Origin of the sequence: Methyloversatilis sp. (assembly GCF_051861465.1) — a bacterium.
Lineage (GTDB): Bacteria > Pseudomonadota > Gammaproteobacteria > Burkholderiales > Rhodocyclaceae > Methyloversatilis.
The window spans coordinates 122,713-178,519 of sequence record NZ_JBHYCQ010000003.1 but is presented as its reverse complement, the minus strand read 5'-3'; the positions used below and the strand labels follow the sequence as shown (position 1 = coordinate 178,519).

54 protein-coding genes (1 of these 54 cut by a window edge) are annotated in these 55,807 nt (G+C 67.1%); 27 read left to right on the top strand and 27 right to left on the bottom strand.

The genetic code is table 11. The annotated features are described in order from the left end of the window. The 3 genes from metX to ACTIFF_RS05480 all read right to left on the bottom strand — a co-directional run. On the bottom strand, positions 1-800 hold the 5' portion of the coding sequence (gene metX, locus ACTIFF_RS05490; RefSeq protein WP_439535925.1) for a homoserine O-succinyltransferase MetX. 343 nt of this gene lie to the left of the window's left edge; the window shows 800 of its 1,143 coding nt (coding positions 1-800); it begins with the start codon at positions 798-800; its stop codon lies beyond the left edge, outside the window. 149 nt (positions 801-949) lie between these two features. Further along, positions 950-1,267 (bottom strand): heavy metal-binding domain-containing protein, encoded by a 318-nt coding sequence (locus ACTIFF_RS05485; RefSeq protein ID WP_069038790.1) that lies wholly within the window; start codon positions 1,265-1,267, stop codon positions 950-952. 20 nt (positions 1,268-1,287) lie between these two features. Further along, entirely contained in the window at positions 1,288-2,016 is a 729-nt protein-coding gene (locus ACTIFF_RS05480; RefSeq protein WP_439535924.1) for a YebC/PmpR family DNA-binding transcriptional regulator, read from the bottom strand. Positions 2,017-2,159: 143 nt separating this feature from the next. Here ACTIFF_RS05480 and ACTIFF_RS05475 point away from each other — a divergent pair, with 143 nt between their 5' ends. From ACTIFF_RS05475 to ACTIFF_RS05450, 6 genes are all read left to right on the top strand, one after another. Beyond that, on the top strand, positions 2,160-3,395 hold the full coding sequence (locus tag ACTIFF_RS05475) for a signal protein (RefSeq protein WP_439535923.1): 1,236 nt from the start codon (positions 2,160-2,162) through the stop codon (positions 3,393-3,395). A 17-nt stretch (positions 3,396-3,412) separates the two neighbouring features. Beyond that, a complete protein-coding gene (locus tag ACTIFF_RS05470) occupies positions 3,413-3,826 on the top strand; it encodes a hypothetical protein (RefSeq protein ID WP_439535922.1) in 414 nt (137 codons plus the stop codon). Then, on the top strand, positions 3,816-5,444 hold the full coding sequence (locus ACTIFF_RS05465) for a diguanylate cyclase domain-containing protein (protein ID WP_439535921.1): 1,629 nt from the start codon (positions 3,816-3,818) through the stop codon (positions 5,442-5,444). Before ACTIFF_RS05470 ends, ACTIFF_RS05465 begins: the two co-directional genes overlap by 11 nt. A gap of 270 nt (positions 5,445-5,714) precedes the next feature. Then, entirely contained in the window at positions 5,715-7,241 is a 1,527-nt protein-coding gene (locus ACTIFF_RS05460; protein ID WP_439535920.1) for a helicase HerA-like C-terminal domain-containing protein, read from the top strand. Beyond that, positions 7,238-8,137 (top strand): DMT family transporter, encoded by a 900-nt coding sequence (locus ACTIFF_RS05455; RefSeq protein ID WP_439536090.1) that lies wholly within the window; start codon positions 7,238-7,240, stop codon positions 8,135-8,137. Before ACTIFF_RS05460 ends, ACTIFF_RS05455 begins: the two co-directional genes overlap by 4 nt. A 51-nt stretch (positions 8,138-8,188) precedes the next feature. Further along, complete coding sequence (locus ACTIFF_RS05450) at positions 8,189-8,743, top strand: hypothetical protein (protein ID WP_439535919.1); 555 nt, start codon at positions 8,189-8,191, stop codon at positions 8,741-8,743. 10 nt (positions 8,744-8,753) lie between these two features. On the opposite strand, the gene ACTIFF_RS05445 is transcribed toward ACTIFF_RS05450, so the two are convergent. The 3 genes from ACTIFF_RS05445 to ACTIFF_RS05435 are packed head-to-tail and all read right to left on the bottom strand — an operon-like array spanning position 8,754 to position 13,650. After that, a complete protein-coding gene (locus ACTIFF_RS05445) occupies positions 8,754-10,337 on the bottom strand; it encodes a sensor histidine kinase (protein WP_439535918.1) in 1,584 nt (527 codons plus the stop codon). Continuing rightward, positions 10,337-10,708, bottom strand: coding sequence for a response regulator (locus tag ACTIFF_RS05440; protein ID WP_439535917.1), 372 nt, complete (start codon positions 10,706-10,708; stop codon positions 10,337-10,339). Before ACTIFF_RS05440 ends, ACTIFF_RS05445 begins: the two co-directional genes overlap by 1 nt. Further along, positions 10,705-13,650 (bottom strand): ATP-binding protein, encoded by a 2,946-nt coding sequence (locus tag ACTIFF_RS05435; RefSeq protein WP_439535916.1) that lies wholly within the window; start codon positions 13,648-13,650, stop codon positions 10,705-10,707. The genes ACTIFF_RS05440 and ACTIFF_RS05435 overlap by 4 nt, the downstream gene beginning before the upstream one ends. A gap of 287 nt (positions 13,651-13,937) precedes the next feature. Between ACTIFF_RS05435 and ACTIFF_RS05430 the strand changes: the two genes are divergently transcribed. Both ACTIFF_RS05430 and ACTIFF_RS05425 read left to right on the top strand, forming a co-directional pair. Further along, positions 13,938-14,753 carry a ChaN family lipoprotein gene (locus ACTIFF_RS05430; protein WP_439535915.1) on the top strand — a complete coding sequence of 272 codons (816 nt, stop codon included), beginning with the start codon at positions 13,938-13,940 and terminating at the stop codon, positions 14,751-14,753. A gap of 5 nt (positions 14,754-14,758) precedes the next feature. Further along, a complete protein-coding gene (locus ACTIFF_RS05425) occupies positions 14,759-16,765 on the top strand; it encodes a M1 family metallopeptidase (protein ID WP_439535914.1) in 2,007 nt (668 codons plus the stop codon). Between the two features lie 6 nt (positions 16,766-16,771). Here the strand turns inward: ACTIFF_RS05425 and ACTIFF_RS05420 are convergent, their stop codons facing one another. From ACTIFF_RS05420 to ACTIFF_RS05410, 3 genes are read right to left on the bottom strand one after another with little or no spacing between them, the layout of a single operon-like run. Beyond that, positions 16,772-16,972, bottom strand: a complete 201-nt coding sequence (locus ACTIFF_RS05420) for an oxidoreductase-like domain-containing protein (protein ID WP_439535913.1) — start codon at positions 16,970-16,972, stop codon at positions 16,772-16,774. Beyond that, positions 16,969-17,337, bottom strand: a complete 369-nt coding sequence (locus ACTIFF_RS05415; RefSeq protein WP_439535912.1) for an Hpt domain-containing protein — start codon at positions 17,335-17,337, stop codon at positions 16,969-16,971. The genes ACTIFF_RS05420 and ACTIFF_RS05415 overlap by 4 nt, the downstream gene beginning before the upstream one ends. Before the next feature lie 60 nt (positions 17,338-17,397). Next, a complete protein-coding gene (locus ACTIFF_RS05410; RefSeq protein ID WP_439535911.1) occupies positions 17,398-17,715 on the bottom strand; it encodes a DUF1840 domain-containing protein in 318 nt (105 codons plus the stop codon). A gap of 56 nt (positions 17,716-17,771) precedes the next feature. Here ACTIFF_RS05410 and ACTIFF_RS05405 point away from each other — a divergent pair, with 56 nt between their 5' ends. The 6 genes from ACTIFF_RS05405 (at position 17,772) to ACTIFF_RS05380 (ending at position 21,803) form a co-directional block, all read left to right on the top strand. Next, on the top strand, positions 17,772-18,665 hold the full coding sequence (locus ACTIFF_RS05405) for an ROK family protein (RefSeq protein WP_439535910.1): 894 nt from the start codon (positions 17,772-17,774) through the stop codon (positions 18,663-18,665). Between the two features lie 107 nt (positions 18,666-18,772). After that, entirely contained in the window at positions 18,773-19,039 is a 267-nt protein-coding gene (locus tag ACTIFF_RS05400) for a BufA1 family periplasmic bufferin-type metallophore (RefSeq protein WP_257079120.1), read from the top strand. 51 nt (positions 19,040-19,090) lie between these two features. Further along, entirely contained in the window at positions 19,091-19,945 is an 855-nt protein-coding gene (gene bufB / locus ACTIFF_RS05395; protein WP_439535909.1) for an MNIO family bufferin maturase, read from the top strand. Further along, the gene (locus tag ACTIFF_RS05390; protein WP_439535908.1) at positions 19,929-20,729 is read left to right on the top strand and encodes an HvfC/BufC family peptide modification chaperone; all 801 of its coding nucleotides are present in this window, start codon (positions 19,929-19,931) and stop codon (positions 20,727-20,729) included. The genes bufB and ACTIFF_RS05390 overlap by 17 nt, the downstream gene beginning before the upstream one ends. Beyond that, on the top strand, positions 20,726-21,184 hold the full coding sequence (locus tag ACTIFF_RS05385; RefSeq protein ID WP_257079124.1) for a DoxX family protein: 459 nt from the start codon (positions 20,726-20,728) through the stop codon (positions 21,182-21,184). Before ACTIFF_RS05390 ends, ACTIFF_RS05385 begins: the two co-directional genes overlap by 4 nt. Before the next feature lie 127 nt (positions 21,185-21,311). Next, positions 21,312-21,803, top strand: a complete 492-nt coding sequence (locus ACTIFF_RS05380; RefSeq protein ID WP_439535907.1) for a hypothetical protein — start codon at positions 21,312-21,314, stop codon at positions 21,801-21,803. Positions 21,804-21,852: 49 nt separating this feature from the next. On the opposite strand, the gene ACTIFF_RS05375 is transcribed toward ACTIFF_RS05380, so the two are convergent. Further along, positions 21,853-22,944 carry a 6-carboxytetrahydropterin synthase gene (locus ACTIFF_RS05375; RefSeq protein ID WP_439535906.1) on the bottom strand — a complete coding sequence of 364 codons (1,092 nt, stop codon included), beginning with the start codon at positions 22,942-22,944 and terminating at the stop codon, positions 21,853-21,855. A 96-nt stretch (positions 22,945-23,040) separates the two neighbouring features. On the opposite strand from ACTIFF_RS05375, the gene ACTIFF_RS05370 reads away from it, so the two are divergent. Continuing rightward, positions 23,041-23,427, top strand: coding sequence for a hypothetical protein (locus tag ACTIFF_RS05370; protein ID WP_439535905.1), 387 nt, complete (start codon positions 23,041-23,043; stop codon positions 23,425-23,427). A gap of 43 nt (positions 23,428-23,470) precedes the next feature. Beyond that, complete coding sequence (locus ACTIFF_RS05365; RefSeq protein WP_439535904.1) at positions 23,471-24,049, top strand: GNAT family N-acetyltransferase; 579 nt, start codon at positions 23,471-23,473, stop codon at positions 24,047-24,049. 70 nt (positions 24,050-24,119) lie between these two features. Here ACTIFF_RS05365 and ACTIFF_RS05360 read toward each other — a convergent pair whose 3' ends face one another. The 5 genes from ACTIFF_RS05360 to ACTIFF_RS05340 form a co-directional block, all read right to left on the bottom strand. After that, positions 24,120-24,572 carry a ferritin-like domain-containing protein gene (locus ACTIFF_RS05360; protein ID WP_439535903.1) on the bottom strand — a complete coding sequence of 151 codons (453 nt, stop codon included), beginning with the start codon at positions 24,570-24,572 and terminating at the stop codon, positions 24,120-24,122. Between the two features lie 144 nt (positions 24,573-24,716). Further along, positions 24,717-26,720: a methyl-accepting chemotaxis protein gene (locus ACTIFF_RS05355; protein WP_439535902.1), complete on the bottom strand. Its 2,004-nt coding sequence runs from the start codon at positions 26,718-26,720 to the stop codon at positions 24,717-24,719. Between the two features lie 240 nt (positions 26,721-26,960). Then, positions 26,961-27,413, bottom strand: a complete 453-nt coding sequence (locus tag ACTIFF_RS05350) for a ferritin-like domain-containing protein (protein ID WP_439535901.1) — start codon at positions 27,411-27,413, stop codon at positions 26,961-26,963. Between the two features lie 136 nt (positions 27,414-27,549). Then, entirely contained in the window at positions 27,550-28,242 is a 693-nt protein-coding gene (locus ACTIFF_RS05345; protein WP_439535900.1) for a PEPxxWA-CTERM sorting domain-containing protein, read from the bottom strand. A 158-nt stretch (positions 28,243-28,400) separates the two neighbouring features. Next, complete coding sequence (locus ACTIFF_RS05340; protein ID WP_439535899.1) at positions 28,401-30,152, bottom strand: pyrroloquinoline quinone-dependent dehydrogenase; 1,752 nt, start codon at positions 30,150-30,152, stop codon at positions 28,401-28,403. A gap of 146 nt (positions 30,153-30,298) precedes the next feature. Here ACTIFF_RS05340 and dnaE point away from each other — a divergent pair, with 146 nt between their 5' ends. From dnaE to ACTIFF_RS05325, 3 genes are all read left to right on the top strand, one after another. Beyond that, the gene (dnaE, locus tag ACTIFF_RS05335; protein ID WP_439535898.1) at positions 30,299-33,823 is read left to right on the top strand and encodes a DNA polymerase III subunit alpha; all 3,525 of its coding nucleotides are present in this window, start codon (positions 30,299-30,301) and stop codon (positions 33,821-33,823) included. After that, positions 33,816-34,319 (top strand): WbuC family cupin fold metalloprotein, encoded by a 504-nt coding sequence (locus tag ACTIFF_RS05330; protein ID WP_439535897.1) that lies wholly within the window; start codon positions 33,816-33,818, stop codon positions 34,317-34,319. Before dnaE ends, ACTIFF_RS05330 begins: the two co-directional genes overlap by 8 nt. A gap of 147 nt (positions 34,320-34,466) precedes the next feature. Continuing rightward, positions 34,467-35,195 (top strand): response regulator transcription factor, encoded by a 729-nt coding sequence (locus ACTIFF_RS05325; protein ID WP_439535896.1) that lies wholly within the window; start codon positions 34,467-34,469, stop codon positions 35,193-35,195. A 71-nt stretch (positions 35,196-35,266) separates the two neighbouring features. Here the strand turns inward: ACTIFF_RS05325 and mscL are convergent, their stop codons facing one another. Then, on the bottom strand, positions 35,267-35,695 hold the full coding sequence (mscL, locus tag ACTIFF_RS05320; RefSeq protein WP_257093907.1) for a large conductance mechanosensitive channel protein MscL: 429 nt from the start codon (positions 35,693-35,695) through the stop codon (positions 35,267-35,269). 229 nt (positions 35,696-35,924) lie between these two features. Between mscL and ACTIFF_RS05315 the strand changes: the two genes are divergently transcribed. Continuing rightward, complete coding sequence (locus ACTIFF_RS05315) at positions 35,925-38,162, top strand: AsmA family protein (protein ID WP_439535895.1); 2,238 nt, start codon at positions 35,925-35,927, stop codon at positions 38,160-38,162. A 31-nt stretch (positions 38,163-38,193) separates the two neighbouring features. On the opposite strand, the gene ACTIFF_RS05310 is transcribed toward ACTIFF_RS05315, so the two are convergent. Beyond that, positions 38,194-38,613 (bottom strand): GlcG/HbpS family heme-binding protein, encoded by a 420-nt coding sequence (locus ACTIFF_RS05310; protein WP_439535894.1) that lies wholly within the window; start codon positions 38,611-38,613, stop codon positions 38,194-38,196. A gap of 319 nt (positions 38,614-38,932) precedes the next feature. On the opposite strand from ACTIFF_RS05310, the gene ACTIFF_RS05305 reads away from it, so the two are divergent. Beyond that, positions 38,933-39,754 (top strand): formate/nitrite transporter family protein, encoded by an 822-nt coding sequence (locus ACTIFF_RS05305; protein WP_257079143.1) that lies wholly within the window; start codon positions 38,933-38,935, stop codon positions 39,752-39,754. Positions 39,755-39,799: 45 nt separating this feature from the next. Here the strand turns inward: ACTIFF_RS05305 and ACTIFF_RS05300 are convergent, their stop codons facing one another. The 8 genes from ACTIFF_RS05300 to def form a co-directional block, all read right to left on the bottom strand. After that, on the bottom strand, positions 39,800-41,047 hold the full coding sequence (locus ACTIFF_RS05300; RefSeq protein WP_439535893.1) for a sigma-54-dependent transcriptional regulator: 1,248 nt from the start codon (positions 41,045-41,047) through the stop codon (positions 39,800-39,802). A gap of 13 nt (positions 41,048-41,060) precedes the next feature. Continuing rightward, the gene (locus ACTIFF_RS05295; protein ID WP_439535892.1) at positions 41,061-43,163 is read right to left on the bottom strand and encodes an ATP-binding protein; all 2,103 of its coding nucleotides are present in this window, start codon (positions 43,161-43,163) and stop codon (positions 41,061-41,063) included. Then, positions 43,160-43,753, bottom strand: coding sequence for a DUF4390 domain-containing protein (locus ACTIFF_RS05290; RefSeq protein WP_439535891.1), 594 nt, complete (start codon positions 43,751-43,753; stop codon positions 43,160-43,162). Before ACTIFF_RS05290 ends, ACTIFF_RS05295 begins: the two co-directional genes overlap by 4 nt. Then, positions 43,746-45,008 carry a 16S rRNA (cytosine(967)-C(5))-methyltransferase RsmB gene (gene rsmB, locus ACTIFF_RS05285; RefSeq protein WP_439536089.1) on the bottom strand — a complete coding sequence of 421 codons (1,263 nt, stop codon included), beginning with the start codon at positions 45,006-45,008 and terminating at the stop codon, positions 43,746-43,748. Before rsmB ends, ACTIFF_RS05290 begins: the two co-directional genes overlap by 8 nt. Positions 45,009-45,126: 118 nt before the next feature. After that, positions 45,127-45,516: a DUF2237 family protein gene (locus tag ACTIFF_RS05280; protein ID WP_439535890.1), complete on the bottom strand. Its 390-nt coding sequence runs from the start codon at positions 45,514-45,516 to the stop codon at positions 45,127-45,129. Position 45,517: 1 nt separating this feature from the next. Further along, the gene (gene htpX, locus ACTIFF_RS05275; protein ID WP_439535889.1) at positions 45,518-46,366 is read right to left on the bottom strand and encodes a zinc metalloprotease HtpX; all 849 of its coding nucleotides are present in this window, start codon (positions 46,364-46,366) and stop codon (positions 45,518-45,520) included. Positions 46,367-46,445: 79 nt separating this feature from the next. Then, entirely contained in the window at positions 46,446-47,405 is a 960-nt protein-coding gene (gene fmt, locus ACTIFF_RS05270) for a methionyl-tRNA formyltransferase (protein WP_439535888.1), read from the bottom strand. After that, positions 47,405-47,908: a peptide deformylase gene (gene def / locus ACTIFF_RS05265; protein WP_439535887.1), complete on the bottom strand. Its 504-nt coding sequence runs from the start codon at positions 47,906-47,908 to the stop codon at positions 47,405-47,407. Before def ends, fmt begins: the two co-directional genes overlap by 1 nt. A 329-nt stretch (positions 47,909-48,237) precedes the next feature. Here def and ACTIFF_RS05260 point away from each other — a divergent pair, with 329 nt between their 5' ends. The 4 genes from ACTIFF_RS05260 to ACTIFF_RS05245 all read left to right on the top strand — a co-directional run bounded on the left by ACTIFF_RS05260 (position 48,238) and on the right by ACTIFF_RS05245 (position 53,727). Next, complete coding sequence (locus ACTIFF_RS05260; RefSeq protein WP_439535886.1) at positions 48,238-49,257, top strand: LysM peptidoglycan-binding domain-containing protein; 1,020 nt, start codon at positions 48,238-48,240, stop codon at positions 49,255-49,257. 29 nt (positions 49,258-49,286) lie between these two features. After that, positions 49,287-50,375, top strand: coding sequence for a DNA-processing protein DprA (gene dprA, locus ACTIFF_RS05255; protein ID WP_439535885.1), 1,089 nt, complete (start codon positions 49,287-49,289; stop codon positions 50,373-50,375). A gap of 78 nt (positions 50,376-50,453) precedes the next feature. After that, entirely contained in the window at positions 50,454-50,915 is a 462-nt protein-coding gene (locus tag ACTIFF_RS05250) for a DUF494 family protein (protein WP_306476275.1), read from the top strand. 148 nt (positions 50,916-51,063) lie between these two features. Further along, positions 51,064-53,727, top strand: a complete 2,664-nt coding sequence (locus ACTIFF_RS05245; RefSeq protein ID WP_439535884.1) for a DNA topoisomerase III — start codon at positions 51,064-51,066, stop codon at positions 53,725-53,727. 168 nt (positions 53,728-53,895) lie between these two features. Here the strand turns inward: ACTIFF_RS05245 and ACTIFF_RS05240 are convergent, their stop codons facing one another. Further along, entirely contained in the window at positions 53,896-54,039 is a 144-nt protein-coding gene (locus ACTIFF_RS05240; RefSeq protein ID WP_069038830.1) for an entericidin A/B family lipoprotein, read from the bottom strand. A gap of 53 nt (positions 54,040-54,092) precedes the next feature. Then, on the bottom strand, positions 54,093-54,488 hold the full coding sequence (locus tag ACTIFF_RS05235; protein WP_439535883.1) for a hypothetical protein: 396 nt from the start codon (positions 54,486-54,488) through the stop codon (positions 54,093-54,095). Positions 54,489-54,668: 180 nt separating this feature from the next. Between ACTIFF_RS05235 and ACTIFF_RS05230 the strand changes: the two genes are divergently transcribed. Together ACTIFF_RS05230 and ACTIFF_RS05225 are read left to right on the top strand one after the other, a co-directional pair. Continuing rightward, a complete protein-coding gene (locus ACTIFF_RS05230) occupies positions 54,669-55,247 on the top strand; it encodes an NnrU family protein (RefSeq protein WP_439535882.1) in 579 nt (192 codons plus the stop codon). A 10-nt stretch (positions 55,248-55,257) separates the two neighbouring features. Then, positions 55,258-55,686, top strand: coding sequence for a PPC domain-containing DNA-binding protein (locus ACTIFF_RS05225; RefSeq protein ID WP_439535881.1), 429 nt, complete (start codon positions 55,258-55,260; stop codon positions 55,684-55,686). Positions 55,687-55,807: the final 121 nt, after the last annotated feature.

The following is a 55,807-nucleotide window of genomic DNA, read 5'->3' as shown; positions in this document are numbered from 1 at the left end:
GACTCGACTTCGAATTCGACCTCGAAGCTGAACTTGCGGCCGCCTTCGCGCAGCCGGCGGCCGAATTTCTCGGCCATGAGATCGTCCGACTGATAGGTGATGTGGCCCAGCATGCGCGCCAGCCGCAGGCCGCGGCGCGGCAGCGTGTCGTGCTCGTAGAAGTGACCACCGTGGAAATCAGGGTCGGTGATGATGGCCTGACGCGCCACTTCGTTGAACGCGATGTTCTGCGCCGTCAACTTGGGCGCCGACGCGATCACGATGGCGTGGCGCACCCGCGCCGGCAGGTGAATGGCCCAGGCCATGGCCTGCATGCCGCCCAGGCTGCCGCCGATGATGGCGGCCCAGCTGTCCACGCCGAGCCGGTCGGCCAGCAGCGCCTGCGCGGCCATCCAGTCTTCCACCGTCACGACCGGGAAATCGGCCCCCCAAGGCCGGCCGGTGTCTGGATTGGCACTCACCGGACCGGTCGAGCCGTGACAGCCGCCCAGGTTGTTGATGCTGACGACGAAAAATTTCGACGTATCGAGCGGCTTGCCCGGACCGATCAGATTGTCCCACCAGCCCGTGTTGTTCGGTGCGTCGGCATGCACACCGGCTGCGTGGTGGTGGCCGGACAGCGCCGGGCACACCAGCACTGCGTTCGAGTGCGCGCCGTTGAGCGTGCCGTAGGTTTCGTACATCAGCTCGAAACCGGGCAGTACGGCACCGCTCTTCAGCGTCAGCGGCGTGTCGAAACGGGCCGACAGCGGTGCAACGACGCCGACGCTGCCGGAAGAAAGGGGGAAATCGTTGGCCATGAAAAAACCCGGTAGGCCAAAGCCAGGACCGGGTCGCCCTCGCTTTAGCCGTATTTATTATGCGCCCGCAAGCTGAGACAAATCGGCGCACCACACTGAACCCGCATTCTGGCGAAACGGGCGGGTTTGTCAATCTCGTGCCGGCTCGGTCAGATGCTGACCGCGGTACCGCTGACGCACACCATCAGCATGCCGTTGTCGGCACCGAGCACTTCGTAGTCGATGTCGATGCCGACGATGGCGTTGGCGCCGAGCTTTGCGGCGACCTCGCCCATTTCCGCCATCGCGGCTTCGCGCGCGTCGGCCAGGGTGCTTTCGTAGGCGCCGGCGCGGCCGCCGACCACATTGCGGATGCTGGCGAACATGTCCTTGAAGATGTTGGCGCCGATGATGGCTTCACCGGTGACGACGCCGTAGTACTGACGTATCGGTCGGCCTTCGAGCGTCTGCGTGGTGGTCATCAGCATGTGTCGTTTCCCCTGGTTGGTCAGTCTTCGTCCATCACGGCGGTGGTGTAGACGTCCTGCACATCGTCCAGACTGTCCAGGGCATCCAGAAGTTTCTGCATCCGGGCCGTATCGTCGCCGGTCAGGACGTTCTCGCTGAGCGGCTTCATCGTCACTTCGGCGAATTCAGGCTTGAAGCCGGCCTTTTCAAGCGCGTCCTTCACGGCGACGAAATCGTTCGGCGGGCTGAGCACTTCGATCGAGCCGTCGTCGTTGCTGACGACGTCTTCGGCGCCGGCTTCCAGCGCGGCTTCCATCAGCGCATCTTCCGGCGTGCCGGGCGCGAAGATGAACTGGCCGCAGTGCTTGAACATGAACGCAACCGAGCCGTCGGTGCCCAGATTGCCGCCGTACTTCGAAAACGCGTGGCGAACGTCCGCCACGGTGCGTATGCGGTTGTCGGTCAGACAATCGACCATGACCGCCGTACCGCCGATGCCGTAGCCCTCGTAGCGGATTTCCTCGTAACTCACGCCTTCGAGCTCACCGGTACCGCGCTTGATGGCGCGCTCGATGTTTTCGCCCGGCATGTTCTCCGCCTTGGCCTTGTCGACCGCCATGCGCAGGCGCGGGTTGAAGTTGGGGTCGCCGCCACCCATGCGGGCGGCCACGGTGACTTCCTTGATCAGCTTGGTGAATACCTTGCCCCGCTTGGCGTCCTGACGCCCCTTGCGGTGCTGGATATTGGCCCATTTCGAATGACCTGCCATGAATGACTTCCGTCCGTGTTGTGCGAGGCGTGATTTTAGTCGACAGCGTTGCTCGCGCACGCTCAAGTGGAGCGCAGGGTACCCGTTAACGCTCTTCGGGAAGGCGTTCCACGCCCGGACCTTACGGACTTTTGCCTCGACGCATGAAAACTCGACACTCGACCACCCTTCGTCTGCTGGCCATCCTCCTGACCCTGACGGCCAGCAGCGCCGCGTGCGCCGAAGCCGGCACCCAGGAACCCATCTGGCGCTTCGGGGGATTCGGCACGCTGGGGGCCGGCTATCACGGCAGCGACGGCCTCACCTATCGGCGCGACCTGGAACAGGCCGGCGGCCATGACGGCGGCCGCCTCGGCTTTCGCGGCGACAGCCGGATCGGGGTGCAGGCCAGCGCAAGCTTCGACGCCCGCTGGTCAGCACAGATCCAGAGTGTGAGCCGGCTCGACAGCGAAGGAAAATGGACGCCGCAACTGTCCTGGACCTTTCTCCGCTACACGCCTTCGGACACGCTGGACATGCGCATCGGCAGGCTGGGCGTCGACCTCTATCTCGATGGGGACTCGCGCCATGTCGGCTACGCCTTCACCACCGTGCGACCGGCGCCCGAAGTGCTGGGTGTCGTGACGCAGGACCTGTTCGATGGTGTTGATGTAACGGCCCGACATCCAGCCGGCGCAGGGCTGCTCAGCCTGCGCCTGTATGGCGGGCGTTCGCGCGGTGACCTGTCGTTGTACGGCAGCCAGTACCGTCCACCCGACGCACGACGGCTCGGCGCCACACTTGACTGGGTGAGCGAGGGGTTGACGCTGCGTGCCGCCTGGGGCGATACCTACACTTCGCAAGACACCGTTCTGCAGCCGCTCGCCAGCGCGTTGCTGTCCGCCCCGTTTCCGCTCGCGCGCGCCCGCGGGGCGCAGTTCGACACCTCCCATCACCTGACTTTTGCCGGCCTTGGCTTCCTTTACGAGCAAGGCCCGTTCTCGGCGCAGGGCATGTTCAGTTGGTCGCGTTTCTCGCAGTTTCCGACCTATCGCGGCCAAGGGGCGAATGTCACCCTGGCCTATCGCGTTGGCGCCTTCAAGCCCTACCTGACGTACTCGAACATCTCCTTCGACCCCAAGGAGCCACGCGACCTTTCTCTGCCCGCGCCCTACGCCGCGCTGCAGTCGGCCTATGACCGGGCGGTAGACCGCCTGACGATGAACCAGCGCTCGATCGGTGTCGGCGTTCGGTACGACTTTGCGCGTGACTACGCGCTCAAGTTCCAGGTGGATCGCATCAATGCCGCCGAATCGATACTGATCATCGATTCCCGCGGCATGCCGGCGCGTGACGTCGGGATGACGCTCTATTCGATCACGCTGGATTTCGTCTTTTGAAGCCAGCTACACTTCCGATGCTGCGCCTGTTGCTGGCGCTCTGGCTCGCGCTATACGGCGCCGCGGCCGCGGCCAGTGGCATCGCGGTGATCGTCAATCCCGACAGCGGTATCGACAGCATCAGCCGTGAAGAGGTGAGCCATCTGTTTCTCGGTCGCATCAAGCATCTGCTTCCAGGCAAGCCTGCGCTGGTCATCGATACGGTGCCACTGCGCCAGACCTTCTATCAGGCGCTGGTCCGACGAGGCATTCCGGAGATCGACGCCTATTGGGCGCGTCTGCGCTTTTCCGGCCGCACCCAGCCACCCCTGCAGATCGAAAGCGCCGAAATGGTGATCGAGCGCGTTGCCCGCGACCGCAACGCCATCGGCTACATCGACGGCGCCCTGGTCGATTCGCGCGTCAAGACGGTGCTGCGCCTTGAGGACTGATCCGCTGACGCGAGCCCCGGATGTCGGTTCCGGGCCGACGCCGTCGCACCGCTTCGGTGCCAGCGTCGTCTGGCGCACCACGCTGCTCATCCTGTTCTTCGCCGGACTGGTCGGCATCCTGGTCGCGCTGGCCAGCACGGTGATGGTGGCGCGCGAAGAGCGCCAGCGCATGCAGCAAAGTCTGGTCGAACTGATGGAAACGGTCGAGCGCACCGCCAGCGTGGCGGCCTTCGCCCGCGACGAGCAACTGGCCAACGAGGTCGCGCGCGGACTGCTGCGCAACGGTACCGTGTCGCGGGTGGTCATCCGCGAAGGCGAAAACGAGCTGGCGGCTGTCGGTGAGGCCTCGGTCGATACCCGGACAGTGACACTGCCGGTGCTCACGCTGTCGCTCGCGTCCCCCTTCGACCCGACGGAGCGGGTCGGCGATCTGCAGCTGTGGCCTGCCGGTGAGCGGATCGAGCACGACGCCGGCGCCTATTCGGGCTACATCGCCATCATTCTGCTGGTGCAACTGGTCGTCGTCGTGCTGGCGGTCGCCTGGGTGGTGCTCAATGTGGTGACGCGTCCGGTCAAGAAGCTGTCCGACGACCTGCACCAGCTCAAGGTGGGCAGCGGCGAGCAGATCGTGCTGCCGCCCGGCCACCGGAACGATGAGATCGGCCGGCTGACCGAAGACATCAACAACCTGATCGGCCGCACCGGTGATCTGCTGGCGGCTGAACGCGACATGCGGGCGCAGCGCGAGGAATCGGAACGCAAGTTCAGGCTGCTGTTCGAAAGCGCGCAAACCGGCATCTTCACACTCGACGGCGAAGGCGTGCTGCATGACTGGAATCCGTGGTTTTCTCGCATGCTGGGCCTGCCGGCGCACGGTGACGCCGAGCGCCGCTATGCGCTCGGTACGCTGCTGGGCGACGACGCGTCGCGACTGGATGCGCTGATGGTGCGCGCGCTGAGCGACCAGCGCCCGGCCGCAGCCGATTTCGAAATACCGCACGGTACGGCGGGGTCGCTCTGGCTGCATCTGGTGCTCAATCCGATGCCCGGCAACCTGATGCAGGGCATCGTCAACGACGTGACCGAACAAAAGCGGGCCGAAGCCAGCGCCATCGCCATGGCCGAGCGCGACCCTTTGACCGGTCTGCTGAACCGGCGCGGCATCGAACACCGGCTCGGCGATGCACTGGCCATGCTGCGGCCCGACTCCGGCCTGGCGCTGATGGTGGTCGATCTCGATGGCTTCAAGCAGGTCAACGACACCATGGGTCATGACGCCGGTGACCGCGTGCTGGTCGCCGCCGCGCGCCATCTCGAGGCGGTGGTTCGGCGCACCGATCTGGTCGCACGCGTCGGCGGCGACGAATTCGTCGTCGTGCTGTGCGCGCTCGAAAGCGCCGACACCGCCCGCTTCATCGCGTCGAAGATCGTCAGCACGCTGGCGCGGCCGGTCGATTGCGGCGACGGCCAGTCGGCGACCATCGGCGCCAGCGTCGGTGTGGCCTACACGGCGACGCCGGCCGATGCGGCCGACAAGCTCATGCGCCGGGCCGACGACTCGATGTACGAAGCCAAGCGCGCCGGCAAATCGCAGTTTCGCTTCGCGGCCGGGAGTTGAGTTGACGGCCCCCTGGGCCGGGCGATGCCCGGCCCCGCCCCCCGAGGGGGGCTCGTCGCCTTGGGACGGCCCGGCGGCGACTTGACGGCCCCCTGATCCGGGCGATGCCCGACCCCGCCCCCCGAGGGGTGCACGTCGCCTTGGGACGGCCCGGCGGCGACTTGACGGCCCCGTGAGCCCGGCCGGGCTGGGCGGGAGCCGCGTCGCGCTTGCCAGCCGGGCAGCGTCCGCTGGTAGCATCGCGACATCCCTTCCGAAGGACTTGAAGCCATGGCCGATCCGCTCTACGTCGCCCGCGCGGGCGATCTCTCGCTCGCCCTGCTGCCCAACATGGCGAATCGTCATGGACTGATCACCGGCGCCACCGGCACCGGCAAGACAGTGACGCTGCAGTCGCTGGCCGAGCGCTTCTCCTATATAGGTACACCGGTTTTCATGGCCGACGTGAAGGGCGACCTGTCCGGCATGGGGGCGGCAGGCAGCGTGAGCCCGAAGCTGCAGCAGCGGCTCGACCTGCTTGGCATCACCGATTTCACGCCCTATCCGAGCCCGGTCTGCTTCTGGGACGTGTTCGGCCAGTCCGGCCACCCGATCCGCGCCACCGTCAGCGACATGGGCCCGCTGCTGCTGGCGCGCCTGCTCGGCCTCAACGACACCCAGACCGGCGTGCTGACGATCGTGTTCAAGGTGGCCGACGATCACGGCCTGCTGCTGCTCGACATGAAGGACCTGCGAGCGCTGGTGCAGCATGTCGGCGACAATGCGGCGCAGTTCAAGACGCAGTACGGCAATGTGTCGACGGCGTCGATCGGTGCCATCCAGCGCGGCCTGCTGACGCTGGAGGAACAGGGCGCCGACCGTTTCTTCGGCGAGCCCATGCTCGACATCGCCGACCTGATGACGCACGACGAACACGGTCGCGGCACCATCAATGTGCTGGCGGCCGACCAGCTGTACAACTCGCCCAAGCTGTACTCCACCTTCCTGCTCTGGCTGCTGGCCGAACTGTTCGAACAGCTGCCGGAAGTCGGCGACATGGACAAGCCCAAGCTCGTGTTCTTCTTCGACGAGGCGCACCTGCTGTTCAACGATGCGCCGCCGGCGCTGCTGGAAAAGATCGAACAGGTGGTGCGGCTGATCCGCTCCAAGGGCGTCGGTGTGTATTTCGTGACGCAGAACCCGCTCGACGTGCCGGACACCGTGCTCGGCCAGCTCGGCAACCGCGTGCAGCACGCGCTGCGCGCCTTCACGCCGCGCGACCAGAAGGCGGTCAAGACGGCCGCTCAGACCATGCGCGCCAATCCGAAGTTCGACGCCGAACAGGCCATCATGGAACTGGGTACCGGCGAGGCGCTGGTGTCCTTCCTCGACGAAAAGGGCCGGCCTGCGGTGGTCGAGCGCGCGTTCGTGCTGCCGCCGGCGTCACGTCTCGGCCCGCTGACCGAGGCCGAGCGTGCAGCCATCATCCAGCACTCGCCGATGCGCGGTCGCTACGAACAGACGCTGGACCGCGAATCCGCCTACGAAAAGCTGACCGCGTCGGTGGCCGCCGGCACATCGGCAACGCCATCATCCACGGCGTCGGCACCGACCGCCGGCACGCCCGCCGCAGGCGAAGGCGGTCTGCTCGGCGGTCTGAACGATCTGGTGTTCGGCTCGACCGGACCGCGCGGCGGCCAGCGCGACGGCATTGCGCAGATGGCGGCCAAGACGGTCGCGCGCACCATCGCCAGTTCGGTCGGCCGCGAAATCATGCGTGGCGTGCTCGGCTCCATCCTCGGCGGGCGACGCAAATAGCCACACCACCTGCCGCCGCAGACGCACGGCTGGGCATCTGGCTGGCCGTCATCGCATCGGCCGGATTTTCGCTGAAGGCCATCCTGGCCAAGCTGGCCTATCCACATGGCGTGGACCCGGTGACGCTGGTGGCGCTGCGCATGCTGCTGTCGGCGCCGGTGTTCATCGTCGTCGCGTGGCGCGAAGCACGGCGCGGTCAGCCGCTGACCACCGGTGACTGGGTGACGGTCAGCGTGCTCGGCCTGTTCGGCTACTACGGCGCCAGCATGCTCGACTTTTACGGCCTGCTCTACATCTCCGCCGGGCTGGAACGTCTGGTGCTGTTCACCTACCCGACGCTGACGCTGCTGATCGGCTGGCTGGCGCAGGACCGGCGCATCACGCCGCGCGAAATCGTCGCCAGCCTGCTGTGCTACGGCGGCATCGCACTGGCCGTGGTGCACGACATCGAAGTCAGCGGCGAAGCGGCGACCATCGCGCTCGGCTGCCTGCTGGTGTTCGGTTCGGCACTCAGTTTCGCGATCTATCTGACCGGGGCGGGCGCACCGATCCGCAAGCTCGGCGCGACGCGCTTTTCCGCGCTGGCGACATTGGTGTCCACGGTGGCGGTCGGCATTCACTTCACCGCGGTGCGGCCGTTCGACGCGCTGGCGCAACCGGCGCCCGTGTGGTGGCTGGCCGCGGCGATGGCCCTGTTCGCCACCGTGCTGCCGGTGTTCCTGCAGTCTGCCGCGATCCGCCGCATGGGGGCGCAGACCGCCGCGCTGGTCGGCAGCACCGGTCCGGTCATCACGGTGTTCCTTGCCTGGTGGCTGCTCGCCGAGCCGGTGTCGGGCCTGCAGCTTGCCGGCACCGTACTGGTCGTGGCGGGCGTACTGTGGGTCGGGCGCCGCTGAAAAATGCGCCGGATGGCATGCTGTAGCCTTTCTCCTTCAACGTTGCGCACCATGACTGTCCGTCTTCCGCTTTACGCCGTGCGCTGCCTCGCGGCACTGTGCTGCCTGCTGCCGGGCCTCGCCGCCGCCGAGCCTTTCGACTGCCGTTCGGTCGATCCGCGCAATATGAACAACACGCTGAATGACGGACGCCTTGTCGAGGGGACGAACATCGTCGATGCACTGTGCGCGCTGGCGGAACAGGAAGGCGTCATCGCACGCGACCCGTGCCTGAAGAACCCGAACGCACGCATGAAGGCGGCGGCGCGGTTCCGCTGTTTCGCACCCGGCAATGACGGCGACCGGCGCAGCGCGCCCGTGCCAGGCTCGAACAGAGTATTCGGTGGTACGCCAACCGCGTCGGGGCAGCCCGGCGACAATCCGATGAATCCGACCCGCGCGGAGCTGGCCGCCTGCAAGGCAGAAACCGAAAGCTGTCGTGCGGCCTGTCAGGCGCAACACAACAACCCGGACGCATTCAATTACATCCGCTGCATGCAGCCGTGCGAGGTGGCGCGCGCAACGTGCCAGAACAACCGGATGCGCGAGCGCCTGAAGCTCGACTGAACCCGGTGACTCAGGCGGCGATAGACGGCAAGCTGGTTTCGGTGTCGCCCAGCATGAAGCAGAACGTGGCCCCGGCGCCCGCCTCGGAACGCGCCCAGACGCGGCCGTTGTGGCGGCGGATGATGCGCTGGACGAGCGCCAGACCGATGCCGGTGCCGTCGAACTCGCCTTCGCGGTGCAGCCGGTTGAACGGATGGAACAGCTTGTCGGCATGTGCCATGTCGAAGCCGACGCCGTTGTCCCGCACGTAGATCACGGCCTGCTGGCCCTTGCCTTCACTGCCGACTTCGATCTGCGCGTGCGCAGTCGGGGCGGAGAATTTCCATGCATTGCGCAGCAGATTGTCGAGCACGATGCGCAGCAGGCCGACGTCACCGGCGACCAACAGACCGGGCTGGATACGGATGTCGCACTGGCGCGAAGGCTCGGCGTTGCGCAGCGCATCGGTGATGTCCTGTGCCAAGGCGCTCAGATCAACCGGCTGACGCTGCAGCGGCAGGCGCGTGACACGCGCGAGTTCCAGCAGGTCATCGACCAGGTGTTCCATGCGCAGCGCAGCGCGCAGGATACGTTGCAGCGCATCGCGAGCACTGTCCGGCAGGCCGGATACGCCGGGACTGTTCAGTTCGGTGTCGAGCACGCTGGCGAAGCCGTGGATCGCACGCAGCGGCCCGCGCAGGTCGTGCGACACCGAATAGCTGAAACTTTCCAGTTCTTCGAAAGCGGCCTTCAGGCTGGCGGTGCGGCTACGCACCCGCTCGTCGAGCTCCTGATTGAGCGCGCGCAGTTCCTCTTCGGCGCGCACCTGCCGGCTGACGTCGCGCGCGCTGCCGCGGTAACCCGCGATGTGGCCGGTGGCATCGCGCCAGGGGCGGGCGGACAGCGCCATGATGCGTACGCTGCCGTCCTGCTGGCGCCAGTCGATCACGACATCGCGGAAGCTGCGCACCTCGCGCGCCAGCTGGGCCGGATCGTCCGGCCGCGGCAGGCCGGGCCGGCGCATCGCGAACAGGCCGTTCAGCGTGAGCCCGCGCAGCGGCCAGGCGCCGTCCGAGGTATGCACGATGACGCCATCCATGTCGGTTTCCCAGAACCAGTCGGCTGCCGCTTCGGCGAAATCGCGCAGCCGCGTACGTTCCTCTTCCAGTTCGGTGATCTTCTTGTCCAGCTTGTCGCGCAGGCGCTCGGCGTACAGCGCGTCGGCGTCGGACGGGACCGGCCGGATCGCATTGCGGCTCGCGGCCGATTCCAGCTCGAGGATGAGCTTGTCGATTTCGCACGGCTTGACCAGGAAAAGGTCGGCGCCGAGCTGGTAGGCCAGTTCCTCGTCGCGCCGGTCGGTGAAGGTGGCGGTGTAGAACACGAACGGGACGCCCGACAGCTGCGGGTGGGCGCGCACTGCGCGGCACAGGCCGTAGCCGTCGAGTTCCGGCATCAGGATGTCCGACACGATGAGGTCGGGCGTGCCGGCCAGTGCCAGTTCGAGGGCCTGCCGCCCGTCCGGCGCGGCCTGCACCTCGTGGCCCCGCGCTTCGAGCGCCGTGCTGAGCATCAGGCGGGAGTTCTCGTCGTCTTCGGCAATCAGTATGTGCATCAGATGGCCTGCATCAGGACGTTTTCGATCTGCGCCATCACGCGCATCGGATCGACCGGTTTTTCGATGTAGCCGTTGCAACCGGCCGCCAGCACGCGTTCGCGGTCGCCCGCCATGGCAAACGAGGTGATGGCGATCATCGGGATCGGTGCGCCGGTTTCGCCGGCCCGGATGCGACGCGCCACTTCGAGGCCGTCGATGTCGGGCAGCTGGATGTCGAGCAGGATGAAGTCGGGGCGTTCGCGCAGCGCTTCGGCCACGCCGTCGAGCCCGGTGATGGCACTGCGCGTGGCATAGCCGCCTGCATGAAGAATGAACGTGATCAGTTCCAGATTGTTCTCGTTGTCCTCGACCACCAGCGCTGTCTTCATGGCTTGACCCCGTTGCTGGCGCGCCCCGAACCTTCGCGCGGCACGTGCAGCGTGAAGCAACTGCCGAGCCCCGGCGTGCTGCTGACCTCGACCGAGCCGGACAGCAATTCAGTGGCGATCTTGCGCGTCAGGTAGAGGCCAAGGCCGGTGCCTGGGGTTTTCACTCTAAGGTGGGAATCGATGCGTTCGAAGGGCTGGAACAAGCGGCTCAGCCCGGCTTCATCCACGCCGATGCCCGTGTCTTCAACGCTGATGTCGAGCCAGTTTCCACGCACACACGCCTCCACGGTGATATTCCCTTCGACGGTGTACTTTACCGCGTTGCTCATGAAATTCAGCAGGCATTGCAGCAGCCTGCGCCGGTCAGCCTGCACCATGATTCCGGGCGGCACCGACACCCGGATTTCCAGCTTCTTCTCGCGTGCGGCCGGCTGCACGGTCTGCACGGCTTCATCGACCAGCGCCGACACTTCGATGCGCTCCTCGAATACGTCGATGAAACCTGCTTCGATCTTCGAAATGTCGATCACGTCGGTGATCAGGGCGAGCAGGTGCTTTGCCGAACCGTAGACCCGCTGCAGTTGATCCTGCTGACGCGCCGTAAGTTCGCCCGCCATGCCGGCCAGCACGACACCCGTGAAGCCGATGATGGAATTGAGCGGTGTGCGCAGTTCGTGTGACATCGACGCGATGAACATGGACTTGAGCCGGTCGAGATCCTTCAGCTGCTCGTTCGCCTGCGCCAGTTCGGCGGTACGTTCGGTGACGCGCTGTTCCAGCGTTTCGTTGGCCACGCGCAGCGCGATCTCGTTGCGCTTGATGTCGCCGATGTCGCGCAGCACGCTGGAAATGTATTGCACCTTTCCGCTGCCATCGAGATGCGCAAGCCGCACCGCCGACATCGGCACCAGCGTGCCGTTGCCTGCGCGCAGGGTTGTTTCGCCGATCCAGATGCCGTCGCGCAGCACGGTCGGCAGCTGCACATCGATGTAGTGGCGGTAGCTGTCGGCCGGATAGAAGTCCCGGACCTGGAGCCGTTCCGGCAATCCGTCCAGCGGCAGCCCGAGCATGCGGCGCGCCGCCACGTTGAGATAGGACACATTGAGGTCGGTGTCGACGGTGGATACGTAGTCAGGGGTTGCATCGAGGATCGCCGACAGGCGCGCCTGTTCCTCCTGCGCGAGACGCCGCTCGCGTGCCACCAGAAAGCGCCCCAGCTGCGAGGCCAGTTCGGCGGCGAACCGGGCTTCGTCATGCGCCCACTCGCGTATCCGGCCGCGCTGTTCAAGACAGACCACCCCCGCCAGCCGTCCGTCGAGAAAGGCCGGGGCATCGAGCATGGCGGCGAGGCCTTCCCGGTCGAGATAGCTGCCGGCGAGCAGCGCGGTGGCCGGGTGCGTGCGGGCGTCGCCGGCACTGATCGTGCGACCGCTGCGCAGCGCCGAGAAATAGTCGGGGAATGCGGCGGCATCCAGCACCTGACCCTGCGTGTGGCCGCGCGTGACCGCCAGCTGGTCGACGTCGAACAGATCGAGGCAGACCAGTTGTCGCGTCTCGTGGTCGAGCCGCCACACGCTGGCGCGGCTGACCGACAGCGCAGCCGCGGCGGCTTCGGTCAGCGTGGCCAGCGCATCGTCGTCACCCGCCGACAGCGCGGCGTCCGTGCTCAGGCGCATGATCGCCGCCAGCTGCCTGTCCTGCCGCTCGAGCCGGCCGCGCTGTTCGCGCCGCGCGCGCAGGTCGTCGGTCACGTCGATGAAGGTGGCCTGGATGGCCGGCTCGCCCCGCCACATGACCTGCCGGATGTAGGCGTCCAGCGTGCGTCGCTCGCCGTCCGCGCGGGTCACGCCGGCCTGCATCGGCAGGATGCGGCCGGACGACAGCTGGCGCCGGTTGCTGTCGCTGTCGACCACCGGCAGATCGTCGGCGACGATCATGTCGGCCAGCGAACCTTGCGCCATCAGATCAGCCACCGACTGGAAGCCGAGCAGCTCGGCGGCCCGCCGGTTCGCGAACAGCGGCTGGAAACGCCGGTGGATGAGGATGCCCTGAATGGAGCCGTCAAACAGGTCGAGCAGCTGCGCTTCGCGCGTGCGTGCCCGGCGCGATGCACTCGCACGCTCGTTCAGCGTGATCGACAGGGCATAGGACGCGATCGACAGCGTGATGATGAAGGTCTGCAGCAGCAGCAGCGCGCGCAGCGGCGTGTCGTTGCCGAACGGTCCGGCGCCCTGGCTGGTGCCCCAGAAGGCGAGCCCTTGCATGAGCACCAGCAGCAGGCTCATCCAGCGCACCTTGAGGCGGATGGCCGACAGCACGAGCACGGCCGGCAACAGGAACATGAACGGTTCCGGGCCATCCAGCGCGCGCAGGAAGATCGCTGCCGCGGTCAGCAGGGTCAGCGCGAACCACGGCAGCACCTGCGGCAGGTCGCCCGCCACACGCCGCCAGTCCAGCCGCTCCTGCCAGCCGGCCACCAGCTGCACCGTCAGCACAGCGCCGGCGAAGCTGGCGGCCGCATGCAGCGTCCAGTCCGACACATAGAACGGTGCGCCGGGATGCCAGGCCACGCGCGCGCCATGGATCACCGACATCGGCAGCGCGACCGCGAGGAACCACATGTAGTGATCGGCCCGCATGCGCGGAAAGGGCTGCACCGGACAGTGGCGCAGCACCTGGGTACCCGCGGCAGTCAGCAGGCCGATGACGCTGGCCGAGCCGAGCGCGGACAGCGGCGTCTGGCCGGCATACAGCGCCAGCGCGAGGTCGGTCAGCATGATCGCGGGCAGGTGACGCAGGCCGAACAGCAGCACGATGGCGAACGCGACGCCCAGCGTCAGCTGGATGACCGGCGGCTGGCCGTCCGACAGGCCGAGCAGCGGATCGACCAGCACCGCGGCGGCGTAGGCAGGCACGGCGGCGAGCAGCGGAACGATCTTCACGGAGTGGGGCACGATCACGCGTCGGCGATAAACTGATCTGCATGTTAACGTCGTTCCGTACCGGCCATGTGTGCGGAACGAACGCCCTGACGATGCGTCCACCTGCGCGATGCCGGTGGCTGCCTGCAACCGGATTCTGTCCCCGACGGTCTCCCGGTCCCTTTTCCACTTCCAGCTCACCTCAACTGCCCACCCCACCTGATGACCTTGCGATGCGATCAATGATGCGGACGGCCGCCCTGTGCGGAGGACTCCTTCTGGCGCCTGCGGTACCGGCGGCTACCTGCGTGACGCCCGGGAGCTGGCTGGAACCGGGGCAGGGCGCGACCGAAAGTGCCACGCTGATGCGCCGCATGAGCCGGCAGTCGGTCGTGCTGCTGGGCGAAACACATGACAGTGCGGCCCACCATGACTGGCAGCTCGACACGCTGCGGGCGCTGCATGCGCTGCGTCCGCGCCTGGTGATCGGTCTCGAAATGCTGCCGCGCAGCGCCCAGCCGGTACTCGATGCCTGGGTGCGCGGCGAACTGAGCGAAGCGGCGCTGTTCGAGCGCACCGACTGGAAGCGTGTCTGGGGCATGCCGCCCGAGCTGTACGCCGGCATCTTCCGCTTCGCGCGCGACAAGGCGGTGCCGCTGCGCGCGCTCAATATCGACCGCAAGGTGGTGCGCGAGGTGTCGCGGCTGGGCCTGGCCGGTGTGCCGGCGGCGAGCCGCGAGGGGGTCGGCACACCGGCCGGTGCGCAGCCGCCCTATCGTGACTGGCTCAGACAGATCTGGAGCGACCATATCCCGGCCGGCAAGTCGCTGCCGGACGACGCCTTCGGCCGCTTTCTCGATGGTCAGCTGCTGTGGGACCGCGCCATGGCCGAGGCGCTCGCCGGCGCCGTGCGCGAACAGCCGGACGCGCTGGTGGTCGGCCTGATGGGCAGCGGTCACGTCATCCACGGCTATGGTGTGGAACACCAGCTGCGCGACCTCGGCGTACCCGACGTCGGCAGTCTGCTGCCGTGGGACGCCGACGGCGACTGCGCCGATCTGGTCGCCGGGGTGGCCGATGCGGTGTTCGGCATCGTGCCGCCGACGCGCCGCGCTCAGCCGTGATACCGGTGCCGGGCTGGCGTGCGCTTGCCGGGCAGCTTGCCGTGGCGTTGTGCGCGGCGCTGCCCGGCCTGGCGGCGCTCGCTGCGCCGCAGCTCGACCTCACCGTCAGGCTGGAACCGGCGCAGGGCAGCCTGAGCGCGCATGCGCTGATTGCGCTGCCGGCACACGAGGCGATCGACCTGCGCATCGATGCCCGCCACCGCATCACGTCGATGCAGCTCGACGGCGGTGCGCTGCGTGCCTCGACCGACGGCGGGCTGCAGCGCATCCGCATCGCGGCGGCAAAGCAGCCACGCCGACTCGAATTGCGCTGGGCCATCCGGGCCGATGCGCCGGATGCGGCCGCCTCGCACCGCGACACGCTGACCGCGTTTGCGCCGCAGATCGGCGAAGCCGGCAGCTTCCTGCCCGCCGGTGGCGCCTGGTATCCGCTGCCCTTCGACAGCGCCGGCCCGCTGCTGCACCGTTACCGCCTGAGCGTCGACCTGCCGGCTGCGCAGCGCGCGCTGGCGCCCGGCGACCGCCCGCTCGACACGGTGCGCGACGGCCGGCGCACGGTGCGTTTCGACATGGCACAGGACAGCGAAGGGGCCGACCTGATGGCCGGACCGTGGGTCGAAGCCGAGCGCAGCGTGCGCTCGATCGATGGCCGCACGCTGACGCTGGCCACCTTGTTTCACCCGGACATCGCCGATCAGGCCGAGGGCTACCTGGACGCCGCCGCAACCCACCTGGCGCGCATCGAACAGACCCTGGGCGCCTACCCTTACAGCCGCTTCAGCATTGCGTCGTCACCCACGCCGACCGGATTCGGCATGGCCGGCCTGACCTATCTGGGCATCGACGTGCTGCGCCTGCCCTTCATCCGCCACACCTCGCTGCCGCACGAAATCCTGCACAACTGGTGGGGCAACGGCGTCTATCTGGCGTTGGCGGGCGGCAACTGGTCGGAAGGGCTGACCACGTTCATGGCCGACTACGCGCTGCGCGAGGCGAATCAGGGCGAAGAGGGCGCGCGCGCCATGCGGCTCGACTGGCTGCGCGGCCTGTCGGCGCTGTCGCCGGCGGCGCAGGGCAGTCTGGCCCGCTTCGGCGGACGCACGCACGACGCGTCGCAGTCGATCGGTTACCACAAGGCCGCGCTGGTGTTCCTGATGCTGCACGACACGCTGGGCGCATCGGCATTCGACCGTGCGCTGCGCGACTTCTGGCAGGCACACCGCCACCGGCGCGCCGGCTGGCCGGATCTGCGCGCTGCGTTCGAACGCGCGTCCGGCCGCGATCTCGGCCGCCACTTCGCGTTGTGGGTGGACGGCAGCGGGCTGGCTGCGCCCTCAATCGCCAGCGCCGTGGCCGGATCCAACGGTCTCACCGTCACGCTGCAGCAGCCCGCACCGCACTACCCGCTGGCGGTGCCGCTGCATGTGCGGATTTCAGGGGAAACGCGGGTCGAACAGGTGGCGCTGCAGGGTGCGCAGGCACAGGTCAGCGTGCCGCTCACGGTGGGCTGCGCCGAGCTCGCACTGGACCCCGATTTCCGTCTGGCCCGCCGCCTGGCGCCGGGCGAGGCGCCGCCGGTGCTGCGAGAAGCCACGCTGGACGACACGCTCGGCCTGACCGTGCTGCCGGGCGACGAGCGCCTCGCGGCGGCGGCCCGCACGCTGACCGCACAGTGGCTGGATCGCGCACCCGCCACCATCGACGCCGCGCAGCCACCCGGCCGCGCGTCGCGCATGGTCATCGGCAGTTTCGCGGCCATCGACGGCTGGCTGGCACGGCATCGTCTGCCGGCGCGCAGCCAGGAAGGCGAAGTCGTTGCGTGGGCGATGCGCGCACCGGCCGGCGGTACGCTGGCGCTGGTTGCCGCACGCGATGCCGACGAGCTGGCCAGGGCGACGCGTGCCCTGCCGCACTATGGCCAGCAGGGCTGGGTCACGCTGGCCGGCGGCCGCGCCGCAGCGCGCGGACAATGGCCGGCGGCGACGGCCTGGACGAAGGTCTGCGTGCGCTGATCGTATCTATATATGCGGGGCGTGTTCCGGGTGGCGAATCAGCCACGCGGCGTAACGACGCTCGTAATCGAGCTTGTCTTCCTGATAGACGGTCCATACGCAGCGTTCGCAGGCGGATTCGCAGCATTCGGAATCCATCGGCATGCTGGGCGGCACGGGCGCCGGGTCGTTCGAAATGGAAGGGCGGGCGATGGTCAGTTCGGTCATGGTCGGATCAGTAAGCGGATATGGCAGGCGGCACGGTTGTAGCAGGCATCCAGTCGCGACAGTTCGGCATCCAGGTCGAGCGCCGGATCGGCACCCTTCAAGTGCTTTTCGAGGGTGCGTGCCAGTTCAGACAGTTCGATCGCGCCAACGTTTCCGGCGCTGCCCTTCACGCCATGAATCGCCTTGATCAGCGTGTCCGGCTCGCCGGCCTGCCGTGCCCGGCGCGCGACGGCCAGAAAGGCGGGTGCGTCGTTGAGCCAGATGCGCAGGATGTCGTCCAGCGCGTCGCCGAGCAGCGCGCGCAGGTCGTCGAGCCGTGCCGCATCGATGACCCGGCTCGCCGCAGTTTCGGGATCGGGCGGCATGCGCTTTTCCGACGGATGGATGTTTCGTTATCGGCCGCATTCGCCCCGGCTGAATGCCGCTCAGCTTTCCCAGATCACCGGCTGGTTGGCACGCAGTGACCGTTCCAGCTGTTCGATCAGCGGGACCGCGCGCTGTGCCAGCGACACCGGCACCGGTGCGCGTGCGGGATCGACATCGTCCGGTTCGGGCTGGCCGCGCTGCGCGGCACGGCTGCTTTCGGCCGCCTCCCGCAGCCGCTCGATGGCGTCCGGCAGCTGTTCGAGTGTGATAATTCCGCGCGGCTCGAAAGCCTTGCCCATCAACGACAGCAGGTCCTTCGCGACATCGCCGAACATGATGGTGTCCGCAGTGGCCCGGGATTTAAAGGTGATGATCATGATGGTTCCGCCGTCGGATGAAGAAGCCCTGATTGTCGCATCGCGCAGGAGGCCGCATGCGCATCGGCATTGATCTGGGTGGAACAAAGACCGAATTGATTGCGCTGGACGGCAACGGTACCGCGTGCCTGCGCCGGCGCGAGCCGACGCCCTCCGGCGACTATGCCGCGACGGTCGCCCTGATCGTCCGGCTGGTGCGCGACGCCGAAGACCGGCTGGGCGTGCCCGCCACGGTGGGCATCGGCACGCCGGGTTCGCTTTCGCCGCTGACCGGACGCATGCGCAACGCCAACTCCACCTGCCTGAACGGCCAGCCCCTGCAGCAGGACGTCGAAGGCGCGCTCGGCCGCGCGGTGCGCATGGCCAATGACGCCAATTGCTTCGCGCTGTCCGAAGCGGTGGACGGCGCGGGTCGGGCGGCACCGGTGGTGTTCGGCGTCATCCTCGGCACCGGCGTCGGCGGCGGCATCGTCATCGATGGCCGGGTGCTGGAAGGCGCCAATGGCGTGGCGGGCGAGTGGGGTCACAATCCGATGCCGTCCGGGCCGGATACCGAAGGCAGTACGCCGCCGCCGTGCTACTGCGGTCGCGCCGGCTGCATCGAAACCTGGCTGTCCGGTCCGGCACTGGCGGCCGATCACCGCCGGGTGACCGGCGAGCCGCTGGCACCGGAGCAGATCGTCACGCGCGCCGCAGCCGGTGATGCCGCGTGCGCGGCCACGCTGGCGCGCTACGAAATCCGGCTGGCGCGCGCACTGGCCGGGGTCATCAACCTGCTCGACCCACAGGTGATCGTGCTCGGCGGCGGGCTGTCCGCCTTGCCGGGTCTGTATGAGCGGGTGCCGCAGCACTGGATGCCGCATGTCTTTTCCGACCTGATCACGACCCGGCTGTGCCCGCCGGTGCATGGCGGTTCATCCGGCGTGCGCGGTGCCGCGTGGCTCTGGTAGCCCATGCGGATTTTTTCCATGGTGCGGTAAGGTTCGGTGCGCCGCAGGGTCTACTGCGGTGCAAACCACATGACCGGTTTGATTTTTCCACCCTCAGGAGATCACACATGAACAAGTCCGCCGCTCTTTCTGCCGCCCTCGCATCCGTGTTCGCCCTTGGCATCGTGACGAGCCCTGTTGTCGCGGCTGCGGAAGGCAAGGAGAAGTGCTACGGCGTAGCCAAGAAGGGCGCCAATGACTGCGCGTCCGCCAATGGCTCGCACAGCTGCGCGGGTCAGGCCAAGGCCGACAATGATCCGAACGAATGGGTGTTCGTCGCCACCGGCACGTGCGAAAAGATGGGTGGCAAGACCGCCGCGCCGAAGAAGGGCTGATACGCCTTGAGGGATGCGGCTGGACGGCCGCATCCCCGCCCGGTGATTCCCATGATCCCGCATCTTGCTTCGCCGACCGGGCTCGGTCTGCGCCAGCCGCACTACGCCCGCGTACTGGAAGAACGTCCGCGCATCGGCTTCGTCGAGGTGCACAGCGAAAACTTCTTTCATGACGGTGGCGCCGCGTTGCGCACGCTGGAACGCGCCCGCGAATGCTATCCGGTCAGTCTGCACGGCGTCGGTCTGGCACTCGCGTCGGTCGACGCGCGCCATGATGCCCATGTCGAACGGCTGGCGAAGCTGGTCGAGCGCATCGAGCCGGTTTTCGTGTCCGAGCACCTGTGCTGGGGTGCGGTCGATGGCGTCCACTTCAACGATCTGCTGCCCTTTCCTTATACCGGCGAAGCACTGGCGCTGGTCGCGGCGCGCGTTAACGCGCTGCAGGAGCGCCTGCGTCGCCCGGTCCTGATCGAAAACCTGTCGGCCTACGTGCAGTTTCGCGACGCGCAGATGACCGAAGCCGAATTTCTCGCCGATCTGGTCTGCCTGACCGGTTGCGGACTGCTGCTGGACCTGAACAACCTGTACGTGAATGCCCGCAATTTCGGCACCGACCCGATGGATGCCCTCGAACGGCTGCCGATGCACGCGGTACGGGAGATCCATCTGGCCGGTCATGCGGTGACCGTATACGGCCTGATCGACACCCATGGCAGCGCGGTATGCGATGACGTGTGGGCGCTGCTCGCCGCCGTGCGTCGGCGTGGCGTCGGCGCACCGGCGCTGATCGAATGGGATACCGATCTGCCGGAACTCGACATCCTGCTGGCCGAGGCAGCCCGGGCCGATCGCATCGGAGCCGACGCCGGCACATCGGACGGAGACCGCCATGTCTGCGCTGCTTGACGCCCAGCGGCGCTTTGCGGGTGCCTTGCGCAGCGCACAGGGCGAACCGGCGATGCTGCCGCTGCTCACCGGCGATGCCGAACGCAACCGCGGCCTGCTCGGCGTCTATCGCGGCAATGCGGTGGCCAACGCCAACGCCGCGCTGACGCTGGCCTACCCGGTGTGCCGGCAGATCACCGGCGGCGACTACTTCGATGCGCTGGTCCGCCGCTACTGGGCGCAGACGCCATCGAGCGATGGCGACCTCAATCGCTACGGCCACAGCTTCGCCGACTTTCTCGACGGCTTCGAGCCGGTGCGCGCGCTGCCCTACCTGCCCGACGTGGCCCGCCTCGAATGGTCGGTGCATGTCGCGACGACGGCGGCCGATACCGCGCCGCTGGGTGGCGAGGCCTTCGCCGGCCTCAGCCCCGATGCGCTGGCCACGGCCCGCCTGCACATGACGCCCGGCTTCGCGCTGCTCGGCAGTGCATGGCCGGTTGCCGACATCTGGCTGCAGCATCGGCCGGACGCCGCCAGCGGGTCGGGCGACGCCTTCGACATCGATCTCGAGCAGGCCCAGTACGCCGTCGTGTGGCGTGACGGACTGCGTGTGCGGGTGGCGTCGCTGTCCGTCGGCGCCCACGCATTCTGGGCCGCCATCGCGCTGGTGGGTGCCAGCTTCGGCGACGCCTGGGCCGGCGCCGCCGGGACCGAACAGGATTTCAACCTCGCAGCCGCCATCGAACAGGCCATTGCATGCGGCTGGCTGCACCACATCGAAACCAGGGGACATGAACAATGAACGCTGTAACCCGCGCATACGACCTCGGCGCGCCGCTCGCGCGCCTCGCCGACCAGGTGCAGCCGCTGCTGCTGCTGGCCCTGCGCCTGTATATCGCCTGGGTGTTCATGAAGGCCGGTCTGACCAAGATCGAGGACTGGGACACCACGCTTTTCCTGTTCACCGAAGAGTACAAGGTGCCGCTGCTGCCGCCCGCGATCGCAGCCTTCATGGGTACGGCCGGCGAGATCGTGCTGCCGCCGCTGCTCGCCATCGGCCTGGCCGGACGCTTTGCCGCGCTGGGCCTGTTCGTCGTGAACATCATGGCGGTCGTGTCCTACCCCGCACTGTGGGAATTCGAGTGCCCGGCGGCCGTGGAGGCGCACCTGTGGTGGGGTGTCGGGCTGCTGGGGCTGGCCGCATTCGGACCCGGCGCGCTGTCGGTCGATCGGCTGCTGGGCCGCCGCCGCGACTGACTCGACGCGGATGCCGGGCGGGCCGTGCGCGTCCGCGCTGAAACATGGTGCAACACAGCAAAAGCGCCGCCGGGGAACGCGCGGCCGTTTGCGTTGCCCGACCGGTATTGGTTATCGGGCTTTCGTTTTGACATCTTCCTTCCGCTGCATCCTGTTGTGCGCGGCCTGTCTTGCCAGCGGTGCCGCCTCGGCCGATGCCACCACACCGTCGCACCGCATCGGCCTGCAGATCGGACCTTATGTCCACCACTGGGACCGCGATCCGGACCACAACACCACCCCGGCCCTGTTCGGTCTCGAGTACGAGTCGCCGACGCGCTGGAATGTCGGTGCAGCCTGGTTCCGCAACTCCTATGAGCAGGCCAGCCAGTATTACTACGCCGGTCGCAGCTGGCCGATCGACGCGGTCAGCCCGAACCTGTACGTGAAGGTGACGGCCGGCGCGCTGCTCGGCTATACCGGCGAGTACGAAGACAAGATTCCATTCAACCGCAAGGGCGTGGCGTTTGCGGTCATTCCGGCGCTGGGCTACCAGTACGACCGCTACAACGCCCAGGTCGCGCTGCTCGGCACGGCCGGCTTCATGGTGACCTTCGGCATCGATCTGGGGCGCTGGTGAAGCTCGGGCTTGAAACGACAGGCCGACGGTGCGACCGGCATCGGGTCCGTCACACCGGCAGCGTCGGCTCGCTGCCGCCGCGCTGCAGGATGACGCCGCAGCCGCGGGTTTCATGCAGGTCAAGCCGGTCGAGCGAGGGGATCAGCGGCGTCGCCAGCGTCATGATGCGGCGTGCCAGGCTGGCGGTGTCGGCGTCCCGGCCGTGCTCATCCATCAGTTCATGCAGCGGCGCGTGGTCGAGCCGCTCGAACAGCGGTGCGAACTGCGCCTTCACGTCGCCGAAATCGACCGTCCAGCCCATGACCGGGTCGAGCGGGGCAGCCAGATGAAGCCGCAGGGTGAAGGTGTGACCGTGAATGCGCCGGCGCGGATCGCCGTCGGGCGCGCGCTTCAGCCGCACGGCACTGTCGAGCGTGAATTCCTTCCACACCCGATGCTGCCGACCGTCGAACTGTGCACCGCAGCTGGCGGTTTCGTAGACGGTGACCCAGCACAGGCCGGGCAGCAACGGCTTCAGTTGCTGCCAGATCCAGGCTGCGATGTTTTCGCTGGTCGGGTTCTCTAGCCCGGCGATGTCGTTCAGGCAGGCCAGATGCAGTTGCGCGTGCAGCGGCGCCCACAGCGCGTCGAGCCGGTCAGGGTCGACCGCTGCATCGGGCGCCGCCTTCGCGTGCAGCAGCACTTCGAAGCCGTGGCCGTGCATGCGGCCGCACTTGTGGCCGGGTGCCACGCGCGGCAGCTGGTGCGCCGACTGGAACACGTAGCGGCGCCACACGTGGGCGTCGCCGTGCCGGTCCAGCTGCACGCCGGCATGGCGGGTGCTGCGCACGCCGACCGCGTGCACGTCGGGCAGGTCGAGCTGTCCGCGCAGCCAGCGCGCGAGGTCTTCGTCGCCGGGCCGGGTAACGGTGTCGTTCAGCAGCCGGTAGTCGAGCGGCGCGAGCACCGTGCGCAGCCGAGCCGCCAGCGCATCGACCTCGCCGCCGGCGACACCGCCCCAGCCCTCGGGCAGCGCGGCGCGCACGCTGCCGGTGAAGCGGTGGCCGTGCAGCGCATGCGCGCGGTGGTTGGTCGGCAGGTGTTCGAGGCGGCGCGCGGCTTCGAAGTCCGCGGCGGCAACATGGAGCAGGATGTCTTTCATGATCGGGGGTCGGGTCACACGGTTGCGGCAGCGCCGCAGTGTGCCTGAGTGCGCAGTACTATCAGTATCGATCGAATTGCGGAAGGAGCACACCTCATGTCCATCAGTCTGCTCGGCGCGGTGAAGGCCGTGCCCTGGGGCGACGTCATCGCGGCAGCCCCGAGCGTGGTGCAGGGCGCCAATGCGCTGTGGGACCGCGTCGCGAAGAAGCGGCCGAAGGGCGAGCCGGCGGACGCACCGTCGACTGCACCGGCGGGCGCGCCGGCCGAGGTGCGGCTGGCCGCGCTCGAACAGGTGGTGACCGAACTGCAGAAGGAGGCGCTTGCCTCGTCGCAGCTGATCCGCTCGCTGGCCGAACAGAATGTGCAGCTGGTACGCGAGATCGAAGTGCTGCGCCTGCGCTCGCGCGTCATGCTGGCCGCCGCCGTGGTGTTCAGCGTGGCACTGGCGGCCAGCCTGTATTTCGCGCTGGCGGCACGCTGAATCCGGCGCGTCCGGCCCGGGGTTCCACCGGTTGCCGGCCAGCATGGCCATGACGCCCCCCGACATCCTCACACCGCGCCTGCGGCTGCGCGCCATGGGTGCCGATTTCCTCGCTGCGTCTGCCGACGGGCGCGACATCGACGAACTGTCCGCGCTGATCGGACTGAAGGTGGCCACCGCGTGGCTGCGTGAATCCGATCTGGCTGCACTGCGACTGCAGGACGTGACGACCGACCCGGCCAGCCTGCCCTGGTCGGTGCGCGCGCTGGCCCTGCGCGACAGCGGCGAAATGATCGGCCACGCCGGCTTTCATTCCCGCCCGGCGCCCGATTATCTGGCGCCTTACGCGGCCGACGCGGTCGAAATCGGCTACACGATCTACCCGCGCCACCGCCGGCAGGGCCTGGCGCGCGAAACGCTGGTCGCGCTGATCCGCTGGGCCCACGTCGAGCATGGCGTTCCGCGTTTCGTCGCGTCGGTCAGCCCGGACAATCTCGCATCGTGCGCGCTGCTCGCCACTGCCGGTTTCCGGCGCATCGCATCGTTCATCGATGAAATCGACGGGCTGGAGTACGTGCTGCTGCTCGACGCGCCCGACGTGGTGCGTCTGCTCGGGACGTGAAAAAGCCGACCCCCGGGGGCCGGCTTCCCTTGCCGGGCGGTCAGATGACCGCCCGCTTCATGCAGCCCGATCAGGCGGCCGCGCGGTACTGGTCACGCAGCGTGCGGATCTGGTCATGGTTGCGCTGCGCGCCGATCAGCTGGCGCTGCACCAGAGTACGCAGCTCCGGCGGCAGCGGCTCTTCCAGTGCCTTGCGGTAGCGCGCCAGTGCGCGGTCCTCGCCACGTTCCGCTTCCTCCAGCATCGCCACATCGTCCTTGCCCGGCAACGCACCGCGCACGCTCACCCAGCCACGATGCAGCGCACCGACCACCGTGCCCGACGTGTCCGCCTCGCCGCCCGCGCGCACCACTTCCGTCTGCAGCTCCTGCGCCGCGGTCAGGCATTCCTGCGCCCGCTGCCTGAACATCGACTGCAACTTCACCGAGTCCGCCTGATCGGCGCACGTGTTGAATCCGTACTCGCCATCCTTGCAGGTTTCGATCAGGCCGTTCAGCACTTCAATCGTTTCGCTCTGGTTCATGATGTCTCCTTGGGATGAATGACAGCCAACTGCGCTGTCGAGACTTCATCCTAGGCGTGTGCTGCCGGGAAGGCTGTGGGTGTCCGGCGTAGGACAGCGTAGTCCTGCGCCGACCCCGGCGACCTCTGGGCAACCTGAGCGTGCCTACAGCTTGAAGCGCCCCACCAGTTCGCCGAGATGATCGGATGCGCGCCCGATCTGCGACAGCGTAGCCGAGGTGCGCTGTATCGCCTCGTCGGTGTTCTGCACGACTTCGGATGCCTGCTCCGCCGACTGCGCCAGCGCGGTCGTGGCAGCTGACTGTTCCTGCGTCGCCTCGGCGATCTCGCGCACCCGTTCGGCGGCGCGCTGCATGCCGGCCTCGATGCCGCCGATCTCCTCGGCCACACGGGTGGCGCGCTCGACACCGGATTCGACCGCTTCGCGCGTGCTGTTCATGCTCTGCACCGCGCGGTCCGTTTCGCCGTGCATGGCGGCGATCATGTCGCGGATTTCGGTGGTGGCGTTGCTGGTGCGCTCCGCCAGCTTGCGTACCTCGTCGGCCACCACTGCAAATCCGCGGCCCTGTTCGCCGGCGCGGGCGGCTTCGATGGCGGCATTGAGCGCAAGCAGATTGGTCTGGTCGGCGATTTCGCGGATCACCTGCACGATGCCGTTGATCTGCACCGAACGTTCGGCCAGTCCGGTCAGCGAACCGGCCAGCGCTTCCATGCTGCCGGCGATGTCGCGCATGTGCGTCTGCATGCCGCGTACCGCCTCGCCACTGCGCTGCGAGGCGATATGCGTGTCGAGCATGACGCCGTTGGCGTCGTTCGCATGGCTGGCGATGTGGCCGATCGACACGGTGATTTCCTCTATCGTTGCCGCGTTGTCGCCGGTGGTGCCGGCCAGCGAGCGCGAGCTGTCGGCGATGTGACGGGTGGCGTCGGATGCGTCGCGGATGCCGCCGACCAGCGCATGGCTCTGATCGCGCACCTCGATGAACATGCGTTGCAGGCTGCCGAGGAAGGCATTGACCGAGGTGGCGACGCGACCCAGTTCGTCACGGCTGCCGGTTTCCGGCAGACGGCGCGTCAGGTCGCCTTCGCCGCCGGCCAGCGCCTGCATCGCTTCGGCCAGGGTTTCCAGCGGTCGGGTCATCGCGCCGAGCAGCGCGAACAGCACGCCTGCGGTCAGCAGCACGCTGGCGACGCCCATCGCGATGGCGGTGTGGCGCAGCGAATCCGCTGAGGCGGTGATCACGTCTTCCGGCACCGACACCACGCTGCCCCACCAGGCCTCGCTGTCGCTCAGCGACACGCGCTGCAGGAAGTGAAGCACGCCGGCGGCGTCACGCCACTGCAGGCTGCGACCTTCGCGCAGCGCGGCCAGTGCATCGGCCGGCAGGTCGGCGGCCGGCTTGCCGATGCGGACGGCATCGGCGTGCGCGACCACGAGGCCGGACGGCGCGTACAGCGCCACCGTGCCGACGTCGAGCGGCTTGATGCGGCCCAAATCGTCGGCCAGCCGGTCGAGCGCCATGTCGACGCCGGCGATGCCGGCGAAGCGGCCATTCACGACAATCGGCTTGACCAGCGAGGTGATGAGCATCTTGCTGCCGCCGACCACGTATTCATAAGGTTCGGCGAGATAGGCGCGGCCGGTCTGCTTCGGCTGCTGGTAATAATCGCCGGCACCCGGCTTGTCGTAATCGATCAGCGCTTCGACCGACAGCGTGTCACCGCTGCGACTCCAGTAGGGCACGAAGCGGCCGCTGGCGTCATGACCGGCGGCACCGGCGAAGTCGGCGTCGCGAGCGTCGAAGGCATTGGCTTCCCAGCCGGTGTAGACGCCCAGCAACGCCGGGCGGCCTTCCAGCGTGCGACGCAGCACGCGGCTGATGGCGTCGCGATCCGGCGTGCCCTTTGCGTGCAGGCCTTCAAGCGCCAACGCCAGTGTGGACGACACCGCCATGGCCTCGTCCAGATTTGCGCCAACATCACGCGCGACCGAGGTGGCCACGCTTTCGGCGCGCGCCAGCCCCTGTTCCAGCACGGCCTGATGGCTGCGCCAGGCGAGTACGCCCAGCGTGACCGAGAAGCAGAGCAGGACGGTAATGACGGTGGAGGCCAGCAGCTTGGTGCGCAGATTCAGGGCGTGCAGATTCATGATCGGGCTCGTTTTCGGTGACAAGGCGTTGACGACGATCAAGAAAGTTTCTTTAGGAGAACAATTTTTGAGCGGGGTGCATTATTCAGGCACCGGCTCAAAAGGCCGCGCCCGACCGCCAGTCTGGTCAGCCTGCACCGCTGGACGTGGTGCGTCAGCTCGGGACGTGAAAAAGCCGACCCCCGGGGGCCGGCTTCCCTTGCCGGGCGGTCAGATGACCGCCCGCTTCATGCAGCCCGATCAGGCGGCCGCGCGGTACTGGTCACGCAGCGCGCGGATCTGGTCATGGTTGCGCTGCGCGCCGATCAGCTGGCGCTGCACCAGAGTGCGCAGCTCCGGCGGCAGCGGCTCTTCCAGTGCCTTGCGGTAGCGCGCCAGTGCGCGGTCCTCGCCACGCTCCGCTTCCTCCAGCATCGCCACATCGTCCTTGCCCGGCAACGCACCGCGCACGCTCACCCAGCCACGATGCAGCGCACCGACCACCGTGCCCGACGTGTCCGCCTCGCCGCCCGCGCGCACCACTTCCGTCTGCAGCTCCTGCGCCGCGGTCAGGCATTCCTGCGCCCGCTGCCTGAACATCGACTGCAACTTCACCGAGTCCGCCTGATCGGCGCACGTGTTGAATCCGTACTCGCCATCCTTGCAGGTTTCGATCAGGCCGTTCAGCACTTCAATCGTTTCGCTCTGGTTCATGATGTCTCCTTGGGATGAATGACAGCCAACTGCGCTGTCGAGACTTCATCCTATGGAAACCCGGCCGGCCCGGCTGCGGGCGATCATGAAGCCCGCTGTAGGGGATGACCGACCCGCCGGTTGCATCCTGTTGCAGTCATCGCCGCGTGCGGCGTGCCGCAGCACCGACCAGCGCGAGGCCCAGGCCCAGCATCGCCCAGGTGGTCGGCTCGGGGACCGGCGTGATGTTGACGATGTCGAAGGCGTTACCGCGGATGATGCTGCTCTTCGGAATGATGTTCACGTCCGGATCGGCATTGCTGTAGCGCAGCACCAGACTCAGGAAATTGAAATCGTCGATGTCGAGCGCGCCGGGCAGGGACTGCTCATCGGCCAGCAAGGCGGCGCCGCGAAAGTCGAAGCTGATCGATTCGAGCACGAAGGCGCTGGCGCTGAGCGCCGGATTGATGACTGCAAAGGGCGCGATGCTGCCGCCATTGGAGCCGCCCCAGCCGCCAGTCAGGAAGTCGCCGTCGATCTGCTGCCAGCGACCGTTCTGCGCCTGGATCGTGAAGCTGCCCAGATTGGCGTCGCTGATGTCGATGACCAGATCGTCGAGCGCGCCGCTCCAGGTCGGTGTGGCACCCGTGGGCGCGACGCTGGCGTCGATGCGGAAACTCATGCTGAACTGTGCGCCCGCACCGGCCGAAAACGGGCCCGGATTGGTATCGCTGTTCTGCGTCCGTACCTCGACCAGGATGTCGGCGGCCAGCAGCGGTGCCGATGCGAGGCCCAGACCGGCCGCGAGCAGCAGCGCGCGGGACGTCGAGGAAAAGGCGGGCAATGTCATCAAAGCATCCTCCGGATCGTGGAGCCGGCGACTCACCGGCGGAAAAGACCGAATTCGATACCAAGCAAACATCGCGCCTCCTGCCGCAACCTGCCTTATGCCGTGGCGTTCATGCCGGCAGCCTGCAATCTGTAAGATTCTTCGACGCCCGGATGCGCTCAGTCCGGCAGGCCGAACACGATGACGGCGTCACCCTGCCGGTAGCCCCAGATGGCGCTGCCGCCTGCAGCCACCGCCACATACGGCTTGCCGTCGAGGGTGAAGGCAATCGGCGGCGCATTCACGCCTGCGCCGGTCTGGAAGCGCCACAGCCGCTTGCCGCTGACGCTGTCGAAAGCGGACAGGTGGCCATTGCCTTCGCCGGTGAACACCACACCGGATTTCAGTGCAAGCACGCCGCCGACCAAAGGTTCATCGGTTCGGGCAGTCCATCTGAGCTTGCCACGCTGCCTGAGGTCGATCGCCGCGAGCACGCCCCACTTCGCCTCGTCCGACGGCTCCATGCTGTCGTAGCGCTGCGCCGGCTTGCCCGCCGTGGCGGCACTTTCCTTGATCCAGTAGCGCATCGGCATGTGCATCGCAGCGACAAAGGCCAGGCCGCGCCCGGCGTCGACGGCGGCCGGCGACCAGTTCACGCCGCCGGCCACGCCCGGCGTGATGCGCGTGCCGTCCTTGCTCGCCGCAGCGAACAGATTGTCCTGCTGCACGAAGGGCTCCGACTTGTACAGCAGCGCGCCACTGGCGCGGTCATGGACGTAGAACCAGCCCAGCTTCGACGCCTGGCCGACCGCCGGCACCATGCGGCCATCCGGTTCGCGGTGGTCGAACAGCACCGCCGGGCTGGCCACGTCGTAGCCCCACTTGTCGTGCGGAATCTGCTGGAAGTGCCAGGCGTAGTCGCCGGTCTTCGCATTGACGGCAACCAGCGACGCGGTATAGAGATTGTCGCCCGGGCGCGTGGTGTCGTTGATCTGCGGGCTCGGGTTGCCGGTGCCGAAGTACAGCAGGCCGCTTTTCTCGTCATAGGCCGGCGCATTCCACACCGAGCCGCCGCCGTACTCCCACGCATCCTTGTGCTGCGGCGCGCTGGCACGCTCGCCGGCGATGTCGCGGTTCAGCGGCAGGCCGTCGGCGGTCTTCTCGACGAAATCGCCCTCCCAGCCGCCATCCTGCGGCTTGCGCACGGTGTCGAACTGCCACACCCGCTGGCCGGTCTTCGCGTCGAAGGCGGCCAGAAAACCGATGCCGCCGTACTTGCCCGCCATGCCGACCACCGACGCGAGTTGGCCGGCGCGGCCGGGCACGTCCAGATGCAGCCCGTACCCCACGCCGTTGATGCCGACGATCACCTTGCCGTCGACCACCAGCGGTGCAGCCGCTGCGCCAACCCCCGAACCGCCGCCAACCTCGCCCTTGATGCCCTCGCTGCTCTCGGTCGTCGCGTTGTCCGGCCGCGCCAGTTCGATGTCCCAGCGCGGCTTGCCGGTGGCGGCGTCGAGCGCAACCAGGCGCGCGTCCACGGTGGCGACGAACACGCGGCCGTCGTCGAACGCCACGCCCCGATTCGCCGGGCCGCAGCACACCTTCTCCGTGCGCTTCTTGTGCGTGTAGCGCCACAGTTCGACACCGGACCGCGCGTCGAGCGCCACCACGTGCGAACCGGGCAGCGACACATACATCTTTCCGCCCACGACCAGAGGCGTGGCCTGGAAGGTCTGCGCGATGCCACTCTGGTAGATCCACTTCGGCACCAGCTTCCGCACGGTCTTGGGTGTGACGCCCGGCAGGTCGGCGAGGCGCGTGTTCGCGTGATCCAGTCCGAAGGTGGGCCATTCCCGGTCTTTCGGCGGGGCGGCGAAGGACAGCCCGGCGTGCAGCGCGAGCGCAAGCGCAAGAGTGGAGCGGATCATGATGAGGAACCCATTCGAGATTCGACGAAGGCTCTGATGATAGGGTCTGTTGACCGTGAATCGCAGGCCGCGTTTTCCGTCATCAGACCCCGGCGCACTGACGATAGCCCGATGCCGCACGCGCGTACCGACGTAAAATCGCGGCCATGAACGACATCAGCCCTGCAGCAACCGCTTCCACGCCGGCCGCCGGCACCGCCTTTGTCCATCTTCGCGTGCACAGCGAATTTTCCATCGTCGACGGCATCGTCACGCTGGACGCGGCCGTCAAGGCGGCCGCGCAGGACCGCATGCCGGCGCTGGCCATTTCGGACCTGACCAATGTGTTCGGCCTGGTGAAGTTCTACAAGGCCGCACGCAGCAAGGGCGTGAAGCCGATTGCCGCGGTCGACGTCTTCATCACCAACGAAGCCGAACGCGACAAACCCCATCGCCTGCTGCTGCTGGCGCGCGATCGCGAAGGCTACGGCACGCTGTGCCGCCTGCTGACCCGCGCCTATCTGGAAAACAAGCACCGCGGCCGGGCGGAAATCCGGCGCGAGTGGTTCGAGGCGGCCGACACCGGCGCAGCCGGCCTGATCGCGCTGTCCGGCGCGATGCAGGGCGATGTCGGGCTGGCGCTGCTGGCCGGCAACATGGAATCGGCGCGCCGGCTGGCGGCCGACTGGTCGCGCCTGTTCAATGGCGATTACTGCATCGAGCTGCAGCGCGCCGGCCATCCGAACACCGAGGTGTATGTGGCCGATGCGTGCGCGCTGGCCATCGAAACCGGCATTCCGGTGGTGGCGACGCACCCGGTGCAGTTCATGGCGCCGGACGATTACAAGGCGCACGAGGCGCGCGTGTGCATCGCCCAGGGCTATGTGCTGACCGACAAGCGGCGGCCGCGCGATTTCACCGAACAGCAGTACTTCAAGACCTCGGCCGAAATGGCCGAGCTGTTCGCCGACATCCCCGAAGCGCTGGACAACACGGTCGAGATCGCGCGCCGCTGCAATCTCACGCTGACGCTGGGCAAGAACTACCTGCCGCAGTTTCCGACGCCACCCGGCATGACGATCGACGACTTCATGATCGCCGAGGCAAAAGCCGGCCTCGAGACACGGCTGGCGCTGCTGTTTCCGGACGAGGCGGTGCGCGCGTCGCGACGCGACGAGTACGAGGCACGGCTCACGTTCGAGTGCGACACCATCATCCAGATGGGTTTCCCCGGCTATTTCCTGATCGTGGCCGACTTCATCAACTGGGCCAAGAAGAACGGCGTGCCGGTCGGGCCGGGTCGCGGCTCGGGCGCCGGCTCGCTGGTCGCCTACTCGCTGGGCATCACCGATCTCGATCCGCTCGCCTATGCGTTGCTGTTCGAGCGCTTCCTGAATCCGGAACGGGTGTCGATGCCCGACTTCGACGTCGACTTCTGCCAGGACAAGCGCTGGATGGTGATCGAGTATGTGCGCCAGAAGTACGGTGCCGACGCGGTCAGCCAGATCGCTACCTACGGCACGATGGCCTCGCGTGCGGTGATCCGCGACGTCGGCCGCGTGCTCGACATGGGCTACAACTTCTGCGACCAGTTGTCGAAGCTGATTCCGGTGGTGCAGAACAAGCCGCTGTCGCTGGCCGAGGCGCGCGAACAGGCGCCGCAACTGGCCGAGCGCGAACAGAACGAGGAAGAAGTGCGCGAACTGCTGCGCCTGGCCGAGCCGCTCGAGGGGCTGGCGCGCAATGTCGGCATGCACGCCGGCGGCGTGCTGATCGCGCCCGGCAAGCTGACCGATTTCTGTCCGCTGTACCAGCAGGACGGCGACGATGCGGCGCCGGTCAGCCAGTTCGACAAGGACGACGTCGAAGCCATCGGCCTGGTGAAGTTCGACTTTCTGGGCCTGCGCAACCTCACCATCATCGAACTGGCCGTCGACTACATCTTGCGCATGACCGGCGAGCGTCCCGATCTGCTGAGCCTGCCCTTCACCGATCCGGCCGCCTACCAGGTGCTGAAGGAAGCCAACACCACGGCCATCTTCCAGCTCGAATCGGAAGGCATGAAGAAGCTGCTGTCCAAACTGCAGCCCGACCGCTTCGAGGACATCATCGCCGTGCTGGCGCTGTACCGGCCGGGACCGCTGGGCTCCGGCATGGTCGATGACTTCATCCTGCGCAAGAAGGGTCAGCAGGCGATCGACTACTTCCATCCGGATCTCGAAGGCTGCCTGTCACCGACCTACGGCGTCATCGTGTATCAGGAACAGGTGATGCAGATTTCGCAGATCATCGGCGGCTACACGCTCGGCGGTGCGGACATGCTGCGCCGCGCCATGGGCAAGAAGAAGCCGGAAGAAATGGCCAAGCACCGAGAAACCATCGCCGCCGGTGCCGCCACCAAGGGTTACGATCCGGCGCTGGCCGAACAGCTGTTCGACCTGATGACGAAGTTCGCGGAGTACGGCTTCAACAAGTCGCACACCGCCGCCTACGCCGTCGTCACCTATCACACCGCCTGGCTGAAGGCCCACCACTGCGCCGCCTTCATGGCCGCGTCGCTGTCGTCCGACATGGACAACACCGACACCGTGAACATCTTCTTCCTCGATGCGAAGAAGAACCGGCTCACCGTGCTGCCGCCCGACATCAACCAGTCCGAATACCGCTTCGTGCCGGTGTCGCGCAGCGAAATCCGCTATGGCCTGGGTGCCGTGAAGGGCACCGGCGAACAGGCAGTGAACGCCATCATCGAGGCGCGTACGCGCGGCGGGCCCTTTGTCGACCTGTTCGACTTCTGCCTGCGCGTCGACCGGCGCGCGGTGAACCGCCGCACGATCGAGGCGCTGATCCGCGCCGGGGCGTTCGACGCGACGCGCGAGGGCGCCAACCCGGACCGCAACATCCTGATGTCCAGCGTCGCACTCGCCATGGAAGCGGCTGAACAGGCGGCCGCCAACGCACACCAGGGCGGCCTGTTCGACGACGCGCCGGCGGGCGTCGGCACCCGGGCGCCCGAGTACGTGAGCTGCAAGCCGTGGACCGAGCGCGAAAAGCTGCAGAACGAGAAGCAGGCGCTGGGCTTCTACCTGTCCGGTCACCCGTTCAACAGCTACGCGCAGGAATTCTCGCGCTTCGCGCGGCGCAAGCTGGCGCAGCTCGAATCGTCGCGCGACCCGACCGTGGTGGCCGGGCTGGTGGTCAGCTCACGCGTGCAGATGACGCGCCGCGGCAAGATGGCGTTCGTGGTGCTGGACGACGGTACGGCGCAGGTCGAGGTATCGGTGTTCAACGAGCTGTTCGACGCCTCGCGCAACAAGCTGCGCGAAGACGAAGTGCTGGTGATCGAAGGCCGCGCGCAGTTCGACGATTACTCCAATTCGATGCGGGTCGTGGCCGAAAGCCTGCTGACCGCCGGTGAGGCGCGCGCCCGCTTTGCGCGCCGGCTCGAACTCAGGGTCAATGGCGAAGTGGCCGGCGCAGGCGGTGCGCGCGCGGCCTGCGCGCGCCTGCGCAGCCTGCTCGAACCGTTCCGCGCCGAGACCGGTTGCCGGGTGCGGCTGCACTACAGCAGCGGCCAGGCGATCGCACCCCTCGATTTCGGGGACCAGTGGCGGGTGCGACTGGACGACGCCCTGTTCGACGGGCTGCGTGACTGGTTGCCGCCCGAATCGGTCGGCGTCACCTATGCCTGAGCACGCACCATCGCGCACCCGGCTGATCGATCTGGCCACATTCGATGCACTCACCGCCCGGGCGCAGGCCAGCCCGCGCCGGCGCATGAATGAAAATCTGCATCCGCACGACGGCCATCCGGCGCACCGCCTGCTCAATGCCATCGAGCCGGACAGCTATGTCCAGCCGCATCGCCATCTGGACCGGGCGAAAGACGAAACCATCCTGTGTCTGCGCGGCCGCTTCGGCTGCATCCTGTTCAACGACGCGGGCGCTGTACAGTCGCTGCATCGGCTGGGTGCGGGCCACGCCTGTGGCATCGACATCGTCCATGGCCAGTTTCACAGTCTGGTCTCCCTGGAATCGGGCTCGATCATGTTCGAAGCCAAATCAGGGCCCTATCTGCCGCTGAACGCCGGGGAACTGGCGCCCTGGGCACCCGGCGCCGGAGATCCCGCGGCCGAGGCCTATCTGCGCTGGATGACGGGTCTGTTCGCTGCCCTGCAGGCGGGCTGACCCCGCTGTGGCATACTCGAATGTCCATTGAGCGGTATCCGGTCACGCTTCAGGCGGCATTTATCATGCATTCCGGCCCTTCAGTCCGCGACATGCCTGCCGTCAACCCTGTCTGACCCGCTCATTTCAACGGATACCCATCCCGCCGTGCAGACTGCCCGAATAGCTTTGCTGGAAGACGACCCGGTCCAGGTTGAAATACTGGGCACCTGGCTGCGTGCCGCAGGTCACGATGTGCATGTGTTCATGCGTTCCCGTGACCTGATGCGCGAAGCGGTGCGTGAAAGTTACGACCTGCTGCTGATCGACTGGGAATTGCCCGACCTGCCGGGTGCAGATGTACTGCGCTGGCTGCGCAACGAGCGCCAGCTGCAGACGCCGGTCATTTTCGTGACGGCGCGCCAGGACGAGAACGACATCGTCACCGCGCTGGCAGCGGGGGCCGACGACTACATCGTCAAGCCGGCGCGACGCCTGGAACTGCTGACCCGGATCGAGGCTGTGCTGCGCCGCAGCCGCCCGCCGGCGGACCAGCCGGTGGTTGAAGCCGAGCCCTACCATTTCGACCTGAATTCGCACACGGCGCGCCTGCACAACGAGGTTGTCGACCTGACCGAACGCGAGTTCGAGCTGGCTGTATTCCTGTTCCGCAACGTCGGTCGCCTGGTGTCGCGCGGCCACCTGCTGGAATCGTTGTGGGGCCGCAAGGGCGATGTGCCGACACGCACCGTCGATACCCACATGTCGCGCGTGCGTTCGAAGCTCGCCCTGCGACCGGAGAACGGTTATCGACTGGCATCGACCTACAACTATGGCTACCGGCTTGAGCGGGTGTCCGGCGATGCACGGCCAGCCGAGGGCGAAGCGGTGGACTGAGCCGCACAACGCGCAGAACGACAATAAAAAAGGAGCCATCGGCTCCTTTTTTGTTGCGTGCCCGATCCGGACTACTTCGACAGCGAATCGCGGATCTGGCGCAGCAGCACGACTTCTTCGGGTGGCTCGGCCGGTGCCGCCGGTTCCGCCGCCTCTTCACGCTTGAGGCGGTTGATCTGCTTCACCATGATGAAGATGATGAAGGCAAGAATGACGAAATTGAGCGCAATCGTCAGGAAGCTGCCCCATGCAAACACCGGCACGCCCGCCTTCTTCAGGTCGGCCAGCGTTTCCGGCACGCCAGGTGGAATGTCCTTGAGCACGATGAAGAACTGGCTGAAATCCAGGCCGCCGAAAATCGCACCCACGATGGGCATGATCAGATCGGCGACGACCGAGTCGACGATCTTGCCGAAGGCTGCGCCGATGATGACGCCCACCGCGAGGTCGACGACATTGCCCTTCATGGCGAATGCCTTGAATTCCGAAACGAAGCTCATGCTGATCTCCTTGTTGATATGGCTGCACTTCGCGCGCGGGCGGCGCGCGCGAACCGATGACTTCCGGCGGCGAGGAAGATAGCACACGGCCGACGTGGCGCCGGTCCGGGCTGCCCACCGCCATCTCTGATACGCTCGCCAGCCACCGTGCCGCTTGCATCAGCCGGATCGAGCACCGTCCGGCAACGCGGCACGTGTCATCAGCCGGTCTGTTTCGTATGGAGAAGGCATGAAGATACTCAAGCTTGCCGCTTTTGCGCTCGGCGGCATCGCTGCGCTGCTCGCCGCGGCCGTGCTGTATGTGGCGATCACCTTCGATGCCGTCCGCGTGAAGGAAGAACTCAGGCGGGTCGTGCTTGAACAGAAGCAGCGTACGCTGGACATCGAAGGCGACGTGGACCTGTCGTTCTATCCGAACCTCGGCCTCAAGCTGGGCCGCACCGCGCTGTCCGAACACAATTCGACCGAACGTTTCGCTGCGATCGACAGTGCGCGCGTATCGGTCGCCGTGCTCCCGCTGCTGTCGGGTTCGCTGGTCATCGACGAGATCCGGGTCGAGGGCGCCAGCGTCGCACTGGTCCGCTACAAGGACGGCTCGTTCAACTTCGAAGACCTGCTCTCGGCCGAAAAGGACGAGGGCTCGCCGGTCCGCTTCGACATCGCCGGGCTGAAGCTGTCGCGTTCGGCGCTCGCTTTCCGCGACGAGGGCAGCGGTGCGGCACACACGCTGGGCGACATCGAGCTGGCGGTCGGCAAGCTGTCGAATGCGGCACGCGGCAAACTCGACATCGCAGCGCGCTGGACGTCGGCGCAGCCGACGGCCGACATGCGCATCGTGCTGACTGCAGGCTATGACTATGACCTGCCGACCCAGCGCTTCGCGCTCGAAGCGCTGAGCGCGACCATGGACGGCACGCTGCTCGACCTGACGGACCTGCGCGCCGCATTGACATCGACCCGGCTCGAAGCTGGCGCCGAAGGCCGCATCGACATCCAGAAGCTGGCGTTTGACCTGTCCGCCAGACGGGCCGGCGAGGCGCTGTCGGCGAAACTGGAAGCGCCTGCGCTGCAACTCGATGCCAGCGGCGCGCGCGGCGACGAAATCAGTCTGGCCGCAAAGATCGATTCGAGCGTCCGCATGGCGGACATCAAGCTGCAGCTCAAGGGCATCGAAGGCAGCCCGCAGGCGATCCGGGTGAGCGGACTGACGCTGGCGCTGGATGCCCGTCAGGACACGGCGACCGTCAAGGCCACCCTGGCCACGCCGCTGAGCGTTCAACTGGACGGGCCGTCCGGCGAGCTGTCGGCACTCGAGGGCTCGATCGACATCGCGCATCCGTCATTGCCGATGAAGAGCGTCAAGCTGCCGGTCAAGGGCTCGGCGCGCGCCGACCTGAAGGCGCAGACCGCAGCGCTCGATCTCGACACACGGCTCGACGACAGCCACATCCTGCTCAAGCTCGCCGCGACCCGCCTGCAGCCGCTGGCGCTGACGTTCGACGTCGACATCGACCAGCTCGATCTGGATCGCTACCGCTCACCCGCGCCGGCTGGCGATCCCGCCAGACCCGCAGCAGGCAACCCGGACGACACGCCGGTCGACCTGTCCGCGCTGCGCGACATCAATGCCAGCGGCCGCGTGCGCATCGGTGCGCTGCAGCTGGCCGGCGTGAAGATGACGAAGATGACGCTGAATGTGAAGGCGTCGAACGGAAAGCTGGAGGTGTCGCCCTATTCGGCTGCGCTGTATCAGGGCGCGGCCAGCGGTGCGCTCAGCCTGAATGCCGATGGCAACCGCATCGCGCTGAAGCAGACGCTGTCGGACATCGACGTGCATCCGCTGATCCGCGACGCAGCCGGCAAGGACCTGCTGGAGGGGCGCGGCACGGTCATGCTGGATATCGCGACCTCGGGTACAACGGTCGGCGCCCTGAAGCGCGCACTCGATGGCAATGCGTCGCTGAAGCTGCGCGACGGCGCGATCCGCGGCATCAACCTGGCGAAAAGCCTGCGCGAGGCGAAGGCGAAGCTGGGCGGCGGCGCCACCGTGCAGCAGGCCAGCGCCACCGAAAAGACCGACTTTTCAGCACTCAGCGCCAGCTTCCGCATCGACGACGGCATCGCCCGCAATTCGGATCTGACGGCCAGCTCGCCCTTTCTGAGGCTGGCCGGTGCCGGCACCGTCAATCTGCCCGACGCCAGTGTGGATTACCTGGCGCGCGTCACGCTGGCCGCGACCAGCAAGGGGCAGGACGGTCGCGCCGTCGACGAACTCAAGGGCGTGACCGTGCCGGTGCGCCTGTACGGGCCATTCGCGAGCCTTGACTACAAGATCGAGTTCGCCGACCTGGTGAAGGGCGCGGCCAGAACGGCGGTCGAACAACAGAACCAGAAACTGCAGGAAAAAGCCCGTGACAAGGTGCAGGAACAGGTCGGCGACAAGCTGAAAGGGCTGTTCGGCCGCTGAGCTCCCACAGGATCTCGCCCGTAAGGGCTCTTCAGACCGGCATTTCCCAGCTCGCCCCGATGGCCGCGATGCCGGCGCGGGCGACGATGGCATCTTCGCTGGACTTCACGCCCGATACGCCGACCCCGCCGACGCATTCGCCGTCCACGATGATCATTTCGCCGCCTTCCAGCGGCAGCACCGGCATCCGCAATGCGGCCAGACGGCCGCTGTTGACCACGTCCTCGATCGCCTTGCTCGGCTTGCGCGCCAGCGCGCAGGTGCGGGCCTTCTCCGGTGCGATCTGGGTGCTCATCGGCGGCGCACCGTCAAGGCGTTGCAGCCACATCAGGTTGCCGCCGTCGTCGACGATGGCGATGGTGACGGGCCAGTTGCGTTTCAGGGCTTCGGCTTCCGCCGCGGCCGCAATCTGCCGCGCGTCGTCGAGCGTCAGGGTGAGGCGGGTTCTCATGGTCGTACTCCGTCAATGTCAAGAGAGGGCGTTGAACCCCGACGACGGTGCTGCCCCGCAGCGTTGCGGAGAAGGCCGGTCAGGGGTTTTCATGCGACGCTTGGCCGTGACGGGTGGTCCGGCGGGTGCGCGGGCCGGCGGGCGGATTGCTCACCGGCACTGTGCGTCTGGCTGACTACTGTGGTGCATGTTCCGCGCGGCGAGCGAACTGGTGGGCTGCCGCGGGGCCGGCAATCTACCGGCGTCACGGTGAGCATCCTACACTGTCGGCCTGCCCGCGCGAGACGGGTTCCGCACACAAAACCGACAAGGAGCACGCATGGCCAGCAATCTGGGGATCGATCTGTACTCGCCGAAGGAGATTGCCGAGAAGGTCGAGAACATCGGCATCGTCAAAGCCAACCTGCCGGTGCGCACGATGTTCATGCTCGGTGTGCTGGCCGGCGCCTTCATCGGCTTCGGTGCGCTGTACTTCACGCTGGTGGCCAGCGATGCCTCGCTCGGCTTTGCGCTGACCCGTGTGCTCGGCGGGCTGGCCTTCTCGCTCGGCCTCATTCTGGTGGCCGTGGCCGGCGCCGAGTTGTTCACCGGCAACAACTTCCTGGTCATGGCCTGGGCCGAGGGGCGCATTCCGTTCAGTCTGCTGGCGCGCAACTGGGCCATCGTCTACGTGGCGAATGCAGTCGGCGCGCTGGGCATGGTGGCGCTGGTGTTCCTGTCGCATCACGGCGACATGAATGGCGGCGCGGTGGCGGAAACCTATGTGAAGGTGGCGGCGGCCAAGACGGCCACACCTTTCCTGATCGTGTTCGTGAAGGGCATCCTGTGCAACGCGCTGGTCTGCCTCGCGGTCTGGCTGGCGACCGCCGGGCGCAGTGTGACCGACAAGGTGCTGGCCATCGTGTTTCCGGTGTCGGCCTTTGTCGCCGCCGGCTTCGAACACTGTATCGCCAACATGTATTTCATTCCGATGGGCATGCTGCTGCACGCCAACGGCGTGCTCCCGGCAGGCGTCGATCTGTCCGGCCTGACCGCGGCCGGGCTGGCCGGCAATCTGGTCGCGGCGACGCTGGGCAACATCGTCGGCGGCAGCATCCTGGTCGCCGGCGTTTACTACATGACCTTCCGCCAGCGCGCCTGACGCGGTCCGGGCGTCCGGCCCGGTGCCGCGGTGCAGTCCCGGACTTCAGTCCTGATGCTCGGTACGCCGGCCAACCGGCAGCCCGAGCTGCTTGAGCTTGCGGTACAGGTGGGTGCGCTCGAGCCCGGAGCGTTCGGCCAGTCGGGTCATGTTGCCGCCTTCGCGTTCCATGTGGTGTTCGAAATACAGCCGCTCGAACGCCTCGCGCGCATCGCGCAGGGGCTGGTTCAGACCGGGCAACGCCGCGTTGCCGGCCGGACGCAGCAGCGCGCGCAGTGCGCTCGCGTCGAGATCGTCATCGAGGGTGGCCAGCGCGGCCGAGCGCAGCGCCGACACCAGTTCGCCGTAACCGCCCGGCCACGGATGCTGACGCAGCAGCGGACGCGCCGACTCGGCCAGCGCGCGTGACGGAATTTCGCCCGCGTCCGCCATGTGCTTGAGCACGTCGTCGGCCAGATCGGCGATTTCGTCGCGCAGTTCGGCCAGCGTAGGCAGCGGCAGCACGACGTCGAACAGCCGCGACAGCACGGCGTCATCCCAGCCGGCGGCCTGCAGCTCTGCCGGCGCCTGGGCGCAACTGGCAACCAGTCTCGCATCGAGCCGCTCCAGCCGGTCGACCGCAAAGGCGAGGTTCTTCTGCTGCATGCGCGACAACGTGGCAATGTCGCCGGCGTGGATGACGCCGCCGCGCGCCGCGTCGAGCTGTTCCTGCGTGATGGCGCCGGGAATGCCGGCCAGTTCGATCCAGCGCCGCCCGGGCACCGCCAGCGTGCGTGCGGCCAGTTCCGCGAAGCTCGACGGGCCGCAGCGCAGCATGATGATGCGCGAGCGGCTGGCCATCTGTTCCAGCCGGCGGCGCAGGTCGCGCAGCGCCCCGCCGCGCGTGACGCCGGCCAGCGAAGGGGCGGCCGGGCGCTGTTCGGCCGGCGCACTGCGGATCAGCGCGCGCTTCACGCTGGACAGCAGCTTGGCCAGTGCGATCGGCTTCTCGAGGAAATCGAGCGCGCCGATGCGTGTCGCCTCGACCGCCGAATCGATGGTGCCGTGGCCGGACATCATGATGACCGGCATCGTCAGTTGCCCGCCCGAGGCCCATTCCTTCAACAGCGTGATGCCATCCGTGTCCGGCATCCAGATGTCCAGCAGCACCAGATCGGGTCGTGCGGCCAGCCGCGCAGTGCGCGCCGCCGCCGCGTTCTCCGCCAGCGTCACGTCGTGCCCTTCGTCCCGCAGGATTTCGGACAGCAACTCCCGGATGCCCATCTCGTCGTCGACCACCAGTATGCGAGCCATGTCTTCCTGACTTTCAGGCTGCCAGCGGCAGCGCTATGCGGATTTCAGCGCCTTGCGGCGCGATGTTTTCGATTTCGATACGACCAGCGTGCTCATCCACGATCTTCTTCACGATGGCCAGCCCCAGGCCTGTGCCACGTGCTTTCGACGTGACATAGGGTTCGAATGCGCGCGCCAGCACATGGGCCGGAAAGCCATGGCCGTTGTCGCGCACCGACAATTCGACGCGATTGCCGCGGCGGCGTGTATGCACGCTGATCTGCGGCGCGCCGGCATCGGCCGAGGCGTCCTGCGCATTCTGCAGCAGGTTGTGGATGACCTGTCGCAGCTGGCCGGCGTCTCCGCTGATGTCCGGCAGGTCGGCCGCCAGATGCCGCTCGATGCGCGGCGTCGAGGTTTCGTACAGACCGAGCACTTCGTCGACCAGCCGGTTCAGGTCAAGCGGCGTCAGCACCGGCTGCGGCAGGCGCGCATAGTCGCGGAAGGAATTGACCATGTTCTTCATCGCCTCGACCTGGTCGACGATGGTCGAGGTGGCACGCGCCAGCAGGCGCTGGCCATCCTCGTCGAGCTTGTCGGACAGCTTGAACTGCAGCCGCTCGGCCGACAGCTGTATCGGCGTCAGCGGATTCTTGATCTCGTGCGCCAGCCGGCGCGCCACCTCGCCCCATGCAGCGCTGCGCTGGGCGGCGATCAGCTGCGTGATGTTGTCGAACACCACGACGAAACCACCGCCGCCGGCCTGCGGCAGCTGCGAGCCGCGCAGCAGCAGCGTCTTGCCCGGGCCGAACGGATCGGCGATGTCGATCTGCCGGCTCCACGACTCCTGCCCCTCGTCGATGGCCGCCAGGATGGTGTCGCGCAACTCCGGATGACGCGGCCATTGAGCCAGTGCAATGTCTTCCCAGCCTTCGAGCCGGTCGTCGAGGATGGCCAGCGCGCCCTGGTTGGCGGCGCGCAGCCGGGTGGACGGACTGAACGCCAGCACCCCGGTCGACAGGTTGCCGAGCACGCCTTCGAGGTAGGTGCGTGCCGCCTCGGTTTCGCTGCGGCTGCGCTCGGCCTGCGCGCGCGCATCGTTGAGCTGTTCGGTCATGCGGCGGAACGACTGGGTCAGCGTGCCCAGTTCGTCGCGCGTGGCGAGCGCCGGGATAGGGCTGAAGTCGCCCTGCATCACGGCATCGGTCCCGCGCGCCAGGATGGACAGCGGCGCCGACATGCGCCGGCTGATGACGAAGGCCACGGCCAGTGCCGACAGCAGCGCGAGCAGCAGCGCCAGCGTCAGCGTCAGCGCGAAGATGCGCTTGAGTCCGGCGCGCGCCAGCGACAGCTCCTGATAGTCGCGATAGGCGCTCTGCACCGCTTCCGCGTTCAATGCCAGCGAAGCCGGCAGCGGCTGCAGCAGCTGCAGCACCGGGGCGTCGGACGCCAGCGTCGCGCCGCCGATGAACACCAGCGCACGCACGGTCAGGCCGTCGTTGCTGTCGGTGTCCACCGTGGTCAGACCCATGCCCTGCCGCGCCCGCCGCAGCTGCGACGGCGACGGCAACGCCGGCACCAGCCGGGTGGCCGACGAACTGGTCGTGACCACCTGTCCCTGCGGTGAAAACAGCGTCGCACTGGCCACACCGGCCTGCTCACGCAGCACGTCGAGCCGTGCGCTGCGCTTGAGCGGCGGTGTGTCGGACAGGTCGCGCGCCATCGTGCGGGCCTTGTCCAGCAGGTCGGCCGACAGGTAGTCGAGCGTGTTGCGCCCGAGGATGAGACCGCCTTCGAGGGCCTGTTCGATGCGCACGTTGAACCACGAATCGACGGAGCGCGAAACGAAATTCACCGACAGCACGTAGATCAGCGCACCCGGCGCCACCGCCAGTGCAGCAAACGCCGCGAACAGGCGCAGCTTCAGGCGCGAGCCGAACACCGCGGCGCGGTGCTCGCGCAGCAGGTGCGCCACCAGCCACGTCACCAGACCGAGCAGACCAAGCGCCACAGCCACATTCAGGCCGAGCAGCAGCGGGTAGCTGCGCGCGAACAGCGCGGTATTTTCGCTGGCCAGCGACAGCAGCAGCAGCAGCACGCCACTGAGCGCCGTGCTGGCGAAGATGAAATTCCTCATCGCCGCACCGCCTGCTGCGCGGTGAAGCCCCAGCGCTGCCATTCGGATTCCAGCGTCCAGTCGCGGTTGCTCATCGCGCTGAGCTGGAACGGTTTGGGCAGCTGGGTCACGTCGAGCCGCAGGCGCAATGCGGCGACATAGCTGTCACCGGGCTTCAGACGCCCAGAATCGATCACCGGCCAGCTGCGCAGCCGGCCGATCAGATTGAGCGCTTCGTCCAGCGTGTCGAAGCCCTGATGCAGCGCGCCGGTGGACACCCGGTACTGCTGGGTCAGTGCGTGATAGCTCAGACGGTAGGTCAGCGCACGTTCCACCACGTCCTCATCGAGCCAGTACCAGCGCGGCCGGCTGATCTCGAATTCGAGCACGAAGTACAGCGCCACGCCACGCGTCACCGCTTCGGCCAGCCGCGGCGACAGCGTGACGCCGATGTCGGTCGACAGCTGATAGCCCTCGTCACCGTGATCGAGCCGGACGTCGCGCATTTCCACACCGGCCGTGGCCGGGCCGGACGTCAGCAGGCAGACCGTCAGCAGGCAGGCCAGGATGCCGCGCCAGACCCCCGGCCAGAGCGGGAGCCGTTCAGGCACCGGGGGTCTTCTGCAGCAGGGCGTAGTAGAACCCGTCATGCTCGGCGTCCGGCAGCAGTTGCAGATCGAATGCGCCGCATGGACTCAGGCGTTGGCAGTCGGCGTGGCGGGTCACGAAGGCGGCGACCTGTTTGTGGTTTTCCGCGCGGAACACCGAACAGGTGGCGTAAAGCAATTTACCACCTGGCGCCAGCACGCGCCAAAGGCTGTCCAGCAGGGCGCGCTGCTGCTTCGCAAAACGGGCGATGTCGTCCGGCCGGCGCAGCCACTTCGCATCCGGATGGCGCCGCACGACGCCGGACGCGCTGCACGGCACGTCAGCCAGGATGCGGTCGAACAGCCTGCCGTCCCACCACTTGTCGACCGCCGCGGCATCGCCGATCTGCACCCGACCGTCCAGCCCGAGCCGCGCGAAATTCTCGCTGATGCGCTGGGCACGCGGCGCGCTGTGGTCGAGCGCCAGCAGTTCGATGTCGGCGCATTCCAGCAGATGGGACGCCTTGCCGCCCGGCGCCGCGCAGGCATCGAGCACGCGCTGCCCGGCACGCACGTCGAGCAGCCCGGCGGCGCGCTGGGCGCCCAGATCCTGCACCGACATCAAACCGTCGGCGAAGCCCGGCAGGCGGGCCACCGGGCACGGCTTGTCGAGCAGCAGGCCGGCATCGCCGTGACGGGTCGTTGCGATGTCTTCGGCCGCCAGGCGGGCCTGCACCTCATCCACGGTGGCGCGCCGGAGATTGACGCGCAGTGCCATCGGCGGATGGGCATTGCCCTGCTGCGCGATGTCCTGCCAGTGGCTCGGGTGGTCGCGGCGCAACCGGTCAAGCCACCAGCGCGGGTGTTGCAGGCGCGCCGCATCGTCGCCGGCGACTGCGGCATCCAGTTCGGCGTCGCGCCGCTGCGCGCTGCGCAGCACTGCATTCATCAGCCCGCCGAAGCGGTCACCGCCCAGCGTGCGCGCCGCGTCGACCGCCTGACTGACCGTGGTGTGCGCGCTGTCCGGTCGCGCATCGAGGCGGCACAGCGCGACCAGCAGCAAGGCACGGCGATCAAGTTCGCGCAGCGGCTTGGGCACCAGTACGGCGAGACGGGTTTCGATGGCGGCGTGCGCACGCAGGCACTGGTAAGCCAGATCGCGCACGGCGGCGGTATTGGTCGACAGGGCGTCAGGCGTGCGGCTGAACGCGTCGTCCAGCGCATCACCCTTCAGCACGGCAGCCACGGCGTGGGCGGCGCCAAGCAGGGCCGCCGCCAGTGAATCGGCGGCGACCGGTTGGCCGGCGGAAGAAGCGGAATTCAAGGTGTGTACACCGGCAGTAGGCGAGTCATGGCCCGCTCCGGAGCGGCTCCGGAATCGGGGGTGAACCGGATGATCAACCCGTCCAGGCGTGCTGGCGCAGCGCTTCGATCGACGCATAGCGCAACGCAGCCTCGTGCGTGGCGACCAGGATCACCTGCGGTGCCTGACCGGCGTCGAAGGCTTCCCGCCAGCGTGCGGCGCACAGGCACCAGCGGTCGCCCGCCCGCAGGCCGGGGAAGTCGTACTCCGGGCGCGGCGTCGACAGGTCGTTGCCACGCGCGCGGGAAAACACGAGGAAGTCGTCGGTCAGCACGGCACACACGGTGTGCGAGCCGAAATCGTTGTCGTCGGTGTTGCAGCAGCCGTCGCGGAAAAAACCGGTCAGCGGCTTGAACGAACAGGGCTCGAGCGGCCCGCCGAGCACGTTGCGGGCATTGCCGTCGGGCCGCCAGTCGCGATCCATGTCAGCGGGCCAGCGCGCGCAGGCGCGCCACGCGTTCCGCCGTTGCCGGGTGGGTGCTGAACAGGCCGCGCAGGCCGCCGCCCGAAAGGGGATTCATGATCATCATCTGGCCGGTCTCCGGGTGCGCTTCGGCGGTTGCCATGGGGATCCCCCGCGCGTAAGCGTCTATTTTAGTGAGTGCGTCGGCCAATGCATGCGGATCATTCGATATTTCCGCACCACCCCGGTCGGCCCCGAACTCGCGCGTGCGCGAGATCGCCATCTGGATCAGCATGGCAGCAATCGGCGCCAGCAGGGCAACAATGATGCCGACCACCGGATTGGCCGGACGGCCTTCCGCATCGCGGCTGCCGCCGAACAGCATGCCGAACTGCGCCAGCGCCGAGATGGCGCCGGACACCGTGGCCGAAATCGTCGAGATCAGGATGTCGCGGTTTTTCACGTGCGCCAGTTCGTGCGCCATCACGCCACGCAACTCGCGCGCGGACAGCATGCGGACGATGCCGGTGGTTGCCGCCACGGCTGCGTTTTCCGGGTTGCGGCCGGTTGCGAAGGCATTCGGTTGCGCTTCGTCGATCAGGTAGACGCGCGGCATCGGCAGTTCGGCCCGCTGCGCCAGTTCAGCCACCATGTTGTACAGATAGGGCGACGAGGCGGCGTCGACTTCGCGCGCGTTGTACATGCGCAGCACCATCTTGTCGGAAAACCAGTAGGCCCAGACATTCATCGCACCACCGAACAGCAGCGCGAGCAGCATGCCCTGCTGCCCGCCGATGGCCGCGCCGACGACGCCGAACAGCGCGACGATGCCGGCCATCAGGATCGAGGTTTTCAGCCAGTTGCCAAACATTGTGCTTTCCCGTCAGTGAAAATCGGACGCCATATAGATTGCGCGCAAAGCGGAAAATTCAAGCGCACCCGGCCGACGCTCAGCCGGGCAGTTGCGCGTGCTGGCCGGGCGCCAGAGGATGGCCGCGCAGGAATTCGGCCACCGGCAGCCTGCGCCCGCCGGGCTTCTGCAGTTCGGTGATGCACAGCGAGCCTTCGCCGCAGCCGATCACCACGCCGTGACCATCGACCTGGCTGATCAGGCCGGGCGTGCCCGGCCGGCCCAGCACCTCGGCCCGCCACAGCTTGATCGGCGTGCCCTCCACCGTCATCAGCCCGCCGGGGAAAGGATCGAAGGCGCGCAGCCGGCGACCCAGCTCGGGCGCCGGACGACGGAAGTCGAGCGCCGCTTCGTGCTTGCCGATCTTGGCGGCATAGCACGCGCCCGCCTCCGGCTGGGCGCGCGGCGCGATGCGGCCGGCCAGCAGGTCGGGCAAGGTGTCGATCAGCAGCCGCGCGCCGGCTTCGGCCAGCCGGTCGTGCAGCGAGGCAGCACTGTCAGTGTCCGTGATGTCGACCGCGCATTCGGCCAGCATCGGGCCGGTGTCCAGACCGATGTCCATCTGCATCAGCGTGATGCCGGTCCGGGCGTCGCCGGCTTCGATGGCGCGCTGTATCGGCGCGGCGCCACGCCAGCGCGGCAGCAGCGAAGCATGGATGTTGATGCAGCCGAGGCGCGGAAGGTCGAGCACGGCGTGCGGCAGCAGCAGGCCGTAGGCGACGACCACCAGCAGATCGGGCGCGGCCTCCGCGAGGGGCGCGCGCTGCTCCGGGGTCTTCAGCGTGTCGGGCTGGGCCACCGTCAGGCCGTGTGCCAGGGCACGTGCCTTCACCGGGCTGGGCGTGAGCTTCATGCCACGACCCGCCGGCCGGTCCGGCTGGGTCAGCACGAGCGGGATGTCGCAGTCGAAGCCGATCAGCGCGTCGAGCGCGCGGGCGGCGAATTCCGGGGTGCCGGCGAAGGCGATACGCGGCCGGTCCGTGGGGGTGCGCGGGGGCATCAGGCGCTTTCGCGGGCCTGCTTCGCGATGCGGTTCTTGATGCGGCTCTGCTTCAGTTGCGAGAGGTGGTCGACGAACACCTTGCCCTGCAGGTGATCCATTTCGTGCTGGATGCACACGGCAAGCAGGCCATGTGCCTCGATCTCGTGCTCGGCGCCGTCGAGCGAAAGCGTGATGACCCGGATGTGCTCCGAGCGCGTCACCTTCTCGTAGATGCCGGGCACCGACAGACACCCTTCCTCGTACACCTGCTCGCCATCGCGCTCGACGATGCGCGGGTTGATCAGCGTGATCAACCCGGTCTTGTCTTCACTGACGTCGATCACGATGACCTGCTTGTGCACATCGACCTGCGTCGCGGCCAGTCCGATCCCGGGTGCGGCGTACATCGTTTCCGCCATGTCGGCCGCCAGTCTGCGGGTGCTTTCGTCGACCCCCTGCACCGGCGACGCCTTCTTGCGCAGACGGGGATCGGGAAACTTCAGTATCGGAAGTAGTGCCATAAAAGTCGTGCTGATTTAATGGATTAGCAGTGAATTTTCATGCAGACTGTCATTAGTTGACGCAGCTTGCTACACTGATGCATGCCGATGGCCTGAGCCTTGCCTGCCGTCATGCGACGTGTGCCGCAATCCCTGATGCAACCCATGATTTCCGGAGGCGGACGCACGACATGCGCAGCTCAAGTCGCCGCGCACGCTGCCGTAGCAAACGCTTGAACCAATATCGAGAGGCAAACCCCCGGCCGGGTTCCGGCGGTGCAACACGAAACGTGGCGTCCATCCGTCCGTAACCGTTGTGCTACCGGCATCCGCCAGTGCGAGGCCACAACATGCGCAAGATTATATGCTCCCTGCTGGTCGCCCTTTCAAGCGTGACCGCCTTCGCCCAGTCAGACCGTGCGCCCGCAATCGCCAGCAACGCGCCTGACCGCCATGTCGTCAAGCCGGGCGACACGCTGTGGGGCATTGCCGGCGTGTTCCTGAAGGAGCCGTGGCGCTGGCCCGAGGTCTGGCGGATGAATCGCGAACAGATCCGCAACCCGCACCTGATCTATCCCGGGCAGATCGTCTATCTGGAAGATTTCAACGGCTCGCCTCGCCTGCGCGTCGGCCAGCCGGTCAAGCTGTCACCCAAGACCTACGAAGAAGCGGTACCCGAACCGATCGCCTCGATTCCGCACAAGGCCATCGAACCCTTCCTGACCAAGCCGATTGCGGTCGAAGCCAGTTTCAACGAAACGGCGCCGCGCATCGTCGGCACGCAGGAAGGCCGTGTCTATCTCAGCGCGGGCGATGTCGCCTACGTGACCGGCGTGACCGACAACCAGTCGCTGTGGCACGTCTATCGGCCGGCCGCGCCGATCCGCGATCCGGAAACCAAGGCCGTGCTGGGCTTCGAGGCCGAATACCTCGGCGATGCGCGGCTGACGCGCGAAGGCGACCCGGCGACCTTTGAAGTCGAATCAGCACAATTCGAAATGGGCAAGGGCGACCGGCTGATCCCGGCCCCACCGGCTGAACTGGTCGCCTACGTGCCGCGAGCCCCCGAAAAGGACATCGAAGGCAGCGTGGCGCGCATCGTCGGCGGCGTGGCGTCGGCCGGACGTCACAACGTGGTGCTGCTGAACCGCGGCGCGAATGATGGCGTCGAGGTCGGCCACGTGTTCGCTGCCTTCGTCGCCGGCAAACAGGTCACCGAGCGCCGCGACCAGCAGATCAATACCTTCCAGATGCCGGACGAGCGCTCGGGCGTGGTGTTCGTGTTCCGGGTGTTCGACACCATTTCCTACGCGCTGGTGATGGATGCCAAGCGCCCGATCGCCGTCGGCGACCGCGTCCGCAAGCCCTGAGCACCGTCGGCTCGATTGCGCGATCGCCGGTGGAGCCCGTATCGGACGCATCGCTCGCAGCCTGGCTCAGGCTCACGCTGACACGCGGACTCGGACTGGAGGCGCAGCGCCGTCTGCTGTCGTCGTTCGGTCCGCCGGAGCGGGTGTTCGCTGCGTCCGGCCCGGCGATCGCGGCAGCGGTGGGCGACAAGGCGGCGCGCCTGCTGGCCGCTTTCGATGACGATGCAGCGATCGCCCGTACGCTCGACTGGGCGCGCCAGCCCGGCAACCACCTCGTGACGCTGGCCGACGCCGCGTATCCGCAAGCCCTGCTCGAGATCCCCGATCCCCCGACGTTGCTGTATGTGAAGGGCCGCGTCGAGCTGCTGAACCAGCGTGCGCTGGCCATCGTCGGCGCACGCAATGCAACGGCGCAGGGCGCGCAGACGGCCGAACAATTTGCGCGCGAGCTGTCGCGCGGCGGCCTGACCATCGTCAGCGGCCTCGCGCTGGGCTGTGACGCCGCCGCTCACCACGGCGCCCTCGACGGACCGGGTTCGACCATTGCCGTGATCGGCACCGGTGCCGACCGCATCTACCCGCCGCGCAACCAGGATCTTGCGCGCCGCGTGGCGACGCATGGCGCCGTGGTCAGCGAATTCCCGCTCGGCACGCCGGCGCTCCGGGAAAACTTTCCGCGCCGCAACCGCATCATTTCTGGCCTGTCACGCGGCGTGCTGGTGGTCGAGGCGGCCGCGCGCAGCGGCACGCTGATCACCGCCCGTCTGGCCGGCGACCAGGGGCGCGAAGTGTTCGCGATTCCCGGCTCGATCCACTCGCCGCTGTCCAAGGGCTGCCATCAGCTGATCCGCCAGGGGGCCAAACTGGTGGATGACGCACGCGACATCCTGTCCGAGTTGCAGCCCGAGGTGGCACCGACCGCAGCCGCCTCCCCGGCACCGGTCACCGACGAATCATCGGGGCTGCTCGATGCAATGGGCTTCGATCCGGTCGGAATCGACCTGCTCGCGCAACATACCGGCTTGACGGCAGACACCCTCTCCGCCATGCTGTTTTCGCTGGAACTCCAAAGCCGGGTCGCGTTGCTGCCCGACGGGCGATTCCAGCGCATCAGGTGATACGGTTCGGGTCTGCCCGAGCCGGGTGACAAACCGCCGGCGGGCTTTACCGCCAACCGGCACGCGCGGAGCCGAATCATGATCGACGTTCTGGTCTATCTTTTCGAAACTTACGCGCATCTGGACAGTTATCCCGAGCCCAACCAGCTCGCTCGCAAGCTCACGGCTGCCGGTTTCGAGCAGGACGAAATCGAGGAGGCCATGGGCTGGCTGTCCGGTCTTGAAAGCGCCGGTGGCGCCGACAAGCCGCTGATTGCCGAAGAAAGCCGCTCCATCCGGCTGTACTCGGCCGCGGAGCAATCGCGGCTCGACACGGAATGCCGCGGCTTCCTGTCCTTCCTCGAAGATGCCGGCGCGATCAACGCCCTGACCCGCGAAATCGTGGTCGAGCGTGCGCTGGCGCTGGAGGACGACGAAGTGTCGCTGAGTCAGCTCAAGGTGATCGTGCTGATGGTGTTGTGGAACCAGCAGGCGACCACCGACACGCTGGTCCTCGAGGAGCTGCTGTCCGACGAAGACGAGCCGCGCGCCCCGCATTGATCCGGCGCGCGACGCGGCGGGCACGGCAAGCTCCCGCGTATTCGCTTGCCTGTTCGGAATTTTTGTCCCTATCATGCGCCGCTTTCACGCCGCTTGATCCGGCGCGCACCCGGTGCGCCGCAGTCGGCGATCGGGTCATCGGGCAGGCATGGGCAAAAAACTGATCATCGCGGAAAAGCCGTCGGTCGCGCAGGACATCGCGCGCTCCGTCGGCGGGTTCACGCGCGAAGGTGACTACTTCGAAAGCGACGACTACGTGTTGTCGTCCGCAGTCGGCCATCTGCTGGAACTGGCCGTGCCCGAGGAATACGAGGTCAAGCGCGGCAAGTGGTCGTTTGCCCACCTTCCGGTCATCCCGCCCCGTTTCACGCTCAACCCGATCGACAAGACCGCCGAGCGACTTCGCCTGCTGACCCGGCTGATCAAGCGCAAGGATGTCGACAGCCTCGTGAATGCCTGTGACGCGGGTCGCGAGGGCGAGCTGATTTTCAATTACATCGTCGAGCACAGCAAATCGACCAAGCCGATCGAACGCCTGTGGCTGCAGTCGATGACCACGACGGCGATCCGCGACGGCTTCGTGAAGCTGCGCAGCGCGCAGGAGGTCGAAGGTCTGCGTCAGGCCGCGATGTCGCGCGCCGAAAGCGACTGGCTCATCGGCATCAACGGCACGCGCGCGATGACCGCGTTCAACTCGAAGACCGGTGGATTCCACCTGACGACGGTCGGCCGGGTGCAGACGCCGACATTGGCCATCGTCGTGCGGCGCGAGGAAGAAATCCGTCGCTTCAAGTCGCGCGACTACTGGGAAATCGAAGGTCGTTTCGGCGCCGTGGCCGGTGAGTACACCGGCCGCTGGATCGACGAGAAATTCAAGCGGCCGGAAGGCGACGAGCACGCCCGCGCCGAGCGCGTGTGGGACGAGGCGAAAGCGCGTGCCATCCAGGCCAAATGCGCCGGCAAGACCGGTACCGTCGAGGAAGAAGCCAAGCCATCGACCCAGCTGTCGCCGCTGCTGTACGACCTGACGTCGCTGCAGCGCGAGGCCAATGGACGGTTCGGCTTTTCTGCCCGCGTCACGCTGCAGATCGCGCAGGCGCTGTACGAAAAGCACAAGGTGCTGACCTATCCGCGTACCGATGCGCGCGCGTTGCCGGAAGACTATCTGCCGACGGTCACCGACGTGCTGGCACGCCTGCCGCAGACCTACGCGCCGCATGCCAACGAAATCGTGAAGCACGGCTGGGTGAAGCCGAACAAGCGCATCTTCAACAACGCCAAGATTTCCGATCACTTCGCCATCATTCCGACCGGCACCGAGCCGAAGTCGCTGTCCGAGGCCGAAGCGAAGATCTACGACTTGGTGACACGCCGTTTCCTCGCGGTGTTCTTTCCGGCGGCCGAATACCAGATCACCACCCGGATCACCCGCGTCGAAGGCGAAGCCTTCAAGACCGAGGGCAAGGTGCTGGTGAATGCCGGCTGGCTCGCCGTGTATGGCAAGGAAGCGGCCCTGGTCGATGACGAAGCCAAGGCCAAGGGCGAAACCGTTGCGGCCAGTCTGGTACCGGTCAAGCCGGGCGAGACGGTCAAGGTCGAAGACATGCTGGTCAAGGCGCAGCAGACGCGCCCGCCGGCGCGCTACTCGGAAGCGACGCTGCTGTCCGCGATGGAAGGCGCCGGCAAGACCATCGACGACGAAGAGCTGCGCGCCGCGATGGCCGGGCGTGGTCTGGGCACACCGGCCACCCGCGCGCAGATCATCGAGAACCTGATCCTCGAGAGTTACATGCTGCGCGAAGGTCGAGAGCTGATTCCGACCGCCAAGGGTTTCCAGCTGATGATTGCGCTGCGCGGCCTGAAGATCGACGAACTCAGTTCGCCCGAACTGACCGGCGAGTGGGAGTACAAGCTGTCGCAGATCGAGCGCGGCGAGCTGTCGCGCGAAGCCTTCATGGGCGAGATCGCCGACATGACGCAGCGCATCGTGCATCAGGCGAAGAGCTACGAAAGCGACACCATTCCGGGCGATTTCGCGACGCTGGAAGAAAAGTGCCCGCGCTGTGGCGGCGTGGTGAAGGAAAACTACAAGAAATTCCAGTGCCAGAGCTGCGACTTCGCGCTGTGGAAGATCGTCGCCAGCCGTCAGTTCGAAACGCACGAAATCGACACCCTGCTGCGCGACCATCAGGTCGGACCGCTGACCGGCTTCCGCAACAAGATGGGCCGGCCATTCAATGCGCTGATCAAGCTCAACGACAAGATGGAGCCGGAGTTCGACTTCGGCCAGCCGCGCGATGACGAAAATGCCGAGCCGGTCGATTTCTCGTCGCAGACACCGCTCGGCGCCTGCCCGAAGTGCGCGGCGAAGGTGTACGAACAGCCGATGTCCTACCTCTGCGAAAAGGCGGTCGGTCCGGAAAAGTCGTGCGACTTCCGCTCGGGCAAGATCATCCTGCAGCAGCCGATCGAACCGGAACAGATGCAGAAGCTGCTGGAGGCCGGTCGCACCGATCTGCTGAAGGGTTTCGTGTCGTCGCGCACCAAGCGCAAGTTCTCGGCCTTCCTGGTGCGTCAGCCGGACGGCAAGGTGGGCTTTGAATTCGAGCCGCGCGCGGTCAAGCCCAAGGCCGGGGCGAAGGAGGCCAAGGCGGCAGCGCCGGGCGCCGACGTGGCGGAGAGCGAATCGCCTGCCGGAGCGGCGGTGAAGAAGGCAGTCGCAAGAAAGGCTGCCCCGGGCAAGACCGCAGCGAAAAAGACCGCGCCGAAAAAAGCTGCGCCGAAGAAGGCCGCTGCGAAAAAACCGGCCTGACGGAAGCAGCCTGACGGCGGGGTTCGCTTCTTCGCCGATGTGCTGCGCCCGGCGCATCCGGTCGCGTGATGTCAGGTGTTTGCGGGCCGGCCGAGTGATCGGTGGCGGCCAAAAAAATGCCCGACTCGAGGCCTGAGTCGGGCGAAGCGGGAAGGGTGAAGCGCGGTACTACATCTTCTTCTGCACGTCGCGTGCGGTGTCCTGCACCGCCTCGCCACCGGACTCGATGTCCTTGCCGGCACCGGCAATCGTGTTGCAGCCCGCCAGTGCAAGACCGGCACTCAGAATAAGTATCGTCATCAGCTTGTTCATGCTTGTCTCCGTTGGGAAAGTGGGTGCTGCGTTCAAAAACCTGGCCTTGTCTTTCAGATCGTGCTGCGCAACTGCGATACGGCGGGCAGGATTTCACCGTCATCGTCGCCCGCAGCCGCATCATCCTCTGTATCGGGCGTCAACATCAGACCGTCGTCCACCGCCTGCAGACGGTAGGCAGGCACCGCCAGACGCAGGCCGGCGTTGCCCGAGCGCGACACGCGCACCATGGCGTAACGCGCGCTGCGTTCGCCGTGGCGCCCGGACACGGTCTGCTCGACCACGCCCAGTGTGACGCCGTCGGTGTCGAACACCTCCCGTCCGTCAAGCTTCGACAGTGCAGATGCGCTGTCGAGTGCAGCCGTGCCACGCCCCATCTGGAACGCGGTCAGCAGTGCCGCGCTCAGCAGGGCGCCACACAGCGCCGACATCAGCAATCGAATCGTCATGATGCGTTTCTCCGTCTGCATGACACGACTGCAGTATGCGCAGCGGCCACGGCGCCGCCTGTCGTCCGCCCGGCGGGGTGGCTGTAGGACGATTCCCGCATCGACGCAGGTGCGCACGGCCCGTCTCGGGTACGCTCGCGCTCTGATCCTTGCTCTGACCCCTCTCGTGGAGAAAATGTGATGGCTATGCTGGTACTCGGTCTGGTGTTGCTGCTCGGCGTCCACTCGACTCGGCTGATTGCGCCGGGCCTGCGCGACGCGGGTGTCGCGCGCCTCGGTCTGCTGCCGTGGAAAATCCTTTATGCGGTGCTGTCGCTGATCGGCCTGGTGCTGATCGTGCAAGGCTATGGCGAAGCGCGCATGGCGCCGACGCTGCTGTGGGCACCGCCGGTGTGGACGCGCCACCTGGCCGCGCTGCTCACGCTGCCGGCCTTCGTGCTGATGGCCTGTGCCTATGTGCCGGGCACACGCATCCGCGCAAAACTCGGCCATCCGATGGTGGCGGGCGTGAAGATCTGGGCGTTCGCCCACCTGATCGCCAACGGTACGCTGGCCGACCTGCTGCTGTTCGGCAGCTTTCTGGTGTGGTCGGTCGTCATGTTCGCCACGCTGCGCCGGCGCGACCGTGCAGCCGGTCTGCGACGCCCGGCGGGCAGTGCATCACGCGATGCAATCGCCATCGTCGCCGGTATCGCGGGCTGGGCGGTGTTCGCCGGCTGGCTGCATCTTGCGCTGATCGGCGTGAAGCCTTTCGGCTGAACGTGCGGCCATGATCACCCTGCACATCGAGCGGCTGCGCCCGGGCGATGATCTGCGGCGCAGCCTGGAAGCCGTCGCGCGCCGGCAGGACATCGGCGCCGCGTTCGTACTGTCGGCGGTGGGCAGCCTGGCGCCCGCCATGCTGCGTCTGGCGGGTCGCGACGCGGCCACCGTCATCGACGGCGACAGCGAGCTGCTGACGCTGTCCGGAACGGTGAGCCGGCACGGTGTCCATCTGCACATGATGGTGGCTGACGCCGACGGGCGCGTCACCGGTGGTCACCTGGTGGCGGGCAGCATCGTGCGCACGACGATGGAACTGGTGCTCGGCATCGCCACCGGATGGGACATCCGGCGCGAGATCGACCCGGCAACCGGTCACGAGGAAATGGTGGCCGAGAACCTGCACGAACTGCTCGGCGCCCGTGGCCCCGATTGAGCACGCTGCCTGCAAATGAGGCGTCGTGCCCACATCCTTGCTGGCGGCGGCGCTGCCCTCGCCATACAGCTTTCGCCCACAGCCTTGTCCACAGAAACTGTGGATGGACTGAGTCGCCCGG

Bases quoted from the DNA above. Each gene is read 5' to 3' on its own strand.
- ACTIFF_RS05330 (WP_439535897.1), top strand. From the start codon at position 33,816: ATGCCTGAGCACGCACCATCGCGCACCCGGCTGATCGATCTGGCCACA.
- ACTIFF_RS05315 (WP_439535895.1), top strand. From the start codon at position 35,925: ATGAAGATACTCAAGCTTGCCGCTTTTGCGCTCGGCGGCATCGCTGCG.
- ACTIFF_RS05250 (WP_306476275.1), top strand. From the start codon at position 50,454: ATGATCGACGTTCTGGTCTATCTTTTCGAAACTTACGCGCATCTGGAC.
- ACTIFF_RS05260 (WP_439535886.1), top strand. From the start codon at position 48,238: ATGCGCAAGATTATATGCTCCCTGCTGGTCGCCCTTTCAAGCGTGACC.
- ACTIFF_RS05350 (WP_439535901.1), bottom strand. From the start codon at position 27,413: ATGAACCAGAGCGAAACGATTGAAGTGCTGAACGGCCTGATCGAAACC.
- ACTIFF_RS05300 (WP_439535893.1), bottom strand. From the start codon at position 41,047: ATGGCTCGCATACTGGTGGTCGACGACGAGATGGGCATCCGGGAGTTG.
- ACTIFF_RS05340 (WP_439535899.1), bottom strand. From the start codon at position 30,152: ATGATCCGCTCCACTCTTGCGCTTGCGCTCGCGCTGCACGCCGGGCTG.
- htpX (WP_439535889.1), bottom strand. From the start codon at position 46,366: ATGTTTGGCAACTGGCTGAAAACCTCGATCCTGATGGCCGGCATCGTC.
- ACTIFF_RS05405 (WP_439535910.1), top strand. From the start codon at position 17,772: ATGCGCATCGGCATTGATCTGGGTGGAACAAAGACCGAATTGATTGCG.
- ACTIFF_RS05450 (WP_439535919.1), top strand. From the start codon at position 8,189: ATGACTGTCCGTCTTCCGCTTTACGCCGTGCGCTGCCTCGCGGCACTG.
- ACTIFF_RS05235 (WP_439535883.1), bottom strand. From the start codon at position 54,488: ATGACGATTCGATTGCTGATGTCGGCGCTGTGTGGCGCCCTGCTGAGC.
- bufB (WP_439535909.1), top strand. From the start codon at position 19,091: ATGATCCCGCATCTTGCTTCGCCGACCGGGCTCGGTCTGCGCCAGCCG.
- ACTIFF_RS05480 (WP_439535924.1), bottom strand. From the start codon at position 2,016: ATGGCAGGTCATTCGAAATGGGCCAATATCCAGCACCGCAAGGGGCGT.
- fmt (WP_439535888.1), bottom strand. From the start codon at position 47,405: ATGCCCCCGCGCACCCCCACGGACCGGCCGCGTATCGCCTTCGCCGGC.
- ACTIFF_RS05310 (WP_439535894.1), bottom strand. From the start codon at position 38,613: ATGAGAACCCGCCTCACCCTGACGCTCGACGACGCGCGGCAGATTGCG.
- def (WP_439535887.1), bottom strand. From the start codon at position 47,908: ATGGCACTACTTCCGATACTGAAGTTTCCCGATCCCCGTCTGCGCAAG.
- ACTIFF_RS05460 (WP_439535920.1), top strand. From the start codon at position 5,715: ATGGCCGATCCGCTCTACGTCGCCCGCGCGGGCGATCTCTCGCTCGCC.
- ACTIFF_RS05355 (WP_439535902.1), bottom strand. From the start codon at position 26,720: ATGAATCTGCACGCCCTGAATCTGCGCACCAAGCTGCTGGCCTCCACC.
- ACTIFF_RS05440 (WP_439535917.1), bottom strand. From the start codon at position 10,708: ATGAAGACAGCGCTGGTGGTCGAGGACAACGAGAACAATCTGGAACTG.
- ACTIFF_RS05400 (WP_257079120.1), top strand. From the start codon at position 18,773: ATGAACAAGTCCGCCGCTCTTTCTGCCGCCCTCGCATCCGTGTTCGCC.
- ACTIFF_RS05240 (WP_069038830.1), bottom strand. From the start codon at position 54,039: ATGAACAAGCTGATGACGATACTTATTCTGAGTGCCGGTCTTGCACTG.
- ACTIFF_RS05420 (WP_439535913.1), bottom strand. From the start codon at position 16,972: ATGACCGAACTGACCATCGCCCGCCCTTCCATTTCGAACGACCCGGCG.
- ACTIFF_RS05295 (WP_439535892.1), bottom strand. From the start codon at position 43,163: ATGAGGAATTTCATCTTCGCCAGCACGGCGCTCAGTGGCGTGCTGCTG.
- ACTIFF_RS05485 (WP_069038790.1), bottom strand. From the start codon at position 1,267: ATGCTGATGACCACCACGCAGACGCTCGAAGGCCGACCGATACGTCAG.
- ACTIFF_RS05345 (WP_439535900.1), bottom strand. From the start codon at position 28,242: ATGACATTGCCCGCCTTTTCCTCGACGTCCCGCGCGCTGCTGCTCGCG.
- ACTIFF_RS05385 (WP_257079124.1), top strand. From the start codon at position 20,726: ATGAACGCTGTAACCCGCGCATACGACCTCGGCGCGCCGCTCGCGCGC.
- ACTIFF_RS05415 (WP_439535912.1), bottom strand. From the start codon at position 17,337: ATGCCGCCCGATCCCGAAACTGCGGCGAGCCGGGTCATCGATGCGGCA.
- ACTIFF_RS05230 (WP_439535882.1), top strand. From the start codon at position 54,669: ATGGCTATGCTGGTACTCGGTCTGGTGTTGCTGCTCGGCGTCCACTCG.
- ACTIFF_RS05390 (WP_439535908.1), top strand. From the start codon at position 19,929: ATGTCTGCGCTGCTTGACGCCCAGCGGCGCTTTGCGGGTGCCTTGCGC.
- ACTIFF_RS05445 (WP_439535918.1), bottom strand. From the start codon at position 10,337: ATGCACATACTGATTGCCGAAGACGACGAGAACTCCCGCCTGATGCTC.
- ACTIFF_RS05245 (WP_439535884.1), top strand. From the start codon at position 51,064: ATGGGCAAAAAACTGATCATCGCGGAAAAGCCGTCGGTCGCGCAGGAC.
- mscL (WP_257093907.1), bottom strand. From the start codon at position 35,695: ATGAGCTTCGTTTCGGAATTCAAGGCATTCGCCATGAAGGGCAATGTC.
- ACTIFF_RS05360 (WP_439535903.1), bottom strand. From the start codon at position 24,572: ATGAACCAGAGCGAAACGATTGAAGTGCTGAACGGCCTGATCGAAACC.
- ACTIFF_RS05410 (WP_439535911.1), bottom strand. From the start codon at position 17,715: ATGATCATCACCTTTAAATCCCGGGCCACTGCGGACACCATCATGTTC.
- ACTIFF_RS05375 (WP_439535906.1), bottom strand. From the start codon at position 22,944: ATGAAAGACATCCTGCTCCATGTTGCCGCCGCGGACTTCGAAGCCGCG.
- ACTIFF_RS05280 (WP_439535890.1), bottom strand. From the start codon at position 45,516: ATGGATCGCGACTGGCGGCCCGACGGCAATGCCCGCAACGTGCTCGGC.
- ACTIFF_RS05370 (WP_439535905.1), top strand. From the start codon at position 23,041: ATGTCCATCAGTCTGCTCGGCGCGGTGAAGGCCGTGCCCTGGGGCGAC.
- ACTIFF_RS05470 (WP_439535922.1), top strand. From the start codon at position 3,413: ATGCTGCGCCTGTTGCTGGCGCTCTGGCTCGCGCTATACGGCGCCGCG.
- dnaE (WP_439535898.1), top strand. From the start codon at position 30,299: ATGAACGACATCAGCCCTGCAGCAACCGCTTCCACGCCGGCCGCCGGC.
- ACTIFF_RS05305 (WP_257079143.1), top strand. From the start codon at position 38,933: ATGGCCAGCAATCTGGGGATCGATCTGTACTCGCCGAAGGAGATTGCC.
- ACTIFF_RS05225 (WP_439535881.1), top strand. From the start codon at position 55,258: ATGATCACCCTGCACATCGAGCGGCTGCGCCCGGGCGATGATCTGCGG.
- ACTIFF_RS05365 (WP_439535904.1), top strand. From the start codon at position 23,471: ATGGCCATGACGCCCCCCGACATCCTCACACCGCGCCTGCGGCTGCGC.
- ACTIFF_RS05475 (WP_439535923.1), top strand. From the start codon at position 2,160: ATGAAAACTCGACACTCGACCACCCTTCGTCTGCTGGCCATCCTCCTG.